The following is a 42,421-nucleotide window of genomic DNA, read 5'->3' as shown; positions in this document are numbered from 1 at the left end:
CTTGGTGTAGGCACACTTATCATGGGCTTAAGAGATGCAAATGTTGTTGCAGATTTCTGTGGCATTCCAGAGGACGAGCAGGTCATGAGCATCATTGCTGTTGGTTATAGATCAGAATCTGTTACTAAGAAGCCACCTCGCAAGAATGTTGAAGATATTGCGAAGTTCATATAGTAAAAAAAATGAGGTCACCCATTTGGATGACCTCATTTTTTATATTAAAAGAGCGCGAGACGGGACTCGAACCCGCGACCCCCACCTTGGCAAGGTGGTGCTCCACCAACTGAGCCACTCGCGCATATCTGTTGTTTCCTCAACAACAATGGTTATTCTATAGGAATTCCAAGGATAAGTCAAGCACTTTTTACACAATTGTTTATATTTTTTTATAATGATAAAATCATAGATATGAAAGCACAAAAATTGGCCAGGGAATACATTCAAATCAAAGATGATAATGGCAAAATAATCGGCTGTGGTTTTAATCAATCATGGCTTAATAATACTGACCTTAAAGGCCTTAGTAATCAAGGTTGCGGTATGATTTCAGCAATCGATTGTGGCCTTTATCTTGCAAATAACACTTCTATTTCTATGCACGATTATCTCCAGCTGTGTCATCAGTTTTCCACTACTATCGTATTTACGAAGTTGTTTACCCGGGAATTCTTCGGCACAATTTCCATTGGCATTCTACCATTTCAAATATGCAGATATATTAATTCCATGGACTCCATTCAAATGAAAGCAAAATGGAATGGTATTCATGGGCACAAAAATATGCTTTCTACCATGGAAGAAATGCTTAGTAACAACATCCCTGTCATCTGGGGATTGTATCGATATAATCGCAGAATAACACTCTATTCCTATGATTCTATAAATGATACATATAAAGCTACCGCATCTACTAATAGTCACTACGTAAATGCGATAGCTATTATTCATAATGATACCCCAATCCACAATACAATGATAAAGGTTTCATCCTGGGGGCAAATCTTCTATATCGATTATGATGAATATCTTGCATATGTAGGCAATTCAATCATAAGCAAGTTTTGCTCAAATATAGTGGTTATTGATTCCATCTGTTGATATTTTTGCTAGTATCAATGGTGCTGGCGCGCTGCACTGCACTATTTCCAAATTTTCCTCTTATAGAATCCAGCGTAGAATCCAATGCTTTTCTCTTCTCTTTATTCTCATCCTGAAATAACGACATCTGCTCAAATCCATCTCTTTCTATATCTGATAGAGACAGTCCCAGCAACCTGAGAGGCTCTCCATGCCAGCTTTCTCTTATTAGCTGCTTAGCAGTTTCAAAAATAATATCTGTTACATCTGTAGCTTCCGGAAGTTTTTTCTGATGGGATTTATTTACAAAATCAAGATTCCTAAATGTGACACCTATACATCTACATTTTCCCTCATCGGCTCTCATACGTGCTGCGACTACATCCGTCTGAGCCAACAGCAGACGGTTGATGGCTTCTATATCTACTAAATCTTCTTCAACCGTTGTTTCTGCAGAATATCCCTTTGCATCCTCTGCCTCCTGAAGCACTGGGGAATCGTCTATACCATTTGCATAATTATGAAAATGTATGGCCCCACGTTCTCCAAGAAGCATTGTCAATTGCTCCACTGGATATTTCGCCAATTCACCAATTGTAAATATTCCTAGGCTCCTAAGCCTTGCTGATGTAGATTTGCCGCATGTGAATAAATCCTCCACTGGTAAAGGCCACATTTTGCTCTCTATTTCATTTGAAAATAGAGTGTGCACCTTATTTGGCTTTTCAAAATCGCTAGCCATTTTTGCACATAATTTATTAGAAGCGACACCCACATTAACAGTAAATCCAAGTTCTTTATAGACTCGATCCTTTATTTCATAAGCTGTTGCAATTGGATCTGGATAAATAAGATTCATGCCAGACATATCCAAAAATACTTCATCAATTGAAAAAGATTGCATCGTAGGGGTATATTCCTGGCATATTGCTTTGAAAGCTCTAGAACATTTTACATACCAATCAAAATTTGAGCCAGCAATTACAAGATTAGGACATTTTCTAAGAGCACTGGAAACAGGCTCCCCAGTAACAATCCCATATTTCTTTGCAGGAATTGATTTTGCCGCTACAATGCTTCTTCTAGAATCTGGATCGCCACCAACTATGGATGGGACTTCACGCAAATCAGGCCCACCATTTTTTAGCATCTCCACCGCAGACCAAGAAACAAAAGCACTATTAACATCAATGTGAAATATTAATCTATCACTCATATAAAAAACCTCTAGCTTTATATTACACCATTATAAGCTAGAGGCAAACACATGTTTTATATAATTGTTAAAATTCGAATTCTTTTAGAACTTGATATACGCCCTTTTCAGCCCATGATGGACAGATGTTATTTGCATGCTCTTTAACAACATCTGGGGCAGATGCTACTGCATAGCTATGCTTTGCAACATCAAGCATACCAATATCGTTATTGTTGTCGCCAAACACCATTGTTTCCTCTGGTGAAATATCAAAGATTCTTTGTATAAAGCCAAGGGCTGCGCCTTTATCAACTGACTTATCCATACAGTCAATCCAGTCTTCTCCAGCCATTGTAGCCTTTACTTTGTCCTTCCATTCTGGAATGATTTTGCCCTCACCAAGGTCACGGATAGATGGTCTATTAAATGCTGATATTTTGATAATCTTTTTGCCGGCTGTAAGGATATCTTCTACTTCCTCTACGTGATTACGATATCCTTCAGTGAGAAGCTTGATAAAGCTTTCATCATTTCCTGGCTCAATATAAGTAACGCCAGGGCCTTCCCAAATAATGTTGCAGCCTGGTGTTTCTCTTAGTTCATGTGTAAGTCCCTTCACGTATTCCCAGTTCATTTCTGCAACGTGAATATCCACACCTCTGCATTTAACGTGAGCGCCATTACTTGCTATGAAAATCAAATCATCTTTGATTTCATCAAACATTCTTTCAACGCTTGTGGACTGTCTACCACTTGCAATACAAACAATGATGTCCTGGTCTCTAAGCTCTTTTATCTTTTCAATAAACTCAGGATAAATTTCAGATGATCCATCTTTAACTAATGTACCATCTACATCTGTGGCGATTAATTTGATCATATTTAAACTACTTTCTCTTATCTAAATTACTAGCAACTTTCATTCCAACATTTTGAATAATCTGGAATAAGATAATCAAAAGAATAACCGTAACAATCATAATATCTGTCTGCCATCTGTAATATCCGTAACGAACGGCGATATCGCCAAGTCCGCCACCACCAACTGTACCAGACATAGCTGAATATCCAAGGATGTTACCAGTTGTGATAGTTGCTCCTACAATAAGAGATGTGCGAGCCTCAACAAGCATTACCTTAAACACGATATCCCAGTTGCTTGCTCCCATTGATTTTGCAGCCTCAATAACACCTGGGTCCACTTCATTAAGTGAAGACTCAACCATGCGTGCAATATAAGGTGCAGCACAAACTACAAGAGGAACAATTGTGGCTGTAGAGCCATAGCTCTTTCCAACAACAAGTCTTGTAAATGGAATTAATAAAATAAGAAGAATAAGGAATGGTATTGAACGAACTACGTTACATATAACATCCAAAATTCTATAAACTACTACGTTAGGCTTAAGGCCATCCTTGCTTGTGACCTTGAGAAGAATTCCAAGTGGTAATCCTAAAACATATGCAATTAAAGTAGAAACAATTGTCATGTAAAGAGTATCGCGAATACCCTCTAAAATCATATTAATAACCTGTGAATCAAACATCTCCAGTCACCTCCTCAATTTCAAGGCCTCTTTCCTTAAGATAAATAATGATATCCTCCTGAAGCTGTTCATCCTCTGGAAGTCCAAGAATCATTTCGCCCTTTGCAAAACCGCCAACGTTCTTTGTATCTGCACGAAGAATGTTAACTGCAGTCTGGAATTTCAATACCATGTTTGCAATAACAGGCTCGAAAGAAGAATTCTCTGTAAATACAATACGAATCTTTCTTTCGCCATTGAGAGTCTCTACTGTGCCACCAGACTTTTCGCTATCACCACGAAGGATAAGTTCTCTAGCCGCACTAGACTTTGGATGATTAAATACATCCTCAACCAAACCGTTTTCAACAACCTGGCCCTTTTCAATGATTGCAACCTTGTTACAAATTTCAGATACAACTGACATCTGGTGAGTGATTACAACGATTGTAATACCATACTTTTTATTGATATCTCTAAGCAACTCTAAAATAGAAGCTGTTGTCTGTGGATCGAGGGCTGATGTTGCCTCATCACAGAGAAGAATTCTAGGATTGTTTGCAAGAGCTCTAGCGATAGCAACACGCTGACGCTGACCACCTGAAAGCTGAGCTGGATATGCCTTTGCTTTGTCGGCAAGGCCTACTACTTCAAGTAATTCCTTTGCTCTTTTTCTGGCATCTGCTTTTGAAACTTTCTGAAGACGAAGTGGGAAACAGATGTTATCCAAAACATTTTTCTGCATAAGAAGATTGAAGCTTTGGAAAATCATAGCAATCTGGCTACGCTCAGCTCTAAGCTCGGCCTCTGAAAGAGCACCAAGATTTTTATCTCCAATCCAAACCTCACCGCTAGTTGGTCTCTCTAAAAAGTTAAAGCATCTTACAAGGGTACTTTTTCCAGCACCTGACATACCGATGATTCCATAAATATCACCTGTTTCAATTGTAAGATTAATGTCTTTTAACGCATCGACCTTTGTCTCTGACTGATCGAAGGTTTTCGATAAGTTTTTTACAACAATTTCGTTCATATTTTTTCCTTTATTTTTAGTAGTCAAAAGTAAAAACAAGTGTAGTAATACTACACTTGTTTAGATTAACCTTTGTCTTTATATTGGTCAAGTATACGACTTATTTTTCGTAGAATACTACTGCTCCATCATATGTATCCTCGATGAATTTCTTGATTTCATCAGACTTAAGCACTGATACAAGAGCCTGAATCTTTTCGTCGTTCTCATGTCCTTCGTATACAGCGATGATGTTTACATATGTCTCAGCTGCAACTGAATCTGAAGCCTCATATGCGATTGAATCCTTAGCAACTGAGTAGCCTGCCTCAAGTGCATAGTTACCATTAAGAACTACATAAGCAACCTCACCAACTACACGTGCTACCTGAGCAGCCTCAAGCTCCTGGAATTCAAGGTTGTATGGGTTCTCCGTGATATCGTTAACTGTTGCCTCAAGACCAACGCCATCCTTTAATGTAAGAAGACCATTGTCCTGAAGAAGTAAAAGTGCTCTAGCTTCGTTTGTTGTATCGTTTGGAATTGCAACAACATCACCATCTTCTACATCATCAAGTGATGACTTTGTGCCAGGGTAAATTCCGAATGGCTCATAGTGAATATCACCAGCATCTACAAGATGTGTTCCGTGCTCCTCGTTGAAGCTATCAAGATAAGGTACATGCTGGAAGTAGTTTGCATCAAAATCCCCTGACTCTACAACCTCGTTTGGCTGTACATAATCTTCGAATACTGTAACCTGTAAATCATATCCCTGCTCAGCAAGTAATGGCTTTGCAGCTTCAAGAATCTCTGCATGTGGTGTAGCTGATGCTGCAACTGTGATTGGCACTAAATCCTCTGTAGCTTCTGCGCTTTCTGTTGTCTCCTCTGATGATGTGTCTGCAGCTGCATCTGAGCTTCCGCAACCTACAAGTGCCCCAGCCAATACAACACCTGCTAATGATACACTAGTAATCTTCTTTAATAAGTTGTTTTTCATATTTGTCTCCTCCTTCAAGCCCATTATTTATATTGGGGTTTTCTTTCGTATTTGTTTATGAATGAGACTTTAACACACCATAAACTCTACTTCAATACGGTTCATTATACCTAGATTTAATAGCTAGCTATCAATTTTATTTATAACCAGCATTTTCTTTTACGAATGCTTTGTTTTTAAGGGAAAATGAACTATAATTTTTTTAATTAAATATATATTTATAGGTAGAATGATTATGAAAAAGAAAATATTTATTATTTTTATTCTAACACCTGCAATTCTATTTGTTACTACCGCTATCATCCTTGGAATATACGTTACAAACCACTCGGACCTTGTATATTCCGAAGTTTTTGTTGAAGCCGGTACCTCAGATTGCGATGTAACAGAATTTCTAAAGGATCCAACCACTTCCGCCAGGTTTTCAGATGATTCTGTTTTTGATCCAAATGTACCAGGTGATTATGAGCTTACTATCATATGTACGAATTCAAGAGGAAGGGAACGCTCCTTTACCTCCACCTTGCATGTGCAGGATACCACAGCGCCTACTGTTACTCTTTCAGCAGACTCTATCGATATGTACACCACAGCAGATGTTCCAACAGCCGCTGATTTAGTTGAATCTGTAAACGATGTGAGCAACTGCACCATTGATTTTGCCGAATCATACGACTTTACAACAGAGGGCTCTTTCGATGCCACAATAGTTGTCACAGATGCATCTGGCAATCAAACCACTGCAACTATCCCTTGTACTGTTAGAAAGGATTCCACACCACCTGTTATTACAGGCGTAGAACCAATTGAAATCACCCAGGGCGATACAGTTTCTTATAAAAAGAACGTTGAAGTGACAGATGATTTGGACCCAAATCCTACGCTTGAAGTTGACAGCTCGGAAGTAAATGTAGATAAGCGTGGCACTTACAATTTGACATACACAGCCACAGATTCTGCAGGTAACACAACCACAGAAACTACAACTGTAAAAATAGTCTCAGCAAAAATTGCCGAAGCCACAGAAGAAAATGTTAATGCAATGGCCGATGCCATTCTTGCTGAAATCATCACCGACGATATGTCTCAATATGATCAAGCCAAGGCAGTCTTCGACTGGGTAGTAGACAACATCCAATATTCTGAAACAGCAGGAATTGATGACCTCTACTCAGCAGCCTACAAAGGAATGCACAACCGCATAGGCGATTGCACTGTCAAGCAAAAAACTGCCGAAGTCATGCTCAACAGACTTGGCATTAAAAATATGGAAATCGAAAAGATTCGCGATACACGTGGTCACTACTGGTTGTTAATTGATATAGGCGAAGGCTGGTATCACTACGATCCAAACCTTCAGCTAGATGGCACAAAGATATTCTACTGGCACGACGCCGACCTATGGGAATACTCAAACGCACATCATAACACACACAATTATGACCCTAGCAAGTATCCAACTATCCAATAGCAAACAATGAATTTACATAAAGGAGACCTATCAAAATGAAAAACAAAATTATCGCATTTGCGTTAATCGCAACTACTGCACTTTCACTTGTTGCATGCGGAGGTTCTAGCGACACAAAAGTCATCGAATCAAGCAACACTACATCCACTACAGAAGCATCTACAAACAGCGGCTACGTATTCTCATACAACGGCACAACAATCCCTGTAGACGCCGATGCAGCACCTATCGTTGAAGCACTTGGCGAGCCAAACTCATACTTCGAATCACCAAGCTGCGCTGCCGAAGGCATCGGAAAGCTCTACACCTACAACGACTTCGAAATCCAGACATACCCAGATGGAGACACAGACTTAATCCTCTACGTACTCCTTCGTACAGACAACGTAGCCACAGCCGAAGGCATCGACCTTTCAAGCTCTCGTGACGACATCATCGCAGCCTACGGCGATCCAACCGAAGAAGCTACCGGCTCCATGAAATACACAACCGACACAATGACTCTCGTCTTCGTATTCGACGGCGACAGCCTCGTATCGATAGAATATGACAGTTTGAAAAACTAGTATTAAAGCAGGTCAATTAGACCTGCTTTTTTTATACCAAAAATCCGCTACTATTCACAGAATTTTAATTCATTCGTTATACAATCAAACATAATAGACAAATTTCATTATGGAGGGTTGCAATAATGAAGAAGCTAAATTCGATACTGGGATGTATGGTTCTAGCTTTGGCTGTGTTCCTGTCAGCATGTACAAAACAAGCAGAAACTACATCCACCACTAGTGATATTGATGAAGGTGCAAGTGAAATCACTTTACTAAACATCAAAACAGAAGTAACTGATCAGATAAAAACTTTGGCTCAAACCTACGAAGCAGAAACGGGTGTCCATGTCGAAGTACTTGATGTTGGTCCTGGTGTTGATGCACAGGCTATGATTAAAGGATTATATCTATCAAATCAAATGCCTGATATCATCGCCTGTGAAGCATCCGGTTTTTCAAACTGGGAAGGTTTACTTTTAGACTTAAGTGATGAGGAATGGGCTAGCAGAACATCTGGAGCTTATGTAGACGAGAACTATGGAACCATAGGTTTTCCATATACAACAGAAGCCATAGGACTAGCCTATAATGCCGATATTCTAAATAAATGTGGAGTTGATCCTGCATCAATCACAAATCTTGATTCAATGCGCGCCGCATTTGAAGCTGTTGATGCAAACAAAGAAGCTCTTGGACTAGATGGTGTTGTTGATTGTTGCGTTGAACCTGTAAATTTAGGATGGTCTTCTGGAAATCATTTATTTGGTGTGTATGTCGATTCAGGCTTGTCTCGCGATGATACAACTTATATAGATGGCATAAATAATAATCATGCTGTTGATGCAACCAGATTTTCAAACTATGCAGCTATGATGAGTTTAATCTATCAATATTCAAATCCTGATATGCTTTTGAGTGGTGATTATGATTCTCAAGTAGCAGGTTTTGCTGCTGGCAAATACGCTTTTATCACTCAAGGCTCTTGGATTGGAGCATCCCTTGCTGCTAGTGATGCATATAAAGCTGCAGGAAGTTTTGAAGTAGGCATGGCTCCATACGCTTTTGAAGATGGTATCGATACAATCCTTACATCTTCTCCTTCTTGGTGGGCGATTCCAAAAGAGGGTCAAACTGAAGCTGCAAAAGCCTTTCTTCAATGGTGTTCAGAGGACGCCGGTCAGAAAATTTTAGTAGAGCAGGCAGGCTTCGTAAGTCCATTCACAGATTGTCAGTACATAGCTGACGATCCATTCGCCCCTGTTTTATCTGCTTATTTATCTGAAGGCAAAACTTCTAGTTGGCATTGGATGGATTTACCTTCTGGCGTTGGAAGCAATGAAGGCGGTTTATGTTATTGCTTCTACCGATTTGCTGCAGGCGAAGATGATGCCAATACTTTCATGACAGATATAAATAATACTTTGGAAACATGGTATGCAAAACAATAGAAAGGGGGAGATAATAGTGAAAAATAAGACTACTAATACAGATGTAAAAATTTCAGGCTTCAATTCTATAGTTGTACAAATATTATCTCTGAATATTGCAATGCTTGTAGCTTTCATACTTGTTCTAGGGATGATTATGATGGCTATGCAAACCTCCACTTCAAATAGTATTGAAATGTTCGACTCCATGATGACATTAACGGAACATGAAGCCAATTTAAAAACTGACGTAATGACTTTGTACGATCAGTGTATAGGTTATGTTGCTTCTGGTTCTCAGGAAACTATGGATACGATTTTGCCTCAAATCGACATTGCTAAACAGGCTGTAAGTGATGACATTGCCGATTTAACAAACGATTTCTCTACCTACAATAATGAAGATGCCGCTGCTCAACTGGAGGAAATCGCTGCACAATATGAGCGTATGTGTGGATACATTGATAAAGCCATCGAAAAATGCGACGCTGGAGATCAAGAAAATGCTTACGCTATGCTTTTTGATAAAGCCGAACTTCAAAAGGTAGCAATGATTCATTCTACTGTAGTTTTGGATCAGGCTATCCAGGATAATGCAGTAGCCACCAAGGAAAGCATGAACAAACTCCTTGCACAGGGCAGAATAGTCGCCCTAATTGGCGCTGCCATCATTGTATTTTTAATCATATTAAACTTCCTGATTAGTTATAGAAGTATTGTGGTTAAAATCAAGGATATAAGCAACGAAGTTAATCAGATTATTACTAATATTCAAAAAGGTGAAGGAGATCTTACTGCAAGAATTCATACAAAGACAAAGTCAGAACTTTTATACATCAAAAACGGTATTAATCACTTCATCGAAACCCTACAGGGCATCATGAAGGATGTAAAAGACGGAACTACAGTACTTACTGAAAGCTCCGAGGAAGTCAATTCACAACTACGACTTGCAGATGATAATGTAACGAATTCGTCTGCTGCCTTAGAAGAACTCTCTGCTAATATGGAATCTGTGGTTGGTATTCTTGAATCAATAAATGAACGAGTTGACGATGTAAAGCAAGCAGCTGAAAGAATCACAACCCAGGCTGAGGAGGGTTCTGGTACTGCGAACGAAATCAAAGCAGAGGCTGATGAGCTTCAAATTAAAGTCAACACCAAAAAAGCTGATGTTGGAGAAAAAATGGCTGCTCTGTCAACTACTCTTGAAAACTCCGTTAAGGATTCAGAAAAGGTCAGTCAAATCAGTGATTTAACTAATGATATTTTGGATATCGCAAGTCAAACTAATCTGCTTGCTTTAAATGCCTCTATTGAGGCAGCTAGAGCTGGTGAAGCCGGAAAAGGCTTTGCCGTAGTTGCAGATGAGATTAGCAAGCTGGCAGCAAACTCTACTCAGACTGCTGCAACCATTCAGAATATTGCAACTGAGGTTACAGCCGCAGTAAACTCCTTGGCTTCTAATGCCAAGGAAGTGCTTGATTTCATCAATGGAACAGTAATCAATGATTACGACGAGTTCGTTGATACTGGTGAAAAATACGGTCATACTGCCGAAGTCATGAATGAAATGCTATCTGAATTCACCGAAAAAGCAGACAGTCTGAATGAAATCATGATGGCCATGGTGGAATCTGTTGATACCATCACTAATTCTGTTCAGGAAAGCTCACAGGCAATCTCAATGAGTGCCGCAAATTCAACAGAAATCGTTTCCGGCATCAAGGCTATTTTTAGCGCTATGGACCGAAACAATGAAGTAACCGAGCAACTGAATGATACTACACAAAAATTTACGTCACTATAAGTTAATGTAAATGTTTTTCAACTCAAAACTTCCATTTTTTTAAAAAAAGACACCTTTTTTATCTAGGTGTCTTTTTTCTATGTTGAAATTAATCAAACTTCAAAATTGTATTTAATATTCTTTTTGCGTTTAGTCTAAGCTGCTCATGGTCAAGAGCGCCCTTTTCATCAGCGGCCTTCAAGCGGTCTGTGTAGCCATTTCCCATTTTAAGGTCGTTGCCTGCATTTGACTCTTTGTAATGCTCGCCCCTTGTCCACCAATCAGATGTAACCATGCCTTCAAATCCCCACTCATCACGAAGGATTCCTGTAAGCAAATCGTGACTTTCAGATGCTCTCTCACCGTTGATTGCATTGTATGCGCTCATGATTGTGTATGGCTTTGCAGTCTTTACAACGATTTCAAAGGCCTTGAGATAAATCTCTCTGAGTGCTCTTTCTGAAACTCGTGAATCACTGTGCTTTCTGTTTGTCTCTTTGTTGTTGCAAGCAAAATGCTTAACCGATGCACCAACATTGTTGCTTTGAATACCATTTACCAAGGCTGCTGCAAGACGTCCTGCAACAATTGGGTCTTCAGAATAATATTCAAAGTTTCTTCCACAAAGTGGACTGCGGTGAATGTTGATTGCAGGTGTAAGCCATACAGCCAGGTTGTTTTCTTTAAGCTCCTCGCCTCCTGCCTTTCCAACCTTTGCAAGAAGATGCTCGTTCCAAGTGCATGCTAAAAGTGTAGAGCATGGGAACGCTGTAGTGAGGATTCCTGTCTCTGGCGCGATTCTAACACCGGCTGGACCATCTGCTGTCATAGCACTAGGCACACCATATTCTGGAAGATTTCCAAATCCAAATGTGTTTGCCACACCTGTGTTAGGCTGTCCGCCTACTAGATTCATTAAATCTTCTAGCGAAAGCTGGTCGACAAATTCGTCTAAAGTGATTTTGCCCTCAGCAACTTCAGCAAAAATGTGTGCATCCTTTTTAAATGGAGTAATCAGGCAGTAGCTATCTCTGCTACGTACAACTGGTGTAAGGCCTTCCTCTGTACCAGGCTCCATCTTTGTAATAACGCTTTCGTTGATATCCTTATGCTGGCCCTGAGGAAGCGCCTCATAAGAACCATCAGAAAGCATTCTTTCTTTTAACTCAACTGGTGCAAGCTTGTGAGAAAGCTCCTGTACAATCTCATCTTCCTCGTTGTTCCAAACCAAATCTACCTTTGCCACATCCATTGAATTATTGCCAAGGCAGAATCTGTACTCGCCCTTTTCAAGTACATAGCTTGCATCCCTAACCTTGCCTAAATCGTCAAATGAAGACATCTGATATTTGCTTACAGAAAGAGAAATAATCTGGCTCTCACCTGGCTCTAAGCACTTTGTTTTTGCGAAATCTCCAAGCTCTCTGGCTGGCTTGAAAAGCTTGCCCTGTGGCGCACTGTAGTAAAGCTGCACCACATTTTTGCCAGGCTTATCTCCTGTATTTGTAACCTTTACTGTGAAATAGAATGTATCATCACAAAGTGACATTGAAACAATGTCGCTTTCAAAGCTGGTGTAGCTCAATCCGTATCCAAAAGGATAAATAATCTTTTTATCTGCTTCTGGAATTGTAAGGAAATATCTATATCCTACATAAATATCTTCGTTGTAATTTACATAATCAAAGGACTCATGGAAGCCTGCTGTAGAAGGATAATCCTCAAGCTCACCAGCAAATGTATCTACAAGACGGCCTGATGGATTTACCATACCAAGGAGAACTTTGGCTGCTGCATCGCCGCCTTCCATGCCGCCCTGTCCCATGTAAAGTGCTGCATTTATTCCACCTTCCTTGAGCCAGCGAAGGTCAATTACTCCGCCAATATTAAGTACTGCAATTACCTTTTTAAAGTTCTTTTTTACTGTAGCAACAAGCTCCTTTTCCTCCTTAGTAAGATAAAAATCACCATCAGGGAAAATCTCTCCTGCAATCTTTGGCATGCTTGTTTCAGTTTCCCAAGGATTGTACTCATTTTTGCATTCTACATCGCTTCTATCCCAGCCTTCACCAGAAAAACGATTAATCAAAATCACAGCTGTATCCGTAAATGCGGTAGCACCCTTTACCAAATCAGCAGAAAGCTTTGGCTCTGCAGTCATACCTGGCACGCGACCATTTTCGTACTGCTTTTTCAAATCATCTCTATAGAAATCTATTAATGGCTCGTACACTGATACGCCGTTAGACTTCAAGCCATCATAAAGACTATGTACGTATTTACAATATACATCACCTGAGCCACCGCCACCTTTTACATAATCAACACTGGCCTTACCGAACAAAGCAAGTGGCTGCTCCTTTTTCAGAGGAAGAATTCCATCATTTTCCAAAAGAACCATGCCCTCTTCCGCAGCTTTTCTTGACAATGCAATATGTTCATCGCAGCCTGTAACTCTTCTATCTCCATATAAAGGAAGAGAAGGCTGATATAGTAATCTGGACCATTTTTGCATAATATAACCTCCCAATAATAACTATATTTACCTTCTCATATTAGACTTAAGTATTAAGTTTTTAAAGTGTTTTATTTTAATTGAAGTGAGATTTTTCGGCGGGGATTGTTACAGTTTTTCTCAGCTATTAATCATCCAATATTCAGCTCATCTTCACTTTACTCGCATATGCCTTTCAGACAAAGAATCCATAATATCCCACGGTATTTAGCAATCGCACCAAAGGATTTAAATTATGGATGTTTCAAATATCTATTTATTAAAAGATGCCTATGGCTCAAAAATAACCACAGGCACCTCATTTATGTCGGCATATCAAAAAGCTGCTGCAAATCCAAAATGTTCCACAATTGAAAAGGTCAATGTAGACAACAGTAGCATGAACAAGGTGTCTACTGTATGGAAAAGCAGCAGCTTTGATGTTTATATTTGATTGAATTTTTCTTTTACGCAATAACTGACATCATCGCAAGCATTCCTAAATTTGTTATATAGCTTCTTCCCTCATGTATGTTCCAGTATTTCTCATCAACTGACTTTACATCGAGAAATTCTCCGAAGTTTAAAGGAGAGCCCGGACCATCCGCAACAAATGGAACAATATATCTTCCTGAAGCATTATCTTTGTAAACCCCAATCCCCGCCTCATCTGGATCATTAATATTGATAGTCCTGCTAAAGGATATTAATTCATCCAGGCTAGAAGCTTCTGCCTCAAAGAAATACTCCTCATCCTCCGCGTCTTCATTTCTTATTACATCTACGTCGTACTCTATAATCAAAAACTTTTACCTCTATTTCTAAAAATTAGCTTTGATATATTAGCATGACTTTTTAAATGACTCTACATGCAATTTTTCTAGTATGTGTTATATGTAACCAAGTAAGAAAACTATAGATAATAGTCTTGCAAACTTTGAAAATAATGGCTATTCTCAATCTATAAACGAAGGCATAAGTGAATCAGTTCACAACAATGTTACCTGGTACCAAATGAGGTTAACCCTATGAAAAAACTAATTCTGTTCGGAGATTCAAATACATATGGTTATGATCCAAGAGGCTTCTTGGGTGGTAGATATCCTACAGAAGTTCGCTGGACTACTCGTATAAAAGAAGTCCTAAAAGACAACTATGAAGTCATTGAGGAAGGAATGAATGGCCGAATGTTGCCTGAGTTGGGCTATGGCTATTTCACATCAACCATTCAAAATCTAACTAAAGAAGATGTCTTTGTGATGATGCTTGGCACCAATGATATTCTACTTACAAATCATCCAGATGTAGAAGCTACACTTCAAAGACTTGATAGCATTCTTGATTATGTGAATCAAAATTGCATGGCTAGATTTATCCTAATTGCACCACCATACATAAGCGCATCAGATTCTGAAATGGAACTATACCATGACTGTAGTTTACGACTTAATGCAGGCTATATGAAACTAGCAAAAGAGCATAACATAAATGCTATCGATGCTGGAAAATGGAATATAGAGATGGGTTACGACGGAGTTCATTTTTCAATTGATGGGCATAAAAAGTTTGCCGAATCTCTATTGGAAGTTTTATCTGGAATATTATGATGTTCGATTGTAAATAAACATATGATTTGCTAGACTATCAAATTATTTGCAAATAACTATTGAACCAATTCGTGGTATTGGAGGCAGCCCATTGGGCTTTATTCCCACCACAATTTCACATCTGCAACATCCCTTTTTCACAGATATTTCGCCACTTTGGAATGACTCAAAGGCTATTAGCGTGGCAAATATTAACATCTTAATCGTTATATTATTCCCTACTACTGATTTTTCCTAATAAAATGATAAACCACAAGGCGGATAGTAAGATTTCTCCTGTTTCTTACTATCTGTAATCAAATTCTATTTACAGATAGTAAAAATCTACTCCATCATTACTATCTAGATTTATTTCTATCTCTCAGATAGTAAAATATCCAGCCAACACTACTGCCTAATTTCATTTTTTGCTCTCAGGCAGTAGTAGGCCCGGCAATCTCTACTGCCTAATTTCATTTTTTGCTCTCAGGCAGTAGTAATCCCAGCAATCATTACTACCTAATTTCATTTTCAGCTTTCAGGCAGTAGTAGTCCCTGCAATCACTACTGCCTAATTTCATTTTCTGCTCTCAGGCAGTAGTACCCCCAGCAATCACTACTGCCTAGTTTCATTTTCTGCCCTCAGGCAGTAGTATCCCCACTCCCCCTCACAAAAAACTACTGCCTAAATTCATTTTCTGAATCTAGGCAGTAGTCAACCAATTCAAATATCCCCAATCATAGCCATAGCCGCAGCCATAGCCACAGCCACAGCCACAACCTCAAGCCAACAGCCCACTAGCTATTGCCCTTGGCTACAGCGCTGGCAATGGACACGCCAACCAAATCATTGTATGGAATCATTGTGGCTTGCAAAGCGTGGTAGATGTCGGACTTGCCTGGCCAGACTGTTCCAATCACATTGTTGTGTTCATCGAGCTGGTGGAACCATGAGCCTGTGGCCTGGTCGTATACCTTTTCATCTAAGTATTCCATGAAAGCAGCGTAATCTTCTTTGTATTTTTCATTCCCTGTGACGCGGTATAAAACTGCAGATGTATTTATTGCTTCTGCAAGGGTCCAGTGCATTCTATCGTGAACTACAGGCTTGCCGTCCCAATCGGTGGTGTAGCAAATGCCAGGTTCGCCGTCTGCATTCCAGCCATCCTCCACTGCTCTGTTGTATAATTTCTCCGCAATTACGATATAATCTTTTGCATTTTCATTATCGTATTTACCATATGTAGAAACTGCCCATTGCATGATAAGTCTGGCCCATTCAATTCCGTGGCCTGGAGTAGCGCCATATGGCTTGAATTGATCATCTGGCTTATCTTTATTGCACTGCAAATCAGGCTTCCAATCACTTGTAAAATGTTCAGGGATTCTCCAGTTGTTTTCCCTTGCCCAATTCACAACATGATTGATAATTCTTCCTGCGCGAACTCTATAATTCTCATTTTTCAATGCATCCGCTGCTGCAAGGAAAGCTTCTACAGTGTGCATATTTGCATTGATTCCCCTGTAGTCATCGCAGACTGTAAACTCTGTATTCCAGGTATCTGTAGAAAGTCCCAACTCCTCATCCCAAAAGAATTCATCATAAACAGCTAATGCATCTTCAAGGAGCTCCTTTGCACCAGGACGCTTTGCCAGAAGTGCACTGCTTGCTGCAAGTATTACAAAACCATGAGCGTAGCACTGCTTGTTAGGAAGTACCTCTCCATCAGCAGTCAATCCTGCATACCAGCCTTTATGCTCATCATCGTGCAATTCCCCAGTCAGTCCTTTTAACGCCGCATCAGCAAGTGCTTCGCTTCCATCATGGCCAAGCATTGCTCCCAGACTATAGACATGGCACATTCTACTTGTGATCCAAGTTTCCCTCGGGCGGTCCTTCCAAGGAGTTCCGTCATCCCCTAAATAATAAGAGCCTCCGCCAGGAGAAGGAAATCTGTGTCCAAATGACAACAGACTATTCCTCATCTCTCTGACAAAGGCTTTGTTTTCAGCTGAATCAAGTTCGTATCGTCCCATGCAAAATCCCCCTTTCTAGTCGATTAATCAACTAGTCCTATTTGCTTCAAACCATGATATATCCCATCAGCATTATTGCTAAAGGTAACATTTCCAATCCGTTCCTTTAGCTCCTGTGGTGCATTCTCCATCAAGAAAGGTTTCCCCACCTTTTCAAGCATTTCAATGTCATTGAAATGATCTCCGAATGCCACCGTTTCCTTAATATCAATATCCCATTTCTTGCAGAGAAATTCAATACTTTCTCCCTTAGAAATGTTTTTATTCATAATTTCAATAAGAATATCTGACGAACGAACTATAGATAGGCATGGGAATTCTTTTTTTAGTCTATTTTCAATTTCTACAGTATGAGCGGGGTTGCACATACACAGGATTTTTCCTATCTCTGCACCTTCTGGCAAGCTATCAACATCGCCTTCTGATGCCTGTGCCTCAACTATAGATTCTTCCCTTGCAACTCTTTCGTCAGCACGGTCTTTAACGATCCAATTGTCCATAGAATAGATATTCCATGTACAGTCAAGATTCTCTTTTTCTATGAAGTTTATAAGCTTTTTTGCTGTGCCCTTTGTAAATCCGTTTGAGTATAATACCTGGCCATTGTAATCAATGATAAGGCCTCCACTAAAACAAACCATGGGGCATACAAACTTGTATCTTTTAAATATTGGATAAATACCAGAAGGTCCTCTAGCAGTAACAATCACAAATGGCAGATTTTTTTCCTGTAATGCTTTTATGGACTTTAAGGTACTATCCAATAATCTATGTTCTTTATTAAGTAATGTGCCATCCACATCACAGAACACAATTTTGTAAGTCATTATCTCACCTTGATTTAGCCAATTCATTAACCTTATCTAATGAAGGCATTACCCTAAGTGCGCCTTTAACTCTTGTAATTAGAGATGCTGCAGCGTTTGCAACTGTAAGCATTTCCTTTAATTTATTTTCATCTAATTCGTATATACCATACTCCAATAAATAATGAATTATACAACCGCAGAATGTATCACCTGCACCAGTTGTTTCGATTGTTTCTGGTGATAAGAATGAATCAACCTCTACGATGATTTCTTCCTTGCCTTCTGGCTGATAGTATGCACGGCTTCCTTCCTTGCCCAAAGAAACAGTTATAAGCGGGATATTGAACTGCTCTCTGATTTTGTGCACACCTGCTGTATAATCCTGTTCTCCAGTAAGCCACTGGATTTCATTGTCTGATATTTTAAGATAATCAGCGTATTTCATGCCACATAAAATCTGCTCTTTTGCCTCATCCAAGCTGTTCCAAAGGGGTTCTCTTAGGTTTGGATCAAATGTGATGATAGCACCATTTTTCTTAGCCTCTTCAAGAGCAAAAATTGTAGCCTCTCTTGGCAATTCATGAGTCATAGAAAGTGTTCCAAAATGGAAAACCTTTGTATTCTTGATAAGCTCTGTATCTACCTCATCCTTTCTGAGCATCATATCTGCTCCTGGATTTCTGTAGAATGAGAAATCTCTATCTCCATCTGGGAAAGTCTCTACAAAAGCAAGTGTAGTACGAACATCCTTATCCATTAAAAGATTTTCTGTACCAATGCCAACTTCCTCAAGTGTAGCTTTCAGCTTTCTACCAAAAATGTCATCTCCTACCTTACCAATAAAATTAACTTCGTGGCCAAATCTTTTAAGCATAGCAAGTACATTACATGGTGCCCCTCCTGGATTTGCCTCAAACAAGTCATTATTATTTTCTGATACTCCGTTGTTAGTCATATCTATAAGGAGTTCTCCCAATGCCACAACGTCAATTTTCTTTTCCACAACACTACCTCCTAAAATATCATTTAATAAGGGCAGTGGATTGTCACTGCCCTATAAGTGTTTAAAATACAATCTCTGAGTTAATTATACTTTAAACGTTTTATCAAAAAAAGAATATGAAGAAGAAATTATTTTAATAACTCTAAACGTGAAGGATCATTTGCGAATACTTCCTTCTCGTTGTCCTTTGTAACTACTACTGGTGGAAGCTCATATACTGGAACTTCGATTACACCGTTGTCTGCTGTTACTTCTGTAGCAGGCATACCATTACCAGCCTGAAGTGAATCGATGATTTCGATTGTCTTAGCAACAAGATCTTCTGTTGGCTTAGCAACTGTAGAGTACTGACGTCCCTGCCATACCCACTCAACTGACTCGTTCTCAGCATCAAGACCAGATACTACTGGGATGTCCTGACCAGCGTTCTCGCATGATGTGATACATGCTCTTGCAATACCATCGTTAGGGCAAAGAACACCATCGATTTCCTTGTCTGAATAGAATCCTGAAAGAAGTGAATCCATTCTTGACTGTGCCTTAGCATTGTCCCAATCAACTGTTGCACACTGTGTAAAGTCTGTCTGACCAGATACAACTACAAGTGTTCCATCATCAATCTTTGGCTGAAGTACTGACATAGCACCCTTGAAGAAGTTTGGTGCGTTAGGATCAGCAGGACCACCACCGAAAAGCTCGATGTTGTAAGGAGCCTCACCCTTCTGTTCCTCAAGACCCTGTAAAAGAGCCTGAGCCTGAAGCTCACCAGTCTTTACAGAACCGAACTGAACTACACCATCAACACCTGTTGTGTTCTCAAGAAGACGATCGTATCCGATTACGTATACGCCAGCTTCCTTAGCCTGCTCAAGTACTGAACCAAGCTGAGATCCATCTACAGGACCAACAACGATAACCTTTGCACCATTCTCAATCATAGACTCAATCTGCTGTTGCTGCTGAGTAACCTTGTTATCTGCAGCCTGTACAAGTGGAGTGTAACCAGCTTCTTCAAGCTGTGTTGTAAACATCTCCTCAGCTTCTTTCCAGTTCTGAGTTCCAAGCCATGGAAGTGAGATACCAATTGTTGCTCCCTCTTCGAAACCAGGCATATCTGTTGCAGCTGTATCAGCTGAAGCCTCTTCTGTTGTTGCCTCTGTTTCTGTTGTTGCTGCTTCTTCTGTAGTTCCCTCTCTACTTCCCCCACAGCCTGCGAATGTTGCAACTGTCATAGTTGCCACCATTGCCATTGACAATAATGTTCTTTTTTTCATTTTCCATCCTCCTTAAATAATCACATATTGTGCACTTAATATGTAAGGCCCAGCAGTTTATTACTGCAGGCAAGCCTTCTTAAATTAGTTGGCAGCTTTTTTATTTCCCCCAAATACTCTGCCAATGATTGAGCTCTTGCCGCTCTTCTTGTTGTAAACATCAAATGCTACAGCAGCTAAAAGAACGAAGCCCTTGATAACCTGTGTCTTGTCGGCACCAACACCCATAAGCATAAGACCGTTGTTAAGAACTGCCATTACAAGACCACCGACGATTGTTGCAAGAATTGTACCAACACCACCTGATACTGCAGCACCACCGATGAATACTGATGCGATTGCATCCATTTCCCATGATGTTCCATCAGCAGGACCTGCTGCTGTTGAACGACCTACAAAAAGAATACCTGCGATTGATGCTAAAAGTGACATGTTTACCATTGTAAGGAAATAAGTCTTTTTAACATTTACACCTGAAAGGGCAGCTGCTGCCTTGTTACCACCTACCGCATATACGTGACGACCAAACTTTGTACGCTGTGTAATGATGTGATAAACGATTGTAAGTAATAATAAGATAAGTCCTGGAACAGGGAATGATGTACCAACACGTCCTGAACCAAATAACCATGTAAAGTAACCAATAAGTAATGTCATAAGAGCGATTCTAACGATTACAGCCCAAAGTGGATCTTTTGTGCCATTGCCATCGCCTGAGTGCTTATACTTTCTAAGCTGAGCTACTACGTAGCAAACAATTCCAATAATTCCAAGTAAAAGTGTTGAGTTGTTCATGCCTGTAAATGCAGGTCCCCATTCAGGTAAGTATCCAGCACCGAACCACTTTAACTGCTCAGGAGCAGGAACTGAAATTGAATGAGAAATCCAAATAACACCACCACGGAAAATCATCATACCACCAAGAGTTGTGATGAATCCTGGAATACCAAGCTGTGCGAGGAAGAAACCGTGCCATGCACCAGCTAAGATACCTATCGCAATTGCGATAAGAACTGCTGCCCACCAAGGAACGTTATAGTTCTTAGCAACAAGTGCCATAACCATTCCTGCGAAACCAGCTACGGAACCGACTGACAAATCAATCTGACCGATAACGATAACCATCAACATACCAAGAGCTAAAATAAGTACGTATGCATTACCTGAAATCAAGTTCTGGAAGTTTGAAGAAGTAAGCATTCTTCCACCAGAAATAATGTTGAAAATAATAATCAAAGCAGCTAACGCAACAACCATTGTGTATTGGCGCAAATCCTGGCCTAATACCTGTTTTAAGTATTTCATAATTTATTCCATCCTTTCATAATTCCCATATACTAGTTTGAAGTAATTGTCATCCTCTTCATTAAGCCTTCCTGGTTAGCTTCAGCACTTTCAAGTTCGCCTGTGATAGTTCCCTCGAAGATTGTGTAAATTCTATCTGCCATTCCAAGAAGCTCTGGCAATTCAGATGACACCAGGATTACTGCCTTACCATCATCTGCAAGCTGATGAATCAATTTGTAAATTTCATATTTAGCACCTACATCAATACCTCTTGTAGGTTCATCAAGAATCAAAATATCTGGTTCTGTAAACATCCACTTTGATAAAACAACCTTCTGCTGATTACCACCTGAAAGTGTTGTTACTCCAGCATCTACATTTGATGTCTTGATTTTAAGAGAATTACGATACTCTTCTGCTGCTTTCTTTTCATCATTTATATCAAGAAGACCATGCTTTGTGATTTTGTCCAAATCAGCTGCAACAACTGTCTTTCTGATTGAATCCAAAAGATTTAATCCTAAATTCTTTCTATCCTCTGGAACATAAGCAAGTCCATTCTTTATTGCTGATTCAACAGATGTGAGCTTCACCTCACGACCTTTGATTTTGATTGAACCGCCTCTGTATATTCCATAGTTTCTACCGAATAGTGAGCGCATAAGCTCTGTTCTACCGGCACCCATAAGTCCTGCGAATCCAACGATTTCACCGGCTCTTACATTGAAGCTTGCATTCTTGCAAACCATTCTGCCTTCAACATCTGGATCCTCAACACACCAATCCTTTACTTCGAAGATAACTTCTCCAATATTTGGTTCGTGCTCTGGATATCTATTCTCAATCGAACGACCAACCATGGCTTTGATGATTTTATCTTCATCAACCTTACCTGCTTCAACGTCGTAGCTTTCTACGGTGTGACCATCTCGAATAACTGTAACGGCATCTGATACCGCAGCGATTTCGTTCAACTTGTGAGAAATCATGATACATGTGATGCCCTTATTCTTAAGGTCAATCATAAGGTTAAGTAAGTTTTCTGAATCAGCCTCATTCAATGCTGATGTTGGCTCATCCAAAATTAGAAGCTTTACATTCTTTGAAAGTGCTTTTGCAATTTCAACAAGCTGCTGCTGACCAACACCTAAGTGTTTGATAAGCACATCTGGATTAATTGAAAGACCTACTTTTTTAAGAATCTCATAGGTTCTTCTTTTTTCTTCTGCCCAATCAATCATTCCCTTCTTTATGATTTCATTTCCCATAAAGATGTTTTCTGTAATGGACAACTCTGGAATCATTGTCAGCTCCTGGTGAATAATTGCTATTCCAGCGCTCTCTGATTCCTTGATGTTTTTGAATTTCATCACCTGGCCCATATAAACGATGTCGCCATCATATGTGCCATAAGGATAAACCCCCGATAAAACCTTCATCAGTGTAGATTTTCCAGCACCATTCTCACCGCAGATTGCATGAATTGTGCCTTCTTTCACTGAGAGGTTTACATCATCAAGTGCTTTTACACCCGGAAATTCTTTTGTAATCCCTTGCATTTGAAGGATAAAAGAATTGCTTTCCATATATCAAATACCTCCCTATTTTGATGCCTAATTTGAAGCCAAATACTCGCTTGGTTTTCTTAAAACCCTGTCAGTAGCAATTGCTGCTGCACCGTAAAGAGTAGGATCTACCTTTAATCTAGATATCTCTATTCTTACTTTGCTACTAACTTCTGGAATTGTTCTTTCCTCTACAATCTTTTTGATTGTTGGTAGAAGAAATTCATCTCCTTGCGATACGCTATCCCCAATAACTATAATTTCTGGATCGTATGCATTTATCAATGTTACGCATCCATATCCAATGTATGTTGCAATTTCCTGTAAAACCCTAACAGCTTTTTCATTGCCTTTTCTTGCTGCTTCAACTATTCTTGCAACAGCCTCTGATCTGTTTTCATATTTTTCTTTAAACAGCTCAGGCAATTCCTTTTCAGCTTTTTTCAAAAGTGCCATTGTTGAGCAATAAAGCTCCAAGCATCCTTTATTTCCACACTCACAAGTGCTTCCGTTAAAGTCGATGCTGATATGACCAACCTCACTGGCAATTCCCTGATATCCAAGTAAAAGACTGTCGTGATCAACTACTCCTGATCCAACACCTTCACCAACCAAGAAATAAGTAAGTGAACTAAGTGGTCTTCCATGATCTCCGAACCACCACTCTGCTAACGCTCCCGCATTGGCATCCTGCTCGATGAATACTGGCTTATCAAATTCATTTTTGAACTCATCAATGAAGTTGATGTTGTGCCAGCTTGGCATTCGTGTGACCATTGCAATTCGTCCTTCTTTTCTAAGATAAGGACCTGGAAGTGCAAGACCAATGGCTACTACATTTTCATATTCATCAAGAAGCTTTCTTATCTGGTCTTTCATAGCTGTAAGAACCTTACCTGTATTTTCATCCAGACTAAACTCTGTCTCGCTTTGTGTGTAAAGCTTTCCAGAGATATCAAAAACTCCGATGGCAAATACATGTCTTGAAAACTTTACTCCGATTACCAGATTCTTTTCGGCATTTAATCGAAGGCCAATGGAACGTCGATTTCCATTTCCCTTCACAATGCCAACCTCTGATACGATACCCATATCAATCAGGTAGGCAACAAGCTTTGTAATGGATGCCTGAGTCAGGCCCATCATCTTTGCAATCTCTGCTCTAGTACAAACCTCTCGTTGCTGAAGGATTCGCACAATTGCAGAACGATTCATTTCTGTTAAATCGCTTGTATTATTGCCTGCAACTTCTTTGACTTTTTTCATTAACATTACCTCGCAATTGCTTTCAAGTGTTAATCACTTAACACTGTTAACACATTAACGCTGTTTCATAATAAGGTCAATAGATTTAGGGACCACTTTTTCAATTTTGTGAAACTTTCTTAAATTGAAATATTCATTTTCGTAAAATACGTCAAAAGCCCATTTTTACGGGCTTTTTAGCAAAATAATCAGTAACCTAATCACAAAAATACATATTTATGCACCCTTTATTAATTAAAAAATGATTACTTTTGATAATTCGCAATCAAACCCAATCAAACGATTCTACATATCGTACAAAATAAGGTTCAGTCAACTGTGCATATTTTTTAGGCACAAAAAAAGCCCTTGGCTTTCGCCAAGGACCTGTTATTTTATATTATTCTTCTTCACTTCTACGATACTTTGGAATATCTACTTCCTTCATAAGGAAATCTGACATATCGTTAAGGATATCATTTAATGTTTCAATGCGTTCTTCTGTGAAACGCTCTTCTGCTCTTTCAGCTACTGTCTTAACATAGCCTTCTGATAGATTTAAATACTCAAGGTATTTGTCTGTAACATGAAGATGAAACTCTCTTCTATCCTTTTCAGACTGAACCTTTTCAATGTACCCCTTATCAATTAAGCAAGCAATCTTATATGCAGCATTTGGTGAAGAAATACCAATAAATTCTGCGAACTCTTTTACAGTTGGATTTCTAAGTACATAGATAATCTCTACGCAAAAAAGCTCTACGATTGTAAGTGATGTTTCTCTTGCACGAAGCTTTTTGAACATCTCCTGGTAAAAGTGAACTTTAAACTTGGTGTAAACCTCTGTAAGTGCTTCTTCTAACATTTCTAGCTCCTATCTTTCTTTAATCTAAAACTTCTAGAAATATCATACTCAATTTAATCGCCTAAAGCAAAGGAAATTTCTGCTTTAGCAGCTATTTTTTCATTCACATAAGCCACAGCTTCCCCAAATCCCACAGGGCCTTTTCTTGATGTTAGCTTACATTCCAATTGTAAAACATCACCTGGTTCAACCTGTTGCTTAAACCTTGCATTCTTGATTCCACCGAAAAATGCAAGCTTTCCTTTGTTTTCCTCTTCTGTTAAAAGTGCCACTGCGCCTACCTGTGCCAATGCTTCTATTATAAGAACACCAGGCATAACCGGGTGACCAGGGAAATGGCCCATGAAATGCATCTCATTTGCAGATACGCATTTGATTCCCTTGGCATATACCCCTGGTTCGCATTCTGTGATTTTGTCCACCATCAAGAATGGATATCTATGTGGTAATATTTCCTGAATTTCTGAACAGCTAAGTTCCATTAAAACCTCCTAAATACAATTGATGCATTGTGACCACCAAAGCCAAGAGCATTTGATAATGCCACATTTATATCTGCTTTTCTACCGATATTTGGCACGTAATCCAAATCGCAAGCCTCATCCTTTTCAAGATAATTAATAGTAGCTGGAACAAAACCATCCTTTAAAGCAAGGGCTGTAATTATTCCTTCTACTGCACCTGCTGCGCCAAGCAAATGTCCTGTCATAGACTTTGTAGAGCTTACCATAAGCTTGTATGCGTGGTCTCCGAAAGCCTTTTTAATTGCAAGAGTTTCCCCTGCATCATTTAGGCTTGTGCTTGTTCCGTGAGCATTGATGTAGTCTACATCAGTCATTTCAATACCTGCATCTGCAACTGCAAGAGCCATACATTTTGCACCGCCCTCTCCTTCTGGATTTGGTGCAGTAATATGATAAGCATCGCAGTTTGAACCGTAGCCGATTACCTCAGCATATATTTTTGCTCCACGTGCCTTCGCGTGTTCTAATTCCTCAAGCACAAGAATACCTGCACCTTCGCCCATAACAAATCCATGACGCTCCTTATCAAATGGAATAGAAGCACGATTAGGATTTTCGCTTGTGCAAAGAGCTTTCATAGACTGGAAGCCACCAATGGCAAGTGGCATAATAACCCCTTCTGCTCCTCCACAAACCATAGCATCCTCGTATCCATCACGAATTCTGTGGAACGCATCACCAATAGCATTATTTGAGCTGGCACATGCAGTAACAACTGATGTACACATTCCCTTAAGTCCAAACATTATGGCAATCTGTCCTGCTGCCATATTGCTAATTGTCATAGGAATGAAATATGGTGAAATTCTGCTGTAGCCTTTTTCCTCGCCCTTGGAATGCTCTGTAGCTATTGTTGAAAGACCTCCAATACCTGATGAAACGATGCAACCAAACCTGTCCATATTTTCTTTTTCCACATCGATTCCAGCATCAGCAAATGCTTCCTTGGCTGCAGCACAAGCGTACTGTGTGTATACATCCATACGCTTAGATTCCTTTGGTCCAAGGATTTCTGCAGCATCAAAATTCTTTACCTCACCTGCAAGTTTTACTTTTAATTCTGATGTATCAAAATGTGTGATAGGGCCAATACCGCATTTTCCCTCTCTTACCGCATTCCATGTATCTTCCACTGAATTGCCAAGTGGGTTTACAGTACCCATTCCAGTAATAACTACTCTACGCTTCATGTTTTACATTCCTCCAGTTACTTCTATTACCTGTCCTGTAATATAAGATGCTTTGTCCGATGCCAAGAAATCTACAACATCTGCTACATCCTCTGGTGTTCCAAATCTTGCTAAAGGAATCTGTTTTAAATAAGCTTCCTTTACATTATCTGGCAACTGATCTGTCATAGCAGTCTGAATAAATCCTGGAGCTACCGCATTTACGGTAATACCCTTTGAACCATATTCTCTTGCTACCGACTTCGTAAATCCGATAACACCTGCTTTACTTGCACTATAGTTTGCCTGTCCAGCATTGCCCTGAACACCAACAATAGAAGTGATATTGATGATTCGACCATTTCTAGCCTTCATCATGTCTTTTATAGCTGCTTTTGTGCAAAGGAAAGTCCCTTTAAGATTTGTGTCGAGAACTGCATCATAATCAGCCTCGCTCATTCTTAAAAGCAAACCGTCCCTTGTGATTCCAGCATTGTTTACAAGGATTTCCACAGGTCCCATCAATTCTTTTATTTGATTAAACATTTCAGAGACATCATCTGCATTACTAACATCTGCCTTGATGTACATTGCCTGAACACCATGCTTTTTGCAGGATTCGATTGTCTCCTGGGCTGCGTTCTCATTTCCCGAATAGCAAATAGCAATATTAATACCGGATTTTGCCAAATTTTCAGCAATTACTCTTCCTATTCCCCTGCTTCCACCTGTAACTAATGCTACACTCATGCTCCAAGCTCCTTTACAATGTTTTCAAAATCATCAACTGTGTCGATTGAATATACTTTTGCGTTATCAACAGTCTTAGTTATAAACTTGCTGATAGCTTTTCCTGGTCCGATTTCCACAAAAGTATCCACACCAGCTTCTGCCATATATCTAATTGAATCTTCCAGATAAACTGATGACTGTACCTGCTTTTCTAGAAGATTTGCAACCTCTTCATTCTGATTTTTTTCTCTTCCGAGACAGTTGAAAACTACCTTTGTTTTCTCTTCCTTAAAATCTACTGTTTTAAATTCCTGAGCAAGCTTATCTCCTGCTGGCTTCATAAGCTTTGTATGGAATGGTCCACTTACCTTTAATGGAAGAATTCGCTTTGCCCCTGCTTCCTTAAGAAACGCACTAGCCATATCCACAGCACTAGAATGTCCTGAAATTACAATCTGACCTGGGCAGTTAAAGTTTGCTGCCTGAACTACACGCTCACCTTCTGTTGCTTTGCATGCTTTTTCGCAGCATTCTAAAACAGTCTCTCTATCCATTCCAAGGACAGCAGCCATTTTGACATTCAATCCCTGGGAAGCCTCTGTCATGTACTTGCCCCTTTTTGCAATCAGTTCCATGATTGTTGCTTCATCTACAACACCTGCCTCGTATAATGCAGAATACTCTCCAAGACTAAGACCGCATGTGTAGTCAGCCTCTATTCCTGCCTCTTTCAGAAGCTTTGTTACGCCAATTGCAAATGCAACCATAGCAGGCTGAGTATAAGCAGTCTGTGAAAGCTGCTCAATTGGCCCATTAAATGAAATGTCTGCAACATCCATGTCAGTTACTTTGCTTACAACCTCTGTTGCATTATCTATAGTCTCCCTAAAACTATCGTATTTACCATAAAAATCCTGGCCCATCCCAACACGCTGTGAACCTTGACCTGCATAAACAAAACCTAACATACTCTTGTACCCCTTATCTGGTTGTTATAATTCAATTGAAGCCGCATTATTTAGCGCTTCTACGGCACCACGGTTGAGCTCTTCCAAGATAGCCGCTACAGGGCGAACTTCTTTGAGTTGGCCACAAACCTGGCCTGCCATTACCGAGCCACGAAGCATATCTCCATCAACTACAGCTCTGCGAAGGCCTCCAAGTGTAATCTGCTCCAGGCGCTCTCGATCTGCACCCTCAGCCTCAAGCTTCAAATACTCTCTTGCCATTTCGTTTTTGATGATACGAACTGGCGCTCCCTGTGAACGACCAGTCACAGTTGTTGCATTATCCTTTGCCTTAATAAGTGCCTGCTTGTAATTGTCGTGAATTGGGCACTCCTCTGAAACAAGAAGACATGTACCAATCTGTACACCACATGCACCAAGCAACATAGCTGCTGCCATCTGCTCTCCTGATGCAATTCCACCTGCTGCAATTACTGGTACATCCACTGCTGCAACTACCTGTGGAAGCAAAGTCATTGTTGTCATATCACCTACATGACCACCTGATTCTCCGCCTTCCGCAATGATTGCATCTGCACCTGCTCTTACCATGATTTTTGCCAAAGCAACCGATGCAACTACAGGAAACACCTTAGCTCCCATAGCTTTCCAACCAGCCATGTACTTACCAGGATTTCCTGCTCCAGTTGTAATGAACTGGACCTTTTCCTCGATAAGCATCTGAGCAATATTATCCACATCTGGATTCATCAACATCAGATTCACACCAAATGGCTTGTCTGTTTTGCTTTTGCATATTCTTATTTGTTCTCTCAAGGCTTCGGCATTCATACCGCCACTGGCTACCAAACCAAGTCCACCCGCATTAGAAACCGCCGCAGCAAACTCACCAGTAGCAATGTTTGCCATGCCGCCTTGAATAATCGAATACTTTGTACCTGTTAAATCTCTAAGTTTCATATCTACCACTCAAGTACCACGGCGCCCCATGTTCGGCCGGCGCCGAAAGCGCACATCAGTACCTTGTCTCCTTTTTTAATCTTTCCGCCTTTGACAGCTTCATCCAAGGCTAAGCCAACGCTTGCCGCCGATGTGTTGCCATATTTTTCTATGTTTACTACGAATTTATCCATAGGCTGTTTAACCTTTTTTGCTATGGACTCTATGATTCTAAGATTTGCCTGATGCAATACAAAGTAATCAATTTCATCGTAGGTTAAATTCGCTTTTTTAACTGCCTGCTCTATTACCTTTGGAACTGTTGCTACTGCAAATTTGTATGTTCCCTGACCATCCATGTGAATGTATCCATCTGGAGATTTGATGTTAATCATTTCCTCATCACCATCCACGCCAATCACTGACGAATACAGTGAATCAGCTGGTTCAACAACAACTGCTGCAGCACCATCTCCAAATAATACGCAAGTACTTCTGTCTGTCATGTCCATCTTTTTAGAAAGAACTTCCGCTCCAATCAAAAGACCATACTTGGCATTTCTCGCCATCATAAGTGCTCTGATGGTCTCCATTCCAAAAATAAATCCAGAACATCCTGCTCCAATATCAATGGCGATAATGTCATTTGAAAGTCCAAGTCTTCCTTGTATCAAGCATGCAGCTGAAGGAGAAAAATAATCAGCTGATACCGTGCAAACAACAACTACGCCAATGTCGTCTTTATTGATTCCCGCATTCTCAATAGCTTCCTTAGCAGCCATCTCTGCAAGATATGTATGATTTTCATCACCAGTGATATGATGTCTTACGCTCATACCAGTTCTTTGCTTTATCCACTCATCACTTGTTTCAACAATTTTTGCTAAATCATCGTTGCTGACAAGCTTCTTTGGAGCATAGGCTCCTGTCCCTAAAATCCTTATTCCAGTCATTTACACATTTTCCATTCTTTCTGAAGTTGTTTCCTCCAAATACTCCTTATCGAAATATCTGAACTTTTCATATCTGTGAGTAATCAACTGTTCTGCACTTTTATTCTCAAGTTCCTTCAATGCTGAAGATATCTGTTTATCGATTCTTACATATAATCTGCTGTATTTATCAACATTGTCTGTTTCTGACACAAGCTCAAAACCAGTGCCACGTTCAGAAATTATTCCATCTATTACGCCAAATCCTAAAAGATCCTTTGCTGTAAGTTTCATTACCTCAGCAGCTTCATCTCTCTTTGCACTATCGTGCCAAAGAATGGAAGCAAAGCCTTCTGGAGAAAGAACTGAATAAATGGCATTTTCCAACATATAAACTTTGTTTGCTACAGCTATTCCCAAGGCTCCACCACTGCTTCCCTCACCTGTTACTATGGTGATGATTGGAACCTTAATATCACTCATCTGTGCCAAGTTGTTTGCAATAGCCTGAGCCTGCCCATACATTTCTGCTTCAAGCCCTGGATATGCACCAGGAGTATCCACAAATGTAATGATTGGTCTGCCAAACTTTTCTGCCTGTTTCATCAATCGAAGTGCTTTTCTGTAGCCTTCAGGCCCTGGCATACCAAAGTTGCATGTCATGTTTTCCTCTGCTGTGCGGCCCTTTCTGTGACCAAGCACAGTCACCGGTCTGCCATGGAACATTGCTATTCCACCATATATACTGGCATCTTCCTTACCTAAAAAATCTCCCTTTTGCTCAAAAAAATCCGTAAACAGATTATCGATATAATCTGTAATCTTTGGTCTGTCTTTATCTCGTGCGTTTAGAACTCTATCAATAGCCTTCATCTGATTCCTCCTTAACTGTGAAGCTTCAGCAGCTTTCCAAGAGTGTTTTTCATATCCTCCCGCTTAACTATCTGATCCACAAATCCGTGCTCTTCCAAAAACTCCGCTCTCTGGAAGCCTTCAGGTAGCTTTTGACCAATTGTCTGTTCAATAACTCTTGGCCCTGCAAACCCGATGAGAGCACCCGGCTCAGCTAAAGTAATATCTCCTAAAGTAGCAAAGCTTGCGCTAACACCGCCGGTAGTTGGATGAGTGAGAACTGTAATATATAATCCACCAGCTTCTTTGAACTTTTGGATTACAGCACTTGTTTTAGCCATCTGCATAAGGCTTAGGATTCCTTCCTGCATTCTAGCTCCACCGCTTGCTGTGAATATTATCAGTGGTAGTTTGTTTTTCATTGCGAACTCAGCAGATCTACAAACTATCTCTCCAAGCTCCATTCCCATAGATGCCATCATAAATTTCTTGTTCATAATGGCAATCACAGTCTTGTAACCATCTATCTGACATGTGCCGGCGATGATTGCATCATGAAGATTTATTTCACTTCGTAGTGCCTCTTTCTTTTCAACATAACCCTCAAACTCAAGGGGATTTGTCTCTGGAAAAGTGAACTTGAATTCTTCAAAGGTGCCATCATCTGCAATGTCATTAAGTCTGTCCCACACATCATATTCCTTTACAGGTTTGATGGCTGGCTCCAACATTTCTGTTGGATTCTCACGCAAATCTTTGTATCTATTGAATTTGTTTTTTCTTTGATCTACAGCACTTATCATTCATTATCCTCTGGATATTCTGATGCAGCTTTGTCCCAGGAAAGGATTTCATCCAAATGTTCCTCGATAAAGCTAACATTGTAATTTCCTTTTATAAAATCAGGGTGATGCAAGAGAAGATAATCAAAATCTCCATTTGTTTTGATTCCCTCTGTAACAAGCTCCAAAAGAGCTCTTCGCATACGCCTGATTGTTTCAAGTCGCGTAGGTGCATGAACAATTATCTTTGCCATCATGGAATCATAAAATGGACTGGTTTCATATCCGTTGTACAAAAGTGTGTCCACTCTGACTCCAGGTCCTCCAGGCACATTTAAAAAAGTAATTTTGCCTGTGTTAGCCATAAAATTCTTTGCCGGATCTTCTGCATTTATTCTGCACTCCATGGCATGGCCTTTGATGTTTACATCCTTCTGCCTTATTTTTAATGGCTCATGAAAAGCTATCCTAATCTGTTGTTTGATAAGGTCAATTCCGGTAACGGCTTCAGTAACGCCATGTTCCACTTGAATTCGTGTGTTCATTTCGATGAAATAATAATGATTCTTTTCATCCAAGACGAATTCTACAGTACCAGCATTTGTGTAGTTGGCTGCTTTTGCTGCAGCAACTGCCGCCTTTCCCATAGACTTTCGTAAGTCTTCGTTTATATACATACATGGACTTTCTTCAATCAACTTCTGATTCTTACGTTGAATTGAACAGTCGCGCTCCCCTAGATGAATCACATTACCGTGCTCATCCGCTAAAATCTGGAATTCAATGTGTCTCGGATTTACAATCAGCTTTTCCAGATACATTTCATCATCATTGAAGCAAGCCATTGTTTCTGCCTTCGCTTCATCGAAAAGCTTTTTCAAATCCTCTGGTTTATAGACACGACGCATTCCACGTCCGCCGCCACCTGCACTGGCCTTGATCAAAACAGGATAGCCAATCTTCTTAGCTATTTTTTCTAGTTTGCTGTAGTCCGCAACTGGACCATCCGATCCTGGGACCACAGGAACTCCTGCTTTCATCATCATTTTTCGTGCTGCCGCCTTATTTCCCAGCGCATCCATTGCATCAGCTGTTGGACCGATGAATGTGATTCCGGCTTCATTGCACTTTCTTACAAATGTAGAATTCTCCGAAAGGAATCCAAAGCCAGGATGTAACGCGTCGCACTCCATAACCTGAGCAGCAGTTATAATAGCATCCATATTCAAGTAACTGTCTGCTGCTCGGGCTGGACCAATACAAATACTTTTAGTAGCAAGCTTCACATGAAGAGAATCTTTGTCAGCAGTTGAATAAACTGCAACTGACTCCACATTCATCTCCATGCAGGCTCTAATAATTCGAACTGCAATCTCACCGCGATTAGCAATCAAAATACGTTTAAACATAACTAATCTCCTATTAAGAATAGTGGCTGTTCAAATTCCACCACATCCTGATTCTTTACAAAGATTTTTTTGATTACTCCATCCTTTGGTGCGGTGATTTCACTCATCATCTTCATGGCTTCAATTAAGCAGAGCACCTGTCCTTTTTTGACAGTGTCCCCCACCTGTACGTATGCATCCTCTTCTGGAGAAGGAGCTGCATAAAAAACTCCTACTAAAGGTGCCAATACTTGTTCACCATCTAATTGTAATTCTGGGCTGTTATCCACATTATCATTATTATGTGCAGGTGATGATTGTTCACATACCTGTGTGGCATTCTCCACAACAACCTTCTGCTCAGAATACTTTTTCAACTTTATTTTTGTATTGTCTATTTCTACTGACAGATAAGAACTTTTACTTTCATCAAAAGCCTTCAAAAGTTCTTTTACATCTTTTAATTCCATGATTATTTATGTGCCTCTAAGTAATTTACGATATCTGCAACTGTCTTGATTTCAGCCATTGCATCTTCATCAATTGTGATACCTGTCTTTTCTTCAACTGCAAGGGAAAGCTCTACTGCATCAAGGGAGTCAGCACCAAGATCATCAAAAAGATTTGCCTCCATTGTAACTTTCTCTGCTGCACAGCTAAGTGTATCAATAATTACTTCCTTTACTGTCTCGAACATAATATTCTCCTTTTCTTTTATCTTAATTTAATTAGTTAAAATGTTTTACATTAACCACCACCTATGATAGCTAAAAAAATTTAGAAGTCAACACAAATCTATAAAATCTTTTAGATAATTATTCTCAAAAAAATAAGGACGCCCTGATTTTACAAGGCGTCCTTGATAATTTAAATTTCTATTTATTTTTTAAGCTCAAAGCGTTCAACCAATCCCTTTAATGAGTCGGCATGTTCATTCATTTCGTAGCTAAGCGCAAGTGATTCTTCAGATGTAGCAGCATTGTTCTGACCAACAGATGAAATCTCGCTAATGTTAGCAGACATTTCTTTTACAGAAGCAGCCTGTGAATTTGAAGCCTCAGCAATAGTCTTAACCTTATCTGCAATTCCCTGAACCTGAGAAACCATACCATTTAGCTTCTCAGCTGTATCGTTTGCAATAGCAATACCTTCCTGTACACTCTGAAGTGATGCATTAATAAGGCCCGCTGTGTTTTGAGCAGCTTCTACAGTCTGACCTGCAAGCTGTGAAACCTCTGTAGCAACAACCGCGAATCCCTTACCAGCCTCACCAGCTCTTGCAGCCTCGATTGACGCATTAAGAGAAAGAAGGTTTGTCTGATCAGCGATAGCATTGATTGTATCGATAATCTTTGAAATTTCCTGAGATGATGATGAAATTGCATCCATAGCATTAACAACATCCTGCATTCTCTGGTTGCCTTCAACAATATTCTGAGCAACCACTTCAACTTCCTTAGAAATCTGTGTTGCATCTGTTGAATTGCTTGAAATCTGATCTGTAATATTGTTAACAGTAACAGACAAATCTTCTACGATATTTGCCTGAGATGTAACTGTATCTGCAAGATTCTGACCAGCACCTGCAATCTGATTTGCTCCATCAGATACCATATCAGATACTTCCATAATCTCTGTCATAGAATCTGAAATCTGCTGTGAGAATGATTCAATAGATGTTTGGATTGCTCTGAAATCTCCATCAAAATTCTTTTCAAAACTAATATTGAAATTGCCGTTTGCCATTGTAGACATCTTACTTCCAATTTCATCAATATAGAATGACAAAGAATCTACAGCTGTTCTCAATTCATTTACAACCTTACCAATTTCATTATCAGCTTCATAATCAATTTCTACATGTACATTACCTTCAGCAATTTCTTCAGTAGCCTTCGCAAGTACAGCCAAATCATTTTCAATTGTTTTAATAAGCGTATCAGCCTTCTTCTTACTGATTGAACTTACAACTATAAGTCCTCCTACAAGAACGACTACTCCAGCAACAATAATTATAAGGATTGCTTTATATTTTGATGCTGCAGCCTTTTCTGCCAATTCACCTGTTTCATCAAGTGAATCTGCAAGAGTCTCTGATACTTCATTCAATGTGGAATTATAGTATTCCAATGCGCCTGCTGTATCCCCTGCTTCCACTAAATCAAGCATCTCATATGATGCCTCTTCAAAAGCTTTCCAGTTTGTTGTAAGGCGATTTCCCAAATCCTCGTTATTTAAGTTAGAAGATATTGTAGAGAAGTAGCCTTCAATCTTTGGAAATCTTCCTTCCAAATCTTCCTTCTGCGCTGCAGTAACATCAGAATCGCTAGATGCTAGTGCAAAAAGAAGTCTCTTGTTAATTGTCTGGACATCCTTTCTGATTTCCATCTGATATGTCTCTGTTACAAACTGAACATTATAGAAGCTATAAATATTCGCAAATACCAAGCCAAAGAATATCAGCATTAAAACAGTTACAAGTAAAAACATTTGGATTGTAAATCCAGAAAAGATACCGAGTTGACCGGCTATTGTAGCCTTGTCTCTTTTTAATCCTTTTTTAGCCTCCATCTTTTACCTCCGCTTTGAACTGTAGAATATTACACAGTTACCGTTTAACGCTATTATAAAATAAAGATTTTTCATTATGGGATTTTTCACAACATGTTCATTAAAAGTTCTATATTTGTTGATATAATGCTCCACAAGGAGCGAAAATTATGGATTTATCATTTGTTAGACGACTTGGAGCATTCATATATACATTGATTCTTCTTTTATTCATTGGCTTCGGTTTCTGCTATTCAAACGAGGTCAAATATGAATATAGAGAAAATACTGTGTATTTTAGTGATTACTGGAAGGTTAATGGACGCCTTATCACCTTTCCTTATAGCAACCAAGACGTTTTCACTATTACAAATACTCTTCCTACTGTCTATGGCGATCAAATGCTGGTTCTACGAGCTTATTATGATTCTTTTGAAGTAGCAATCGATGGTGATGTAATTCTAGAATCAAGAGACAGTTATCTATTCGGCCACAAAACAAATATAGGTCAGAAGGAAATATGGATTCCATTGGAATATAAATACAGCGGCCACGATATATCTGTTACCATTGATTTGCAGGATTCCCTATATGGTTCCCAGCTTACAGAAGGTTTTATCACCACACGCTCTTCTTATGGTATCCGTCAAATGCAGCAAAATATCCCTTCATTAATCTTGTTTGTTGTATTTACGGTAACTGGTATCTTGGAAATGATTGTTTCCGGCTATTTTATAGTAAAACGTACCGCCTTAATTAGAAAGCTTACTTTTGAAGCCCTCTTCTATGCTGGTGCATTCTCAATCATATCAGCCCAATGGATTATTAATGAAACCCGTGTTCCATTTGTAATCTGGGGACATATGACAGGTTTTTCAATATTAAATGTAATCTCATTTATTCTTATGCCTATGTTGTTCTTTGAAATATCACGAGCATTATTTACTCGTATAGGCAAAGTCGACAATATAATTGATAGCGTCATAGCCCTGGCTATCGTTCTTAGCTGTCTATTTGCTACCATTGGTATTATTGAATGGGGCGCAGTTGTATATGTGGCCCACGCCATTGATTTGCTTGTAATGATCATGGTTGGATACTATTCATACACCACTGTAAAAGATGAGCAAAAGGCAAAAACAGGTGTAGGCATTTCCATTGCCAACTTTATATTCATTTTATTTGCAGGAATTGCATTGGTTCAATATTTAAACCATATCTATTACAACTACTTACTCATTGTTATCATTGATTTGATGATATTCATTATGGTTCAAATAGGATTGATTTACCGCAGAATTGGCCTGAATGTAAAAGAGGAAAAAGAATTTGCCCAAGCAAAGGTTTACGCATATACAGATGAAATGACAAAGCTTGGCAACCGCCGTCATTTCTATGCCATAGTAGGAGATTATGAAAAACAGAAACTGCCAAAGGATTTGACCTATATAGCAATAGATGTAAATAGATTAAAATACACAAATGATAACCTAGGTCACGATGCAGGTGACGAATTATTAATTGGTACAGCTGAATGTCTTAGAAGAGCTTTTAACACCTCTTCTACCAGCACAATTGGCCGTATGGGTGGAGATGAGTTTGCTGTTCTTTTAGTTGCAAACGAGACAGAATTAAACAGAAGACTTTTCAATTTAAAGCATTACCTTTCACATTGGAGAGGAAAATATATTGATGGAATTTCGATTTCTTTGGGATATGCCTCTGTACGAGAAGATCCTTATGCAACTGTAGATACTCTTGCAAAGCTTTCTGATGAAAGAATGTACGAAGATAAAAAGCAATATTATGAGGAAACCGGTTTTGACCGCCGGTCCCCTCAATAAATCATAACTATTTTACTAATCCAAAGCCAAGGATTGTAAATTTATTTCGAATATCATCTGATTCGACGCGAATCTCAACATGATGTGCCGCTGTATTCTTCTGGTTTATTAAAATCAGTGGATTGCAGTGGCACCATCTGTTTACGTATGGATCTAAGTCTCTAACAAACTCTCCATCTACATAAGCTTTTGCTACGGCTCCATCCACTTCTCCTGTGTCCTTCATAATAACTACAAGAGCTTTGCATTCCACATCTACCGTAAATACGTTGTCAGTATTCTTGCTGCCATCATACATCCAGTTATATGGGAATTCTGGTGTCAGTTCCAAATCCAACTCACGCTCAACAGACTGAAGCACTGTATCCGTATATACGAATCCACCTGGATTGATAGTCAGCATATCAGTATTATCTTTTTTATCAACTAAAATTACATTATCAAAAGAATTTCCTATAGCAGGCTTTGCTTCAAAATCAGGATCATATTCCTTATCTTTAGCTGCCTTTTCCATAATGGTCTGCATAAGATTAATGAGGCAAGCAGCCATAATAGTATGTCCCAAATTTGTTGGATGAAACATATCATAGAAGAACTGATTCTTTGTAATAATACGTTTTGCCCTATCATAAAACTGAGGTACTAAAGAATCCTTCACACTAACCATAGGTAATTCATATCTGATTCCTACTGGCTTTAATCTATCCTGAAGGTTGAAATCATCTGCAAATACAGAGAACAATAAAATTACCGCTGGCTCATAATCAAGCTTAAGAATCTTTCTTACAAGACTCTCATAGCAGTCGCCCTGTGTCTCATCGCCTTCATCATTTACAGCAAATTCCACAATTACAAGGTCTGGCTTAATCTTGCCATCGTTAGTTACATCTCTATCAAATCGTAGCATACCAAGTTCTGAAGGAGTGCCGCCGACACCGGCTTTTACATAATGAATATTATCGCCGTCTCCAAGAAGCCTCTTGAAGCCTACAAAAGACTTATAAGCGTAACATTCTGTATTTATCGGAGTTGCGCCTGCCCCCTGAGTGATTGAACCGCCGATATAGGCTATAGTCACATCCTTACCGGCTTTCGCTTTTTCAATAAGCTTTCCAATTCGCTTCGTATTTCCAATCTGCATCAGAGAATTGGAAATCATATCCTTATACTCTTTTGAATCCACATCTACAGGAGATTCCTCTTCCTGCTCCGGTGCTTCAAAACCATCGTTTAGATATAAGCGAAGTGTGATAAAGCCTCTAGCCTTTTCATCCTCTGATGTAAGAATAATCTGGCCTGGTACATTGTCATCCTCTTTCCACTCCACATCCTTTAAATACAGCCTCTGCTCAGAACCATCAGCTGGAATGGTAGCATAAATATTTGCGCCTCCACCGTACTGATCCTTTTTGCCATAAAACTGAAATCTAAAATCTATAGATTGGTCCTTGTCCTCCATTTCAATGGACACACCAATACTATGCACAAGCTTTTTAAAACCATCTACCGTTTCAAGGAGCTTCAACATCTCTTTATCATGCACATTTCCTGTCACTTCCGCACTGTTTGGCAGTCTACATGCATCCTGATAAAGCTCCGTTCTCTTTCCATAAAACTCTTTTTCCTTCATAGTGAAGAAAAATCCCCTATTCTTTTCTGGATCTGTTGGTGCTTTAACCATATTCCCCCACTCTCCTTACTATAAATTTATTTCATAGTATAAAAAAAATCCCACATCATCTACACAAAATTTGCGATGAATGTGGGATAAATTGCTATTTCGATATTCAGTTATTAATTATTGCCCTTAAGAAGTGGTCTAAGTGGCTGATAAATTAAAATTGTAATAATTGCTGAAATCATGCCCTTTACAAATGTAAATGGTACATTGAAGAATAGCAAGCACTGCTCAATTGAACTAATCTTTGCAAATGGAGCAACTACCTGGTATGCTGCGATGATTGCTTCCTTTGACATAAAGTTGTAGTACACTGGATAAACAATAAAAAGGTTTGATGGGAAGCTAATTGCACCCATAATCAAAGCACCAACAACAGCTCCTACAATCGCACGCCCCTTTGTCTTTTTTCTGTGATAAATCAAACCTGCTGGAAGCACAAAGCTTGCACCTAAAATGAAGTTTGAAAGCTCGCCTACACCACCAGTCTGTGTCATTGTCAAATGAAGAAGATTCTTAATAAGACAAACAATAACGCCCCACACTGGTCCCAATGCAAAAGAAGCAATAAGTGCTGGAAGCTCAGATAAATCAAGCTTAATAAAGTTTGGCATAAGAGGAATAGCAGTATCTAAAAACATCAATACGAAAGCTGCTGCCGAAAGCATTGCTGTCACTGTCATATTCCTTACATTTACTCTGCTCTGCACCTTGTTACCTACTCCTTGTCCTGTCATTTGTGTTGAATCCATAATTCAATCCTCCTAAAAATAAAATATTATTAAAATTTAGGAAGTCTCCAAAAATTAATTGCACACAATATAATAGCCCTGAGATTACTCTCAGGGCCTAATTACTATATCGCTTCTTCTTTCATCCAGACTATACTGTCGGTACTGGAATCTCACCAGTTCGGCCCGAAGGCTCGCGGACTTTACCGCCGGTCAGGAATTGAAAACCACCGTTTTCGCACCTTGCCCTGAAGATTTCCTATTTAATTGAGTACAATATACTACACTTTCCCCCGCAGTGCAACCCCTTTTTATGGATGTTCCTTTAGGGCGTAGGCGATGTTGATGGCGTGGTCGGCGCATCGCTCCAGGTCAGTGACCATGTCAGAGAAGATTACACCGGCAACGGGCTCGCATTTGTTCTCCATGAGACGCTCTACGTGGTGGTTGATGAGCTGCTTCTCCTGCTTATCTACTTTCTTTTCAAGCTTTTCAATCTTGTCTAGGTTCTCGTAGTTTTCAGAAGTGAAAATATCGATGGCAAGCTCAACCTCTTCCATAGAGTTGTCAGCCATTTCCTTAAGTTCCTTGGCTGCCTTCTTTGAAAGCTTTGTCTTTTTATTCTTCATACGAGTTGCATACTCGATGATGTTTTCAGCATGGTCAGAAATACGCTCAATATCGGTAACTGCAATAGTGATTGCAGATATACGACGAAGCATAGCAGGTGTAAGGTTCAAAGTTTGAAGCTTAACCATTGCATCCTGAATAGCGTGGTTGAGGATGTTAACTGTTTCCTCGCGCTGCTCTACGTCCTCAACCTTTTCAGGTGAGTAGTCAAAGAAGCAGTCGATGGCTTTTTCAAAGTTTTCAGCTGCGATAGCACCCATTCTGGCTGCCTCAAGCTGTGCCTGGTGAATAGCCATGTTTGGTGGCACGTTGTTGACCTGAGTCATGAATACAAGCTGTCTGTCCTCTGCTGCACGAGTCTCCTCTGGAAGCTTTGGAATAAACATGTATGTAAGCTTAATAATGTAATCAGTGAATGGGAAGATAATACAAACTGCTAAAATAGCGAAGATTGTATGTGTGTTAGCTATCTGACGGGCTGGATCAGATGATGTAGACTGAATCCATGTCAGAAGTGGTGTTACATTTATAATAATTACGATTACAATTGCTCTTATTACATTAAACAAAAGGTTCAAAATAGCTGAACGCTTGCCGTTTCTGTTTGCTGTAAGTGATGCCAAAAGGTTTGGTGTAACTGAACCAATGGCTGCACCGATAATCAAGTAAACTGCTACATTGTAGTCCAATATTCCCTGCACAACGAATGTCTGGAAGATAACTGTTGCGGATGATGAGCTCTGAAGTAATGCTGTGAATGCAATACCAAATACAAGCGCTACAAATGGATTTGTTAATCCAGCAAGGAAGTTCTTAAACATCACTGAATTTGCAAGTGGTGCAATGGATGCCTTCATGATAGTGATCCCCTGGAAAAGCATACCGAATCCCATAAAGAAAGAACCTAAATGCTTAACAATATCTCTCTTCATGAAAAGATACATTACTGCACCGATAAACAAAATGAATGGTGTAAATGTAGCAATATTAAAAGCTGTAATCTGTGCTGTGATTGTTGTACCGATATTGGCACCTAAGATAACGCCGATGGCCTGTGAAAGCGCCATCATACCTGAATTTACAAAACCAATAACCATAACATCGGTTGCAGATGAACTCTGAACCAATACTGTCATAGCTATACCAACGATGACTGCTACAAATTTGTTTGTAGTAGCCTTCTCTAGAATAACCTGAAGATTATCTCCACAGCTGTTTTTTAAGCCTGTAGACATAATCGACATTCCGAAAAGAAATAGACCCACTCCACCAAGAAGTGATAATATCTCTGCTAAAGTCATTATTTTCTCCTTCTACCGTACTTTTCCTTCACGAAAAGTAAAATCCTTAATCCTTCTTTTTTTAGTCCTTGATAATCATAACATGTTAGAATGCCATTGTCTAAGTATTTTCTATGATATAAGTAAAATTTGTGTAAATTCAGATATAAGCCTTGATAAAAATACCGTCTTCACGATATTCC

General features: G+C 39.5%; 40 protein-coding genes, 1 tRNA gene and 1 riboswitch (1 of these 42 only partly in view). Of the genes, 9 read left to right on the top strand and 32 right to left on the bottom strand.

The features are described from left to right. On the top strand, positions 1 to 174 hold a 174-nt coding region (locus BMY66_RS13985), incomplete at its 5' end, for a nitroreductase family protein (RefSeq protein ID WP_442960176.1). Positions 175 to 225: 51 nt separating this feature from the next. Here the strand turns inward: BMY66_RS13985 and BMY66_RS09935 are convergent. After that, a tRNA-Gly gene (locus BMY66_RS09935) sits at positions 226 to 298 on the bottom strand. A 110-nt stretch (positions 299 to 408) separates the two neighbouring features. On the opposite strand from BMY66_RS09935, the gene BMY66_RS09930 reads away from it, so the two are divergent. Further along, positions 409 to 1,098: a hypothetical protein gene (locus BMY66_RS09930; protein ID WP_143064528.1), complete on the top strand. Its 690-nt coding sequence runs from the start codon at positions 409 to 411 to the stop codon at positions 1,096 to 1,098. On the opposite strand, the gene BMY66_RS09925 is transcribed toward BMY66_RS09930, so the two are convergent. The 5 genes from BMY66_RS09925 to BMY66_RS09905 form a co-directional block, all read right to left on the bottom strand. Beyond that, on the bottom strand, positions 1,079 to 2,293 hold the full coding sequence (locus tag BMY66_RS09925; RefSeq protein ID WP_090395021.1) for a DNA polymerase Y family protein: 1,215 nt from the start codon (positions 2,291 to 2,293) through the stop codon (positions 1,079 to 1,081). The genes BMY66_RS09930 and BMY66_RS09925 overlap by 20 nt on opposite strands. Positions 2,294 to 2,360: 67 nt before the next feature. Continuing rightward, positions 2,361 to 3,155 carry a Cof-type HAD-IIB family hydrolase gene (locus BMY66_RS09920; protein ID WP_044936230.1) on the bottom strand — a complete coding sequence of 265 codons (795 nt, stop codon included), beginning with the start codon at positions 3,153 to 3,155 and terminating at the stop codon, positions 2,361 to 2,363. 7 nt (positions 3,156 to 3,162) lie between these two features. Then, positions 3,163 to 3,822: a methionine ABC transporter permease gene (locus BMY66_RS09915; RefSeq protein WP_090395020.1), complete on the bottom strand. Its 660-nt coding sequence runs from the start codon at positions 3,820 to 3,822 to the stop codon at positions 3,163 to 3,165. Further along, a complete protein-coding gene (locus tag BMY66_RS09910; RefSeq protein ID WP_033151657.1) occupies positions 3,815 to 4,834 on the bottom strand; it encodes a methionine ABC transporter ATP-binding protein in 1,020 nt (339 codons plus the stop codon). Before BMY66_RS09910 ends, BMY66_RS09915 begins: the two co-directional genes overlap by 8 nt. Positions 4,835 to 4,934: 100 nt before the next feature. Beyond that, positions 4,935 to 5,816, bottom strand: a complete 882-nt coding sequence (locus BMY66_RS09905; RefSeq protein ID WP_090395019.1) for a MetQ/NlpA family ABC transporter substrate-binding protein — start codon at positions 5,814 to 5,816, stop codon at positions 4,935 to 4,937. A gap of 235 nt (positions 5,817 to 6,051) precedes the next feature. Between BMY66_RS09905 and BMY66_RS09900 the strand changes: the two genes are divergently transcribed. The 4 genes from BMY66_RS09900 (at position 6,052) to BMY66_RS09885 (ending at position 11,075) form a co-directional block, all read left to right on the top strand. Next, positions 6,052 to 7,287 carry an immunoglobulin-like domain-containing protein gene (locus tag BMY66_RS09900; protein ID WP_177175646.1) on the top strand — a complete coding sequence of 412 codons (1,236 nt, stop codon included), beginning with the start codon at positions 6,052 to 6,054 and terminating at the stop codon, positions 7,285 to 7,287. A gap of 35 nt (positions 7,288 to 7,322) precedes the next feature. Beyond that, positions 7,323 to 7,853, top strand: a complete 531-nt coding sequence (locus BMY66_RS09895; protein WP_090395017.1) for a hypothetical protein — start codon at positions 7,323 to 7,325, stop codon at positions 7,851 to 7,853. Between the two features lie 125 nt (positions 7,854 to 7,978). After that, on the top strand, positions 7,979 to 9,286 hold the full coding sequence (locus tag BMY66_RS09890) for an ABC transporter substrate-binding protein (protein WP_090395016.1): 1,308 nt from the start codon (positions 7,979 to 7,981) through the stop codon (positions 9,284 to 9,286). A 16-nt stretch (positions 9,287 to 9,302) separates the two neighbouring features. Then, positions 9,303 to 11,075 (top strand): methyl-accepting chemotaxis protein, encoded by a 1,773-nt coding sequence (locus BMY66_RS09885; RefSeq protein WP_177175645.1) that lies wholly within the window; start codon positions 9,303 to 9,305, stop codon positions 11,073 to 11,075. Positions 11,076 to 11,163: 88 nt separating this feature from the next. On the opposite strand, the gene BMY66_RS09880 is transcribed toward BMY66_RS09885, so the two are convergent. Further along, positions 11,164 to 13,569, bottom strand: a complete 2,406-nt coding sequence (locus tag BMY66_RS09880; RefSeq protein ID WP_090395014.1) for a glycoside hydrolase family 3 protein — start codon at positions 13,567 to 13,569, stop codon at positions 11,164 to 11,166. Between the two features lie 235 nt (positions 13,570 to 13,804). Here BMY66_RS09880 and BMY66_RS09875 point away from each other — a divergent pair, with 235 nt between their 5' ends. Further along, on the top strand, positions 13,805 to 14,002 hold the full coding sequence (locus BMY66_RS09875; RefSeq protein ID WP_090395013.1) for a hypothetical protein: 198 nt from the start codon (positions 13,805 to 13,807) through the stop codon (positions 14,000 to 14,002). A 13-nt stretch (positions 14,003 to 14,015) separates the two neighbouring features. Here BMY66_RS09875 and BMY66_RS09870 read toward each other — a convergent pair whose 3' ends face one another. Further along, positions 14,016 to 14,351 (bottom strand): hypothetical protein, encoded by a 336-nt coding sequence (locus BMY66_RS09870; protein ID WP_090395012.1) that lies wholly within the window; start codon positions 14,349 to 14,351, stop codon positions 14,016 to 14,018. 225 nt (positions 14,352 to 14,576) lie between these two features. Between BMY66_RS09870 and BMY66_RS09865 the strand changes: the two genes are divergently transcribed. Beyond that, positions 14,577 to 15,155 (top strand): GDSL-type esterase/lipase family protein, encoded by a 579-nt coding sequence (locus BMY66_RS09865; protein ID WP_090395011.1) that lies wholly within the window; start codon positions 14,577 to 14,579, stop codon positions 15,153 to 15,155. A 777-nt stretch (positions 15,156 to 15,932) separates the two neighbouring features. Here BMY66_RS09865 and BMY66_RS09860 read toward each other — a convergent pair. From BMY66_RS09860 to BMY66_RS09765, 20 genes are all read right to left on the bottom strand, one after another. After that, positions 15,933 to 17,171: an AGE family epimerase/isomerase gene (locus tag BMY66_RS09860; RefSeq protein WP_090395010.1), complete on the bottom strand. Its 1,239-nt coding sequence runs from the start codon at positions 17,169 to 17,171 to the stop codon at positions 15,933 to 15,935. A 23-nt stretch (positions 17,172 to 17,194) separates the two neighbouring features. After that, positions 17,195 to 17,998, bottom strand: a complete 804-nt coding sequence (locus BMY66_RS09855) for a Cof-type HAD-IIB family hydrolase (protein ID WP_044935787.1) — start codon at positions 17,996 to 17,998, stop codon at positions 17,195 to 17,197. A gap of 4 nt (positions 17,999 to 18,002) precedes the next feature. After that, on the bottom strand, positions 18,003 to 18,983 hold the full coding sequence (locus tag BMY66_RS09850) for a carbohydrate kinase family protein (RefSeq protein WP_090395009.1): 981 nt from the start codon (positions 18,981 to 18,983) through the stop codon (positions 18,003 to 18,005). A 128-nt stretch (positions 18,984 to 19,111) separates the two neighbouring features. Beyond that, positions 19,112 to 20,257 carry a substrate-binding domain-containing protein gene (locus BMY66_RS09845; RefSeq protein ID WP_044935784.1) on the bottom strand — a complete coding sequence of 382 codons (1,146 nt, stop codon included), beginning with the start codon at positions 20,255 to 20,257 and terminating at the stop codon, positions 19,112 to 19,114. 84 nt (positions 20,258 to 20,341) lie between these two features. Next, positions 20,342 to 21,562, bottom strand: coding sequence for a sugar ABC transporter permease (locus BMY66_RS09840; protein WP_044935780.1), 1,221 nt, complete (start codon positions 21,560 to 21,562; stop codon positions 20,342 to 20,344). A 32-nt stretch (positions 21,563 to 21,594) separates the two neighbouring features. Then, positions 21,595 to 23,130, bottom strand: a complete 1,536-nt coding sequence (mmsA, locus tag BMY66_RS09835) for a multiple monosaccharide ABC transporter ATP-binding protein (RefSeq protein ID WP_044935777.1) — start codon at positions 23,128 to 23,130, stop codon at positions 21,595 to 21,597. Positions 23,131 to 23,157: 27 nt separating this feature from the next. Then, a complete protein-coding gene (locus BMY66_RS09830) occupies positions 23,158 to 24,375 on the bottom strand; it encodes an ROK family transcriptional regulator (protein WP_044935774.1) in 1,218 nt (405 codons plus the stop codon). 379 nt (positions 24,376 to 24,754) lie between these two features. Next, positions 24,755 to 25,219: a MarR family winged helix-turn-helix transcriptional regulator gene (locus BMY66_RS09825; RefSeq protein WP_090395008.1), complete on the bottom strand. Its 465-nt coding sequence runs from the start codon at positions 25,217 to 25,219 to the stop codon at positions 24,755 to 24,757. A 53-nt stretch (positions 25,220 to 25,272) separates the two neighbouring features. Then, positions 25,273 to 25,701, bottom strand: a complete 429-nt coding sequence (fabZ, locus tag BMY66_RS09820; RefSeq protein ID WP_033151673.1) for a 3-hydroxyacyl-ACP dehydratase FabZ — start codon at positions 25,699 to 25,701, stop codon at positions 25,273 to 25,275. Next, positions 25,701 to 26,933: a beta-ketoacyl-ACP synthase II gene (gene fabF / locus BMY66_RS09815; RefSeq protein WP_090395007.1), complete on the bottom strand. Its 1,233-nt coding sequence runs from the start codon at positions 26,931 to 26,933 to the stop codon at positions 25,701 to 25,703. The genes fabZ and fabF overlap by 1 nt, the downstream gene beginning before the upstream one ends. A 3-nt stretch (positions 26,934 to 26,936) precedes the next feature. Beyond that, positions 26,937 to 27,662 carry a 3-oxoacyl-[acyl-carrier-protein] reductase gene (gene fabG / locus BMY66_RS09810; protein ID WP_044935762.1) on the bottom strand — a complete coding sequence of 242 codons (726 nt, stop codon included), beginning with the start codon at positions 27,660 to 27,662 and terminating at the stop codon, positions 26,937 to 26,939. Next, entirely contained in the window at positions 27,659 to 28,612 is a 954-nt protein-coding gene (fabD, locus tag BMY66_RS09805; RefSeq protein WP_090395006.1) for an ACP S-malonyltransferase, read from the bottom strand. Before fabD ends, fabG begins: the two co-directional genes overlap by 4 nt. 24 nt (positions 28,613 to 28,636) lie before the next feature. After that, positions 28,637 to 29,572, bottom strand: coding sequence for a nitronate monooxygenase (locus tag BMY66_RS09800; RefSeq protein ID WP_090395005.1), 936 nt, complete (start codon positions 29,570 to 29,572; stop codon positions 28,637 to 28,639). Positions 29,573 to 29,574: 2 nt separating this feature from the next. Then, the gene (locus BMY66_RS09795) at positions 29,575 to 30,504 is read right to left on the bottom strand and encodes a beta-ketoacyl-ACP synthase III (protein WP_090395004.1); all 930 of its coding nucleotides are present in this window, start codon (positions 30,502 to 30,504) and stop codon (positions 29,575 to 29,577) included. Next, a complete protein-coding gene (gene accA, locus BMY66_RS09790) occupies positions 30,505 to 31,356 on the bottom strand; it encodes an acetyl-CoA carboxylase carboxyl transferase subunit alpha (protein ID WP_044935750.1) in 852 nt (283 codons plus the stop codon). Between the two features lie 11 nt (positions 31,357 to 31,367). Then, on the bottom strand, positions 31,368 to 32,138 hold the full coding sequence (locus tag BMY66_RS09785; RefSeq protein ID WP_177175644.1) for an acetyl-CoA carboxylase carboxyltransferase subunit beta: 771 nt from the start codon (positions 32,136 to 32,138) through the stop codon (positions 31,368 to 31,370). Beyond that, on the bottom strand, positions 32,135 to 33,526 hold the full coding sequence (accC, locus tag BMY66_RS09780; RefSeq protein WP_044935747.1) for an acetyl-CoA carboxylase biotin carboxylase subunit: 1,392 nt from the start codon (positions 33,524 to 33,526) through the stop codon (positions 32,135 to 32,137). Before accC ends, BMY66_RS09785 begins: the two co-directional genes overlap by 4 nt. 2 nt (positions 33,527 to 33,528) lie before the next feature. Next, the gene (gene accB, locus BMY66_RS09775) at positions 33,529 to 33,975 is read right to left on the bottom strand and encodes an acetyl-CoA carboxylase biotin carboxyl carrier protein (RefSeq protein ID WP_090395003.1); all 447 of its coding nucleotides are present in this window, start codon (positions 33,973 to 33,975) and stop codon (positions 33,529 to 33,531) included. Between the two features lie 2 nt (positions 33,976 to 33,977). Further along, a complete protein-coding gene (locus BMY66_RS09770; RefSeq protein WP_330371737.1) occupies positions 33,978 to 34,202 on the bottom strand; it encodes an acyl carrier protein in 225 nt (74 codons plus the stop codon). A gap of 182 nt (positions 34,203 to 34,384) precedes the next feature. After that, on the bottom strand, positions 34,385 to 36,076 hold the full coding sequence (locus tag BMY66_RS09765; RefSeq protein ID WP_090395002.1) for a methyl-accepting chemotaxis protein: 1,692 nt from the start codon (positions 36,074 to 36,076) through the stop codon (positions 34,385 to 34,387). Between the two features lie 149 nt (positions 36,077 to 36,225). Here BMY66_RS09765 and BMY66_RS09760 point away from each other — a divergent pair, with 149 nt between their 5' ends. Continuing rightward, positions 36,226 to 37,899, top strand: coding sequence for a GGDEF domain-containing protein (locus BMY66_RS09760; RefSeq protein WP_090395001.1), 1,674 nt, complete (start codon positions 36,226 to 36,228; stop codon positions 37,897 to 37,899). Between the two features lie 7 nt (positions 37,900 to 37,906). Here BMY66_RS09760 and BMY66_RS09755 read toward each other — a convergent pair whose 3' ends face one another. The 4 genes from BMY66_RS09755 to hflX form a co-directional block, all read right to left on the bottom strand. Beyond that, positions 37,907 to 39,580, bottom strand: coding sequence for an SGNH/GDSL hydrolase family protein (locus BMY66_RS09755; RefSeq protein ID WP_090395000.1), 1,674 nt, complete (start codon positions 39,578 to 39,580; stop codon positions 37,907 to 37,909). A gap of 113 nt (positions 39,581 to 39,693) precedes the next feature. Beyond that, entirely contained in the window at positions 39,694 to 40,329 is a 636-nt protein-coding gene (locus tag BMY66_RS09750; protein WP_242843740.1) for an ECF transporter S component, read from the bottom strand. A gap of 109 nt (positions 40,330 to 40,438) precedes the next feature. Beyond that, positions 40,439 to 40,568, bottom strand: a riboswitch (FMN riboswitch). Between the two features lie 51 nt (positions 40,569 to 40,619). Further along, positions 40,620 to 42,239: a Na/Pi cotransporter family protein gene (locus BMY66_RS09745; RefSeq protein WP_090394999.1), complete on the bottom strand. Its 1,620-nt coding sequence runs from the start codon at positions 42,237 to 42,239 to the stop codon at positions 40,620 to 40,622. Between the two features lie 139 nt (positions 42,240 to 42,378). Then, positions 42,379 to 42,421, bottom strand: partial view of a GTPase HflX gene (hflX, locus tag BMY66_RS09740; protein ID WP_033151687.1) — the 3' portion only. The gene runs 1,190 nt beyond the window's last position; 43 of the gene's 1,233 nt are visible here — the last part of the coding sequence; the start codon falls outside the window, past its right edge; the stop codon is at positions 42,379 to 42,381.

The sequence above is a fragment of the Pseudobutyrivibrio sp. C4 genome (assembly GCF_900111635.1).
GTDB lineage: Bacteria > Bacillota > Clostridia > Lachnospirales > Lachnospiraceae > Pseudobutyrivibrio > Pseudobutyrivibrio ruminis.
This window is presented reverse-complemented; position numbering and strand designations above follow the sequence as displayed.

What these genes read in the sequence shown, in the direction of transcription:
- BMY66_RS09930 (WP_143064528.1), top strand. Translation starts at nt 409, where the DNA reads ATGAAAGCACAAAAATTGGCCAGGGAATACATTCAAATCAAAGATGAT.
- BMY66_RS09925 (WP_090395021.1), bottom strand. Translation starts at nt 2,293, where the DNA reads ATGAGTGATAGATTAATATTTCACATTGATGTTAATAGTGCTTTTGTT.
- BMY66_RS09920 (WP_044936230.1), bottom strand. Translation starts at nt 3,155, where the DNA reads ATGATCAAATTAATCGCCACAGATGTAGATGGTACATTAGTTAAAGAT.
- BMY66_RS09915 (WP_090395020.1), bottom strand. Translation starts at nt 3,822, where the DNA reads ATGTTTGATTCACAGGTTATTAATATGATTTTAGAGGGTATTCGCGAT.
- BMY66_RS09910 (WP_033151657.1), bottom strand. Translation starts at nt 4,834, where the DNA reads ATGAACGAAATTGTTGTAAAAAACTTATCGAAAACCTTCGATCAGTCA.
- BMY66_RS09905 (WP_090395019.1), bottom strand. Translation starts at nt 5,816, where the DNA reads ATGAAAAACAACTTATTAAAGAAGATTACTAGTGTATCATTAGCAGGT.
- BMY66_RS09900 (WP_177175646.1), top strand. Translation starts at nt 6,052, where the DNA reads ATGAAAAAGAAAATATTTATTATTTTTATTCTAACACCTGCAATTCTA.
- BMY66_RS09895 (WP_090395017.1), top strand. Translation starts at nt 7,323, where the DNA reads ATGAAAAACAAAATTATCGCATTTGCGTTAATCGCAACTACTGCACTT.
- BMY66_RS09890 (WP_090395016.1), top strand. Translation starts at nt 7,979, where the DNA reads ATGAAGAAGCTAAATTCGATACTGGGATGTATGGTTCTAGCTTTGGCT.
- BMY66_RS09880 (WP_090395014.1), bottom strand. Translation starts at nt 13,569, where the DNA reads ATGCAAAAATGGTCCAGATTACTATATCAGCCTTCTCTTCCTTTATAT.
- BMY66_RS09875 (WP_090395013.1), top strand. Translation starts at nt 13,805, where the DNA reads ATGGATGTTTCAAATATCTATTTATTAAAAGATGCCTATGGCTCAAAA.
- BMY66_RS09865 (WP_090395011.1), top strand. Translation starts at nt 14,577, where the DNA reads ATGAAAAAACTAATTCTGTTCGGAGATTCAAATACATATGGTTATGAT.
- BMY66_RS09860 (WP_090395010.1), bottom strand. Translation starts at nt 17,171, where the DNA reads ATGGGACGATACGAACTTGATTCAGCTGAAAACAAAGCCTTTGTCAGA.
- BMY66_RS09855 (WP_044935787.1), bottom strand. Translation starts at nt 17,998, where the DNA reads ATGACTTACAAAATTGTGTTCTGTGATGTGGATGGCACATTACTTAAT.
- BMY66_RS09845 (WP_044935784.1), bottom strand. Translation starts at nt 20,257, where the DNA reads ATGAAAAAAAGAACATTATTGTCAATGGCAATGGTGGCAACTATGACA.
- BMY66_RS09840 (WP_044935780.1), bottom strand. Translation starts at nt 21,562, where the DNA reads ATGAAATACTTAAAACAGGTATTAGGCCAGGATTTGCGCCAATACACA.
- mmsA (WP_044935777.1), bottom strand. Translation starts at nt 23,130, where the DNA reads ATGGAAAGCAATTCTTTTATCCTTCAAATGCAAGGGATTACAAAAGAA.
- BMY66_RS09830 (WP_044935774.1), bottom strand. Translation starts at nt 24,375, where the DNA reads ATGAAAAAAGTCAAAGAAGTTGCAGGCAATAATACAAGCGATTTAACA.
- BMY66_RS09825 (WP_090395008.1), bottom strand. Translation starts at nt 25,219, where the DNA reads ATGTTAGAAGAAGCACTTACAGAGGTTTACACCAAGTTTAAAGTTCAC.
- fabZ (WP_033151673.1), bottom strand. Translation starts at nt 25,701, where the DNA reads ATGGAACTTAGCTGTTCAGAAATTCAGGAAATATTACCACATAGATAT.
- fabF (WP_090395007.1), bottom strand. Translation starts at nt 26,933, where the DNA reads ATGAAGCGTAGAGTAGTTATTACTGGAATGGGTACTGTAAACCCACTT.
- fabG (WP_044935762.1), bottom strand. Translation starts at nt 27,662, where the DNA reads ATGAGTGTAGCATTAGTTACAGGTGGAAGCAGGGGAATAGGAAGAGTA.
- fabD (WP_090395006.1), bottom strand. Translation starts at nt 28,612, where the DNA reads ATGTTAGGTTTTGTTTATGCAGGTCAAGGTTCACAGCGTGTTGGGATG.
- BMY66_RS09800 (WP_090395005.1), bottom strand. Translation starts at nt 29,572, where the DNA reads ATGAAACTTAGAGATTTAACAGGTACAAAGTATTCGATTATTCAAGGC.
- BMY66_RS09795 (WP_090395004.1), bottom strand. Translation starts at nt 30,504, where the DNA reads ATGACTGGAATAAGGATTTTAGGGACAGGAGCCTATGCTCCAAAGAAG.
- accA (WP_044935750.1), bottom strand. Translation starts at nt 31,356, where the DNA reads ATGAAGGCTATTGATAGAGTTCTAAACGCACGAGATAAAGACAGACCA.
- BMY66_RS09785 (WP_177175644.1), bottom strand. Translation starts at nt 32,138, where the DNA reads ATGATAAGTGCTGTAGATCAAAGAAAAAACAAATTCAATAGATACAAA.
- accC (WP_044935747.1), bottom strand. Translation starts at nt 33,526, where the DNA reads ATGTTTAAACGTATTTTGATTGCTAATCGCGGTGAGATTGCAGTTCGA.
- accB (WP_090395003.1), bottom strand. Translation starts at nt 33,975, where the DNA reads ATGGAATTAAAAGATGTAAAAGAACTTTTGAAGGCTTTTGATGAAAGT.
- BMY66_RS09770 (WP_330371737.1), bottom strand. Translation starts at nt 34,202, where the DNA reads ATGTTCGAGACAGTAAAGGAAGTAATTATTGATACACTTAGCTGTGCA.
- BMY66_RS09765 (WP_090395002.1), bottom strand. Translation starts at nt 36,076, where the DNA reads ATGGAGGCTAAAAAAGGATTAAAAAGAGACAAGGCTACAATAGCCGGT.
- BMY66_RS09760 (WP_090395001.1), top strand. Translation starts at nt 36,226, where the DNA reads ATGGATTTATCATTTGTTAGACGACTTGGAGCATTCATATATACATTG.
- BMY66_RS09755 (WP_090395000.1), bottom strand. Translation starts at nt 39,580, where the DNA reads ATGGTTAAAGCACCAACAGATCCAGAAAAGAATAGGGGATTTTTCTTC.
- BMY66_RS09750 (WP_242843740.1), bottom strand. Translation starts at nt 40,329, where the DNA reads ATGGATTCAACACAAATGACAGGACAAGGAGTAGGTAACAAGGTGCAG.
- BMY66_RS09745 (WP_090394999.1), bottom strand. Translation starts at nt 42,239, where the DNA reads ATGACTTTAGCAGAGATATTATCACTTCTTGGTGGAGTGGGTCTATTT.